The organism is Lawsonibacter sp., assembly GCF_022777125.1.
Classification (GTDB): Bacteria; Bacillota; Clostridia; order Oscillospirales; family Oscillospiraceae; genus Lawsonibacter_A; species Lawsonibacter_A hominis.
The window spans coordinates 1-48,049 of sequence record NZ_JALFGV010000167.1 but is presented as its reverse complement, the minus strand read 5'-3'; the positions used below and the strand labels follow the sequence as shown (position 1 = coordinate 48,049).

Genomic DNA, 48,049 nt, shown 5'->3' with positions numbered 1-48,049 from the left:
GTCGCGCATGTGCAGGTGGGCGACCGCGGCGCCCGCCTTCCAGCAGGCGTACACGTCCTCGGCGATCTCCTCGGGCGTCATGGGGACATTGGGGTTATTGGCCTTGGTGGGCCAAGCGCCGGTCGTGGCGACGGTGATGATTGTCTTGTTCTTCAGATCAGCCATTTTGATGCATCCTCTCGTGAATGATAGATGGAAGATACCACGTAAAGCGGCGGGCTGACGCTCGCCGCTTTACGGTGTGGATTTCTTACTTGTTGCGGTTGAACAGCTTCTGCATGTACTCCAGGCCGCTGCCGCCGTGGCCGGACTCGTCGGCGTAGCCGGTACCGCCGTACTTGTAGGTGCGGTCGGCCACGTTCTTGTCGATCTCGTCCTCGTCGATCAGAGCGACGCAGCGGGACATGGCGCCGTCGCCCATGTACCAGCGCAGGGGGAAGCAGAAGAACTGGAACACCTTGCCGGCGGGGATCTTGTCCAGGTCGCCGCCCAGGTTCTCCACGCCCACGATGCCGTGGCCCAGCATCTCCTTGTGGCAGGGCTCCCAAGTGCCCCAAACGCCCAGGTTCTCCAGTTCGCCGAACTTCTCGTCATAGGCGGCCTGGCCGTGGATGCGGATGTACTCGAACTTATCGAACTCGGCATAGGCCTCTTCACCGAACAGCTCCTTGTACTCCTCGGTGATGGGCTTGCCGGTGGCGCCCAGCAGGTTCATACGGGTCATGCCGTTGTTGCCCATAGCGGTGTGCAGGGGGTGATCCAGAGCCTGGCTGTCCATCGCCACGCACTTCACGCCGTGCTTGACGAACCACTTGCCGGCGTCGATGCCGGTGCCGATGGAGTAATGATAGTAGGCCTTGGAGTCGTCGAACAGGCGGTGCATGCCGGTGTTCAGGCACAGGACCTTGCCCTTCAGGTCGGCGGGGTTCAGGCCGCACTTTTTGCAGGCCTCGTCCAGGTGCTTGTCGGTGATCAGGGTCCAGGGCTCCACGTCCAGCTTCAGCACAACGGCCTCGCCGGTGTAAGCGTCGATGGGCATCTCGTGGGTGTAGCGGGCGCGCTTGCCGTCGAACTCATACTCCATGACGTGGCGGGGCGCGTCGCAGTGGGTGCCGGTGTGCATGGTGCAGGTGATCTTGGAGGTCAGAACGCCGCCCTTGGCCATGGTGTGGGCGTTGGTGATCTCGGGCTTGTCAAAGTAGGGCCAGCGGGGGATCTCAGCGCTGAAGGGGTGGGTCAGGTCAACATAAACTTTCTTGCCCATAATAAGTAGTTCCTCCTTAAAATGCATGGTGCAGGCCCATCAAGAGCCACACGGGATTCTGCCGCTTTGCGGCAGGCGAACTTCAAAGAATGCGCGGCAGGACACACGGTGAGTGCCCAGGGACCAGGGAGGACCCGCGGGCGGGCGCGCCTGCGCGGCACAGCTTAAACTGTTTTACGCGCTTACTTGCCGTAGAGCATTTTGATCAGATACTCGTTCAGATCGGCGTTGGATTTGGCCACCTGCTCCGGCGTCCACTTCTGGAAGCCCTCGCCGGTCTTAAAGCCGATCTTACCCTCGTCCCGCAGCTGCTTGAGCAGGGGGGAGGGCTCGTGGGAGTCCTCCAGATCCTTGAGGATGTAGTCGTGGATATTGTAGGTCAGATCGGTGCCGACCATGTCGGCGTTTTCCATGGGGCCCAACTGGGGCAGCCGCAGGCCAAAGGCGTATTTGACGGCTTTGTCCACGGTGGCGGCGTCGGCGATGCCGCGCTCCACGATGGAGATGGCCTCACGCCACAGGGCGTGCTGCATCCGGTTGGCGATGAAGCCGGGCACGTCCTTCTTGCACAGGACGGGCTCCTTGCCCACGGAAAAAAGGACCTCCATCACGGTCTGCGCCACCTCGTCGGAGGAGGCGTCGGACTTGACCACCTCCACCAGGGGGATCAGGTGGCCGGGGTTCCAGAAATGAGTGCCCACGAAGCGCTCCCGATGCTTGAGCTCGGCGGAGATCTCGCTGGGGCTCATGACGGAGGAGTTGGTGCAGAAGATGGTGTCGGGACGGCAGCGCGCCTCCAGCTTGGCGAAGGTCTCGCGCTTGATCTTCATGTCCTCAAACACGGCCTCGATCACGAAGTCGGCGTTCTTGACCAGATCACTGTCCATATCGGTGGTGAAGCTGATACGGGAGAGCCGGTCGCTCAGCTCCTGCTCGGTAATGACGCCCTTATCCAGCAGCTGCTTGGTATTGGTGCGGATGCCGGCCTCTACGTCGGTGGGGTACAGATCGTACAGGCCGACCTGAAAGTCGGGGTTGGAGGCAAAGACATATCCGATGTTCTTGCCCATCATGCCCGCACCGCAGATCAGGATATGTTTGATGTTCTTCATATGTTTCACGTCTTCCTTCCCATCAAAAGGCTGTGCAGAAACCATTCTGCCTGCTGTTCCTTCCAGAGGAAATGGGATCAGACGGTCAGATAGCCGCCGGAGCAGTCGCAGTTGCTGCCGGTGATGAAGTTGGAAGCGTCGGAGGAGAGGAACAGGGAGTAACCCACGAAGTCATCGGGCTCGCCCAGACGGCCGATGGGCTCACGATTCAGGAAGTTCTTGTACACGGCGGACTCGGGATCGAACATCCACTCGGTCAGGTCGCTGCGGAACACAGTGGGGCAGATGGAGTTGACGTTGATGTGGTATTTGGCGCTCAGATCGCAGGCCAGGCAGGAGACCATCAGGTCGGCGCCGCCCTTGGAGGTGCAGTAGCCGGTGTAGCCGGCCATGCCGCGCTTGGAGCGCTGGGAGGTCACGATGACCATCTTGCTGCGCTTGGTGTTGTCGGCCTCGTACTGGGCCACCATCTGATGGGCGACGTACTTGGTGACGATGTAGACGCTCTTGCAGTCGGCGTCCATGATCTTCTGCCAGTCGGCCACGGACTGCTCCAGGACGTTCTGGGGCTTGTTGTAGCCGTGAGCCACGGCCAGAATGTCGATGCAGCCGTACTGGGCCACGCAGGCCTTGACCAGCGCGTCCACCTGCTCCTCGACGGCGGGGTCGGCCACATAGTAGGCGCAGTCGATCCCCTCGGCCTTGAACTCCTCTTCCAGAGCCTTCAGCTTGGCGTCGTTGCGGCCGGTCATAAAGACCTTGGCGCCGGCGTAGCCGTAAGCCTTTGCCAGAACGCAGCCCAGAGCGCCGGTAGCGCCGGTGACCAGGGCGACCTTGCCCTTGACGGAGAACATATTCTCAACAAAATCCTTCTTAATGGGAACCATAGTTCGCTTCCTCCTTTATTCAGATCGAAGATACGGACGATCAGGCGTTGGGATAGTTGATGATGACCAGCATGCGGGCGGGGAGATTGCTCTCGTTCATCAGGCCGCGGCCCTCGTTGGGGGGGAAGGAGATGGACTCGTCCTTGTGCAGAACGTACTTCTTGCCGTCCTTGTCGGTCACGGTCATCTCGCCCTCAAGGATGTAGTAGACCTTCTCCAGCGGGTTGTCCTCATAGGCCCACTCAGCGCCGCCGCCGGGCAGGAAGGTGGAAACACCGATCCAGAACTTTTCGGCTCCGGTCTCTTCCTTGCCGTGGATCCGCATGGCGACCATGTTGAAATGACCGGGGGCGTTGTAAGGCTTCAAATCTGCAACAGTACGCTTGACCATGATAAAACCGCTCCTTTATAATAAAATTTTTGGAAACGCTGCATATGAGGGATTTGACATCCTCATCTAGCCGTAGTATAGCGAAAAACAAAAATTTGTGCAACACATACAATTACGTAAGTAGATAACCTGGAAGTTTGCACCCACCAAATGGTAAGTATCTTTCGGTTGTGGAAAACGTCTAAAATGACCTGTTAAAATTTAAACAAGATGACGGCAGGCTAAGGGGCAACTCCGGCAGTTTGTCGGAATTGCACAGAAACGGTGCAAAATTTTTGGTAAAAGAAGTCTGAAACTTGTTTTTGTACTTGTGAGGAAAGCACAGGTGTGTTATAGTAAAAACAAGATTTATTTATTTAAATGTAGTAAGAGGTGAACGCCATGCGCGCCGATCATTTTGATCAGCCCACCAATCCTTATCACTATGTGCTGCACTGCATCGGCGGGAAGTGGAAAATGACCATACTCCACGAGATCTACACACACGGCAGCATCCGCTTCAACCAAACGTTGAAGATCCTGCCCATTTCGGAAAAGGTCTTCAGCCAGCAGCTGCGAGAACTGGTGGAATCGGGTCTGATCCGCCGCATCTCCTACGATACGGTGCCCCCCAAGGTGGAGTATGTGCTCACGCCCAGCGGCGAACAGCTGATCCCCGCGCTGGACATCCTGTATATCTGGAGTATCCGCCGCATGAACGACCTGGAGATCCCCATCGATGCAAACGCCTTTACGGTGCATAAGTCCGGCAAATACGTGGACGCCCTGCGCGACATCATGGAGGCCAACAACTTTTGGCCGGATATTGAGCATCAAAGCAGCGGGGAGGTAGGACAGGCCTCCGGGGAAGATCGCTAAGCGAACCTGCGGGCGCAGGCAGGCGCAAAAAATGGAACTATAGCTTCTCCAGCGGCACGTGCGTCGGAGAAGCTGCCCTTCGGCCCACGCGTACGCGAACGGTTGCCTTTGGCGGCCCCCCTCGTGTGCGCGGTGGGCCGAAGCCTTGCCGAACAGAGGCTTTGCCGCCTTTCGACCGTCTCGCAGAGGCCGGTATCCGGCCTCTGTTTTGCGTCCGGGTACCTTTTGGTCAGTCACTGACCAAAAGGTAGGGATTGCGGAAATCGCCGCCGGACAGTACTATACTACAGGAAACAGGAATCAAAATTAGGAGGTGCGTCATGCCCGCCATACAGAACGACCTGACCCAGGGCAGCGTGACCCGGAAGCTGATCCGCTATGCGCTGCCGCTGGTAGCGTCCAGTCTGCTGCAGGCCCTCTACAGTATTACGGACTTCGTCATCGCCGGACACTTTATCGGGGACGCGGGGATTTCCGCCATCAACAACGCCAGCATCATCATGAACATGCTCACGCAGGTGGCCATCGGGCTGACCGTGGGCGGCAATATCCTGGTGGGCCAGTTTTTTGGCCAGGGAGACGAGACGCGGCGGCGCAGGGCTTCCGGCTCCATGTTCACGCTGGGCCTCTGTGCCGGCGTTCTGTTTGCCGGTGTTTTTGAGCTGATCGGCCGGCCGTTCCTCCGCCTTCTGGGCGCGCCGGCGCTGGAGGAGGCCGCGGCCTACTTCAACATCTGTGCCCTCGGCCTGTTCTTTATCTTTGGGTATAACGCCCTGTCGGCCATTCTCCGGGGGGTGGGCAACTCCCGGATCCCCTTGTACTGTGTCATCGTCTCGGTGAGCGTCAACGTGGGGCTGGATCTCCTTTTTGTCGCGTTCTTCCGCTGGGGCGTGGAGGGGGCGGCGGCCGCCACCGTCATTGCGCAGGGGCTCGCCTTCCTCACCGCGCTGATCTTTGCGCTGCGGCACCGGGCGGATCTGGGCCTTACCCCAGGCTGCCTGCGGCCTGCCCGGGAGATGGTGGGACGCATCCTCAGGCTGGGTACTCCCACGGCCGTCCAATGGACCATTGCCAGCGTATCCTGGCTGGTGGTGGTGGCGCTCATCAATCAGTACGGCGTGAGCGTTTCCGCCGGGAACGGCGTGTCCAACAAGATCCGGGATTTCTGCCAGCTCTTTGTCACCGCCATGTGCACCGGCGCGGGCACCATGTGCGCCCAATGTCTGGGCGCGCAGCTCTATGACCGGGCCGAGCAGGTGATGAAGACCTGCATGCGGATCACCCTGATCATGGCGGGGGTCATCATCGCCGTGGCAGAGCTTTTCGCACCCCGGTTTGCCGCCATCTTTACGCCGGATCCCCAGGTTCAGCAGTGGGCGGTGCTCAACCTGCGCATCGAGATTGTCTGCCAGATCTTTTACGCGGGCATGTTCTCCTATAATACGCTGGCGACCGGATCGGGCCACACGATGTTCATCATGTGGAACTCGTTCCTCAATTGTATCGTGGTGCGGCTCATCCTGGCGCTGATCCTGGATCACTTGTTTGGTGTGGTGGGCGTCTATGTGGCCTGCGGGGTGGCCGTGGCCAGTTCCGTGCCGGTGGGGTACTGGTTCTACCGTTCCAGGCGGTGGATGCATCCGCTGAATGTGAAATAACCGCAAAAACAGGGGCCGAGGCCCCTGTTTTTTGCGGTTGGACGGTTGCAACCCCCGCTCTGCTGCGCTATACTAAAGGGCGAATCATACGGCCTGCTTCCGCGCGCCTGCGGCGGAAGCGGGGGAATGGAAAGGTGAATCGGATGGAACAGACGAAAAAGCAAGCGCTGGCCGTCACTGCGGCCCACGCCCGCCTGCTGGCGGTGGATATGGTGCACGCCGCCGCCTCCGGCCACATCGGCGGCTCCTTGTCCGCCATGGATATCCTCACGCTCCTGTATGGAGACGTGATGCATGTGGACCCGGCCGATCCGGCCGACCCGGACCGGGACCGCTTCGTGCTCTCCAAGGGGCACTGTACGCCGGGGCTCTACCCCACCCTGGCGCTGCGGGGTTTCTTCCCGGTGGAGGATCTGAAGATGTTCCGCCGCATTGACGGGCATATGTCCGGCCATGCGGAGATGCACCATGTCAAGGGCGTGGATATGTCTACCGGAAGTCTGGGCCAGGGCCTGTCGGCGGCCGTGGGCATGGCGCTGGCGGGGAAGATGGACCATAAGGATTACCGGGTGTATGCCCTGCTGGGGGACGGCGAGCTGGAGGAGGGCCAGGTTTGGGAGGCCGCCATGGCCGCAGCCAAATTCCGGCTGGACAACCTGTGCGCCATCGTGGATGTGAACGGGCTTCAGATTGACGGCAGGACCGCCGATGTGATGCCCTCCGAGCCTCTGGACAAGAAGTTTGAGGCCTTCAACTGGAACGTACAATCGGTGGACGGCCACGATTTCGACGCGCTGGAGCGCGCGTTTGCGGCTGCGGCGGCGTGCCGGGAGAAGCCCACCGTGCTCCTGGCCAGGACCGTCAAGGGCAAGGGCGTCTCCTTCATGGAGAACGACGCGGGCTGGCACGGCAAGGCGCCCAATGACGAGCAGTATGAAAAGGCCCATGCGGAGCTGGCCGCGACGCTGGCGGAACTGGAGGGGAAGTAAGCCATGAGTGAGAAGATCGCAACCCGCGCCGCCTACGGCGAGGCCCTGGTGGCTCTGGCGGAGGAGTATCCCGAGCTGGTGGTGCTGGACGCCGACCTGTCCGGTTCCACCATGACCAAGGGCTTTGCCAAGGCCCATCCCGACCGTTTTTTCAACATCGGCATTGCCGAAGCCAATATGACGGGTATCGCCGCCGGCCTGGCCGCCTGCGGCAAGAAGCCCTTTACCAACACATTTGCCATGTTTGCCGCCGGACGCGCGTTTGAGCAGGTGCGCAACTCCATCGCCTACCCCCGCCTGAATGTAAAGGTAGTGGGCTCTCACGGCGGCCTGTCCGTGGGTGAGGACGGCGCCACGCATCAGTGCATCGAGGATTACGCCATCATGCGCGCCATCCCCAACATGATGGTGCTCTCCCCCTGCGACGGCCCTGAGATGCGCCTGGCCGTCAAGGCCCTGCTGGACTATGACGGCCCGGCCTATCTGCGCCTGGGCCGCCTGGCGGTGGAGAGCGTCACCGATTCCATTCCCGGCTATTCCTTCCGGTTGGGCAAGGGCGCGGTACTGCGGGACGGAGCGGACGCCACGGTGATCGCCACCGGCATGATGGTGCAGATGGCCCTGCAGGCCGCCCGGACGCTGGCGGAGGAGGGCGTGTCGGTCCGGGTCGTCGACATGCACACCATCAAGCCGCTGGATTATGAGCTGGTGCTGAAGGCCGCGCTGGAGACCCGCTGCATCGTCACTGCCGAGGAACACACCGTCATCGGCGGCCTGGGCTCCGCTGTGGCGGAATTCCTTGCGGAGCACTGCCCGGTGCCTGTGCTGCGCCATGGCGTTCACGACGAATTCGGCCGCTCCGGCAAGGCGCAGGCCGTGCTGGAGGCCTACGGGCTCACCCCCGCCGGTATTGCAGATCAGGTGCGCCAGGCCCTGAAACGGAAGCCGTGACACAGATCCGGCTCATCGCCCTGGATATGGACGGCACCCTGCTGGACGATGACCATGCCACAGTGCCGGCGCGCAATGTGGCTGCGCTGCGCCGGGCGGCGGAGCGCGGCGCAGCGGTGGCCATCGCCAGCGGCCGGGCCTGGGACCTTCTGCACGAGGTGGCGGCCCAGCTGGACATGCTGCACTATGCCGTACTCTCCAACGGCGCTGCCGTGCTGGATGTGACGAGCGGGGAATGGCTCTGGCGGAAGGGGCTGCCCCGGGCGCAGAGCCGGCGCCTGATCGAGCTGCTGCTGGCGCGGGACGTGCCGTTTGAGGTCTATGCCGACGGAGAAAATTATATCCAGGCCGACCGGAGCGGGCGGGTGCTGGCGCGGGCGCTGTCGCCGGAATTTGCCTCGGTCCTGCGGCGGTATTCCCGCTTCCCGGAGGATCTGAACGCTGCCCTGGAGGGGCGCTGTGTGGAGAAGATCCACATCTTTCACGTCCCGCCGGAAGAGCGCGCCGCGCTTCAAGCCGCGCTGGAGGCCACCGGCCCCCTGGCCGTCACAGGCTCCTTCGGGACCAATATGGAGCTGACCGCCCGGGGCGTCAACAAGGCCGCGGCTGTCCAGGCCCTGTGCAGGCGCCTGGAGGTAACGGCGGAGCAGGTCATGGCGTTCGGCGACGCGGACAACGATTTGGAGCTGCTGCGCTGGGCGCGGTGGTCCTTCGCCATGGAGAACGGGGCGGCGTCGGCCAAGGCCGCCGCACGGTATGTCACCGGCGCCAACCGTGCGGGGGGCGTGGGCATGGCGTTGGAGCGGTATCTGGCAGCGCCTTGAACTCAAACGGCGCGGAGCCCCCGTTCAGGGGGCTCCGCGCCGCGGCATGTCCGGGACTCAGGCCGCATCCCGGACGGCCCGGGCGGTCTCCCGCCGCAGGGAGCGGAGGTAGCACAGGACGAACAGACCGGTCAGGACCAGGCAGCAAAGCTCGGCGGCCAGGGGGCTGAGCCACACGCCTGCCTCCCCCAACAGGCGGGGCAGTACCGCCAGGCACGCGCACAGCAGCACCAGACCCCGCCCGAAGGAGATGGGGAAGGAAAAGAAGGGCCGCTCGACCGCAGTAAAGAAGCCGGCCATGATCACGTTGAATCCCATCACCAGGAAGACCCAGGCGTATTGCCGCAGGGCATGGACCGAGTATGTGAAGAGCGCGCTGCCGCGCTCACCGGGCAGGAAGAGCCCTACGACGGCGGGCGCGCCCAGCTGGCCGATGGCAAAGGAGAGGACGGAAAACACCGCGATCAGCCCCAGGCCGCAGCGCAGCAGCTTGTGGCAGACGTCCCGCTCCCCGGCCCCCAGGTGGAAGCTGACCAGAGGCTGGATGCCCTGGGTGGTACCGATCATGGTCATAAGCACCAGGGTGTTCACATAACTGATGATGGTGTAGCTGATCACGCCGTCCTCCCCGATGACGCGGAGGATGGTCAGGTTGAACAGGAAGATGACGATGCCGTTGGACAGCTCGCTGAGCCCTTCGGAGAGACCCAGCGGGAGGATGCGCCGGTAAGCCCGCAGTTCAGGGACGAAGCGGCCCAGGCGCAGACGCTCCCGGTGGGTGAGAAAGTACACCACGAATACGGTGGTAGAGGTGACCTGGGCCAGCCCCGTGGCCAGCGCGGCGCCCCAAACGCCCCAGCCCAGGCGCATGACGAAGAGCCAGTCCAGAAATACGTTCATCAGCGCGCAGGAGAGCACGCCGATGGTGCTCACCTGGGGCGCGCCGTTGGCTTTCACCTGCACCTCCAGGTTGTAGGATACGGTGAAGAATACGGTGAAGCAGGCGATCACGCCCACGTACTGCTTCACATACTCCAGCGTGTCCGGATAGGCCCCCAGAAACAGAGCCACCCGCTCCAGATTGAAAAGCACCAGCAGGGAGAGGATCAGACTCACCGCCGCCGTTACGCAGATGTTCTGGTTAAAATAGGTTCGGGCCTTTTCCAGATCCTTCTGCCCCAGGGCGATGGAGATGACGGTGGATGTACCGGTGGCCAGCAGGATGCCCAGCGTAAAGATCACCGACGTGAAGGGCATGGACAGATTGACGGCCGCCAGCGCGTGTTCCCCCACGCCCCAGGAGACGAACATGCCGTCCACCATGGTGTACAGGGAGAAAATCCACATGGACACAATGGATGGGATCACGAATTGGAAGAAACGTTTGATCAGATTCAAGGGTATGACCTCCTTATTTCCCTTCTATCATAAACCCTCGTATCATACGAGAGTCAAGAGGCGGAGGCAAAAAAGATGAAAGAATTTTACCGCATCCACGAGCTGTCCGGGCTGTTCGGCCTATGCCCGGATACCCTGCGTTATTATGAAGAGAAGGGACTGCTTCACCCCGCGCGTGGAGAAAACCGCTATCGCATGTACGGAATTCAGGACGTGATCACCCTGAACATCGTCCGCTCCCTGCGGGAGCTTGGAATGACGGTGGAGGACATCCGCACCTATCTGGAGCGGCGCTCTGTGGAGGAGACCCTGGCCCTGCTGGAGGAGGAGGAGCGCCTGCTGCGGCGGCGGATGGAGGAGCTGGAGCGCACCCGCCGGCAGGCCCGGCGCCGGCAGGCTCGGCTGGAGCGGTACGCCGCTGTGGAAGCGGAGCGGGTGGAGTTTTTGTACGAGGAGGAACGTTCCTGCGTCTTTTTGCAGGAGGACATCATCCTGGAGGGGGAGATCGACTTCCTGCTGAAAAAGCTGGAACACCGGCATCAGGACTATATCAAGATCATAGGGGACCAGTGCATGGGGGCGGCGGTGGACGGCGAGAGCCTGAAACAAGGCGTGTACAACCACTTTTCCAGGGTCTTTTTCCTTACGGAACCGGGCCTGCCCAGCGACGGCGTCCTGCCTGCGGGGGAGTACGCGCGCCTTTTTTACCGGGGCGGCTACGGCGCGCTGCAGCGGCATTATCAAACGCTGCTCGCGCAGGTGGCGGCGGCGGGCCGCCGGCCGGCCGGGGAGCCGCTGGAGCTCTACCGGATCGACGCCCACGACACCAACCGGGAAGCGGAATATGTCACCGAACTGCAGGTGCCGGTGCGGTAAGATCAGGGGCTTGTTTTCCAACAGGATAAGATGATATAATAACAAATTAGAATAAACGTATGGAAAACGGGGGGAATCGCGGTGCTGGAGATCTCCATCAACATGATCCTGGACAGTCTGGCAGAGTATGGACCGGAACGTTTTTTTTCGGAGGAGGAGCAGCTTTCCTTCAGCGGCCTGCGCCTGTATGAGCTGGGGCAGGAGACGCTTTCCACGTCGAACATCTATATGTGTACCAGCCGTGAGCTTACCGCGGAGGCGGCGGAGAGCGGCTGCTGCTTTTTGTGTATCCACAAAATGGCGCCCGCGCTGAAAAAGAAGCTGCAGGGCAGACGGATCGTACTGCTGGAGGACGAGGGGATCGGCCTGGCGGAGGTGTTCAACACGGTCCAAAGCCTGTTCACCGACCTGCGGGAATGGCATCAGCACATGCACGTCTCCCTGATCCAGAGCAACGACGTGCAGGAGCTGCTGGACCTGAGCGAGAGCGCCATCGGCAATCCCATCGTCCTGGTGGACCTGAGCTTCAAGCTGCTGGCCTACACAAAAAATATCAAGACCGACGATGAGGTCTATAACGAGGTGGTCAGCCGGGGCTATCATACCAAGCAGACCATCGAGCGGCTGACCAATACCCGTCAGGTGGACAGCATCAAGAGGGCCAGCGTCATCGACATCGCCTTTCCGCTGCCGCAGATGACGCAGTATCAGACCATGACGAAGACCTTTTTCATCAAAGGCGTCCCATATGCCTACCTGCGGATGATCTGCAGCGCCCATGCCCCCTCCAAGAGCCTGGAGGAACGGTTCGCCCTTCTGGCGGAGAGCGTGGAATACTATCTGCATAACCACTACTCCGCCGGAAGCATCAACAAATATATGTATGAATACGTGCTGGTGGAGCTCATTGAGAATAAGATCAAGGACGAGGAGGACATCGAGGAGCGCATCAAGTGCGTGGGCCTTCAGCGGGACGCCGAATATCAGCTTTTGAAGATCATTTTCGAAGACGAGGACAATACTTCCCTGAACTACATGCTGGACCAGCTGCTGGCGATCTTTCCGGAATCCCGGCCGTTCATCTACGGCGATTACATCATGATCCTGATGAGCCGTGAGAGCAAATATCTGGGCGCGGAGGAGCGCAAACTGCGGCAGTTTGATCTGCTGCGGGAGCTGCTGGAATACCATAAGGCCCGCTGCGGCATGAGCGAGGTGTTCCGTACCATCCGGCTGGTCAGCGACGCCTACGTGCAGACCACGGTAGCGGTGGAGATCGGCAGGACGCTCCAGCAGAAAGGAATTTTGGTGGAGGAGACCGGCGGCGGAAGGGTCTTCGCCTATCGGGACTGCTACATCTATCACCTGATCACCGCCTGTTCCGAACAGGTACAGCTGCGCAGCCTGTGTGACGAGCAGCTGCTGGCCATCCGCGAACAGGATGAGCAGAAGAGCACCGATTATGCAAATTTGCTGTATACCTATCTCATCAACCAGTGCAGGCCGACGGATACCGCCAAGCTGCTGCACATGCACCGGAATAACGTCATCTATCATGTGGAGCGGCTCTCCGAGCAGCTGGGGGTGGACCTGAACGACCCGGAGACCCGCCTGCGCCTGCTGCTGTCGTACAAGGTCATGGATCTGCTGTAAGGCCGCCCTTCCGGGAGAAAGCGGAGGGAAACGAAAAAGTCATGGGCAATTGCGCGCGACGGCAATTGCCCATGACTTTTTTTCGAAGCTCAGAGAGTGCAAAACTCCCGGTTGCGGCCGGGCATCCTGCCGGCCGTGCGGAGAAACGCATTATACGTGCACGCCCAGAGCCTGCGCGTTTTTATAGTAGAGCATGGAACGCTCCTGTTCCCCCAGGGGGAGGTTCTTTACGTATTCCACCATGTCGGAGGCGTCCTCAAAGGGATAATCGCTGCCGAAGAGAATGCGATCCAGGCCCAGGACCCGGCGGGTACACTCGAAGGCCTCGGGGGACATGTTGCCGCTGGTGGTGACGTAAATATTGCGGTGGAAGTAGGCGCTGAAATCCTGCTTGTTTTTGGCCTTGGGGTTGGGCAGGAACTTCAGGCGGTTGTCCATGCGGTCCAGCAGGAACGGCAGAGCCTCGCCGAGATGGCCCAGCATGACCTTCAGGTTGGGCAGCTCGTCGAACAGGCCGCCCACGATCATGCGGGTCAGAGTGGTGACCGTGTCCATGGTGAAGCCCAGGCCGGGGCCCGCCACGGGGAAGCCGCAGTCGTCTACCCGGGAGGCGTTGGCCAGCTGGGGGTGGAGGTAGACGTACACTCCCAACTCGTCCGCCTTCTGGAAGATGGGGCGGTAACGGGGATCGTCCGGGGCGGTCTCGCCATAGTTGGAGTGGGTGTGCCAGGCCACAAAGCCGAGCTCCTTCACGCAGCGCTCCAGTTCCGCCGCTGCGGCGGGCACGTCCTTCACCGGCAGGATGGCGCTGCCCAGATAGCGGCCGGGGAAGCGCTGGACCAGCTGGTAGAGAACGTCGTTGGTCCGGCGGCAGATCGCCGCGCTCTCAGCCGGGTCCAGCTGCTCGGCGCCGGGGGAGCAGCTGAGCACGGCACAGTCGATGCCAAGCGTATCCATCAGGGCGATCCGCTCTTCCCCCACCTGAAGCAGCTTCTCCAGCAGAGGCCCCTGGGGCATGGTGATCGCGTCGCTCCAGGTGATCAGGTCGGTGTCTTTGCGGTAATAGGGAGGCTCGGTGCGGGATTCCAGCGCGTCGATCAGGCACTGGTCGTAAAAGTGATTTTCAAAATCAATTAATTTCATATGCAGAACTCCAGAATCAGATTCAAGCGCCCATCAGAAGAGCAGGCAGCGCGGTGGAAAGGGCAGGGACGTACGTGATGATGAGGACCGAGACGATATAGAGGATGATATAGGGCACACAGGCCTTGGAGATCTGGCCCATGGGGCGCTTGAGCACGCTCTGGGCCACGAAGATGTTCAGGCCGAAGGGGGGCGTGAACAGGCCGATGGCCAGGTTGACCACGAAGACCATGCCCAGGTGCAGGGAGGGGATGCCCAGGGCGGCGGCGGTGGGCAGCAGCATGGGCGCCAGGATGAGGATGGCGGCGCTGGTATCGAAGAAGCAGCCCACGATGAGCAGCAGCACGTTGAGCATCAGCAGGAACTGGATCTGTCCCATGCCGCCGAAGGCCTCGGTGACCGCGGCGGGAAGCTGTGCGATGGTGGCCGCCTGGGAGAACACCGTGCTGCCGGCGATGAGCAGGAAGACCTGGGCGGTCGTGCGCCCGGCATCCTTAAAGATGGGCAGCAGCTGTTTGAACTTGATGTCACGGGTGCCGAAGACCGCCACGATGAAGGAATAGGCCGCGGCCAGGGCGCCGGATTCGGTGGGGGTGCAGATGCCGGTGTAGACGCTGCCCAGGACCAGTACGGGGAGCACCAGCACGGGAAGGCCCTTCCACAGGGCTTTGCCAAAAGCGCGGGCGGAGAATTTCTCCTTCTCCACACCGGGTCTGGGCTTGCACATGATGATCAGGTAGACGCTGACGATGACCACGATCAGGATGCCGGGCAGGATGCCGGCCAGGAAGAGCTTGGTAATGGAGGTCTCAGTGGCTACGCCGTAGATGATCATGGTGATGCTGGGCGGAATGATGGTGGACAGGCAGGCGGAAGAGGTGATGATGCCCAGAGACATGCTCTCGCCATGGCGCTCCGAGAGGGGCTTGTGGACGATCTTGCCGAAGGTGGCGGTCGCGGCCGGACCGGAACCGGAGATGGCGCCGAAAATCGCATTGGCAATGACGCAGGCGATGGGCAGGCCGCCGCGGATGCTCTTCAGGGTCTCGATACATACATTGATCAGCCGGGTGCCCAGGCTGCTGGCGGCGATCAGGCTGCCGGCGACCATGAAGAAGGGCACGGCCAGCAGGGCATTCTTGGTCATGGCCTCAAAGAAGCCGGTAAATACATTGGTCAGGGACATGTGGTTGACAAAGATCTGCAGGTAGATCGCCGAGCAGAGGATGGAGATGTAGATGGGACACTTCAGCAGGGACAGTCCAATCAGAATGATCAGGACCGGAAGCAGAATCTCAAGCATTGTCATGGTCGAAGTCCCCCTTATTGCAAAGCATCAATACCACCCAGACAACCAGGGCGACGACGATACAAATCATAGCGATCGCATACAGGACGCCTTTGGGCATCTGCAGCACATAGGTGACCTGGTTGCGTTTGAAGGCTTTCATCATAACGTCCAGGCCATGGTAGCCCAGCACGACCATAATCACGCTGGTGATAATTCCGCGGATGTAGTTGAGAATGCGCTGACCGGTCTTGCCCTTGACCCAAAGATCAATGGCGGAGATACACAGCTGGTCGCCGGCGCCCTCCAGATAGGGAATGGCCAGATAGACCATGAGCACGATGCAGTAGCTGCACAGCTCCTCAGACCAGGTAAAGCCTTTTCCGGCAAAGCGGACGATGGCGTTGAGGGTGGCCAGGGCGGTAGCCACGGCAATCAGCAGCGCCGAAATCGAAAACAAAAACGTACGGACATAGCGCGTAATTTTAACACACACTTGCATAACCTGTTCTCCTTTTAAGAGGGCGGGGACGCAGCCGTCCCCGCCCGTTGAGGCTGTTGCAGCGAACTCAGGAATTGGCGATGAGTCCCACGAACTCGTCGTAGATGGCGGCACAGTCGGAATCGATGTTCTTAAAGTCTTCGTGCAGAGACTCGGTGGCGGCCTTCATCTCGGCAAGCAGCTCGTCGCTGGGCTCGTTCTTGGTGGCGCCCGCGTCCACCATGGCCTGCATGGCTTCCTCGGAGTACTGGGTCATGTAGGGCACCTCGAAATCGGCGACTACGGCCTTGGCAGTGGACAGGATCAGGTCCTGTACGTTCTGGGGCAGGGTGTCCATCCAGTCGGCGCTGAAGAAGAAGCAGTTGACGAACGCGCCCGCGGGGCAGAGGTTGATGTTCTTGGCGCTCTCATACAGGCCCTGGGTATACCAGAAGGTGCAGTCGTTGAGCACGCCGTCCACGGTGCCGTTCTGCAGGCCAACAGCCACGTCGCCGGGATCCAGGGAGGCGGGGGAAGCGCCGTAAGCGTTCAGGGAGCTGTGCAGGGTGGGAGAGGGCAGGGTCCAGATCTTGTGGCCGGACAGATCGCTCATCTTCTCAATGGGGAAGGTGGACAGGATATAGGAGTTGCCGCCCAGCAGCCAGCCGCCCACTTTGAAGCCATAGTCGTACAGGTAGTCGTCCAGGCTGGTGCCGGCGGAGAGGATGGCCTGGGCCTGGGCAGCGGCAGTGCCGTCCGCGTCAAAGAGGAAGGGCAGGTCCAGAATGGCGATGGCAGGGGCGTAGGAGGCAAAGTAGGAGGAAGGGATGAGCACGCCTTCAATGGTGCCGTTCTGCACGCCCTCGATCATCTGGGGAGCGGTGCCCAGCTGGCTGGTGGGATAGAGCTCCACCGTGATGGCGCCGCCGGAGGCCTCTTCGATGCGGGTCTTGAACTCCTCCATGGTCATGTTCTGCTGATGCTTGCCGCCGGTGGGCGTGCCCAGGCGGATGGTGTAGCTGCCGGTGATCTCGGTGTCGCCGCCGGTGGGTTCGGTGGTGGAAGGAGCGGTGGTCTCGGGAGCGGTGGTAGAGGGAGTTCCTCCAGAGGAGCTTCCGGAGTTTCCGCCGCAGGCGGACAGGATCAGGGACAGGGACAGGGCGATGCTCAGAACCAGAGAGAGTTTCTTTTTCATCGGTGCGTACCTTCCTTTCTTCTGCTTGAAATATTCTTCTTCTTGGAAGAAATGGGGAAAACAGGACAGCAAATAAGGCGATATGACGGAAACCGGGGTCCTGTTCCCGCTCTCTTCTGTATAAAAGACTATCATAAACTACCCGGAGATGCATTAGAGTGTTTGCCAAATTAATCACAAAGTCGGCCAAGCGAATTTTGTAGGAAGTGTAAAGAGAAAAAAGCGGCCGCCGTTTGAGGACACTTGGCCCGTCCCTGGAGCGGTCCCACCAGTTGTTCACGCTTTGTTTTCATTTACAACACAACATTTTTTGAAAAAGTGTTGTGTTTCCGTCAGGCGGTTTTAAGCTGTCGGTTGAAAAAAGCACGTCTGGTCTGTATGCTAAAGATATCCGCAGGGCCTGGAACGGGCTCTGGACTGAGGTGTGTGTTATGGCGGTCATTCAGGCGGAACATTTGGCCCGCGAATATGTTATGGGCAAAAACGTCATCCGGGCGGTGGACGATATCAGCTTTACCATTCAGGAGGGCACCTATACCATGATCCTGGGGGCCAGCGGAGCGGGAAAATCCACGGTGCTGAACCTGCTGGGCGGGATGGATTCCCCCACCTCCGGCAGCCTGAGGATCAACGGGCGGGATATCGCCCGGTTCAACAAGCGCCAGCTGGCGGAGTACCGGCGCAACAGCATCGGCTTCGTGTTCCAGTTTTACAACCTGATGCCCAACCTGACCATGCGGGAGAATGTGGAGCTGGCCAGCCAGATCTGCAAAGATCCCCTGGACGCCCAGGAGACCCTGGAACTGGTGGGCCTGGGGGAGCGCTCCTCCAATTTCCCGTCCCAGTGCTCGGGCGGCGAGCAGCAGCGTGGGGCCATCGCCCGGGCGCTGGCCAAAAATCCCGCCATCCTGCTCTGCGACGAACCCACCGGCGCGCTGGACTACAAGACCGGCAAGGCGATCCTGGCCCTGCTGTACGACTTATGCAAAAAAAGCGGCAAGACGGTCATCGTGGTGACCCACAACGGCGCGCTGGCTCCTACGGCCGATGTGCTCATCCGCATGAAAAGCGGCAGGATCGAGTCCTACGAGGAGAACCCCGCTCCCGTCCCGGTGCAGGAATTGGAGTGGTGATATGATTTGGCGCAACTTCCTGCGGGATCTGCGGCAGACGGCCCCACGCCTGATTTCGGTCATGGTCATTACCATGATCGCCGTGATGGTCTATACCGCGCTCAACGGCGTTTTGTATCATGTGCAGCAGGTCACCGCCGCCTACGGCCAAACGCAGAACGTGGCGGACTACTGGATCTCCGGCGCCGGTTTGGACCGGAGCGACTGCCGGGTGCTGGAACAGATCGACGGCGTCGCCGGCGTGCAGCCCCGCATTACCTGGGAGGCCCAGGAGCGGGGCAACGAGGATGTGCAGCTGCTGGTGTATGCCGTTGCGGATTGGGCGATCAACACGCCCTACCTGGTGGGCGGAGCACTGCCGGCCGACGAGAGGGAGATGGCGGTCAGCGATGTCTTTGCCGCCGCCAACGGCCTTTCCGTGGGGGACAGCTACGAGATGCTGCTGACCGGCACAGACCAGGTCCTGCGTCTGCGGATCAGCGGGCTGGTCAAAAGCCCGGAGTGCCTTTACCACGTCAATGCGACCACGCCGATGCCGGAGCTGGGGCGCTATGGCTTCGCCTATTGCAGCCAAGACGTTCTGAGCGGGCTGATGGGAAGCAATCGCTATAATCAGATCTGCATCACGACCTCGGACGAGGTCGACGACGCGGCGCTCCGGCGGGCCGTCAACGAACGCCTGGGCGACAAGGTGGTCAACGTCCTGGCCCGGGAGGACAACCTGGCGGCCGACCGCCTGCGGGGCATGACCGAGGATCTGACGCCCATCCTTCGCCTGTTTCCCATTCTCTTCTTCCTGTGCGCGGTGCTGCTGATGGTCAGCAATATGAGCCGCCTGATCGAGAGCGGCCGCTCCGCCATCGGCACCTTCAAGGCCTTGGGCTATTCCGACCGGACGATCTTGTGGTATTACCTGCTCCACGCCGTTTTGGTGGTTTTGGTGGGGTTTCCGCTGGGCGTGGCGCCCAACGGGCTGATCGCCAGGCTGCTGGTCGAGACGCTGTCCACCGGCTGCGACCTGCCTGTCTATGGGCTGGCCAACGACTACCGGTCCTGGGGGCAGGCCCTGGCGCTGACGGTGCTCTGCTGCGTGGGCAGCGCATTTTTCGTGGCCCGCTCCTTATTGAAGGAGAGTCCGGCCCAGTGCATGCGCCCACAGCCCCCCAAAAGCACCAAGCCGGTGCTGCTGGAGAAGCTGCCCTTCCTCTGGCGGCGCTTGGGCTTCAATCAGAAATACATCATCCGCAACGCCCTGCGCAACAAGGCGCGGATGCTCACCTGCGTTGTAGGGATCGCCTTCTGCATGGGCCTGGTGCTGGCGGCCTTCGCCCTGCGGGACGCCGTGACCCACTATGCCGGAGCGCTGACCTCCAATCAGAACAAATACGACCTGATGGTAGATCTGGGCGCCGGCGTGACGGAGGGGCAGTACCGCAGGCTGGCCGCCTCCGCCAACACGGAGGGGGCGGAATTTGAGATGACCACCGCCGGTTGGTTCTATGCCCCCGGACGGATGACCACCGCCGCCCTGACGGTGGCCGAGGACCAGAGCTGGCTGCACCTGTACGATCCCTATGCTCAGGGGGTCCTGAACCTGCCGGAGGATGGGGCGGTCCTGTCCCAGAGCATGGCCGACGAGCTGAATGTGACGACAGGCGATACGGTGACGGTCCGCTTTACCGGTGATTCCCGTTATTACACCATGAAAGTCTCCCGTATCCTGCGGGGCGTCTCCGGAGCCTATGTGGGGCGCGGCTTCTGGCGGAGCCTGGGGCGGCCCTATGTGCCCACCACCGCCTATGCGGCCGCCGCGGACCGGACGGCCCTGGCCGCCGAACTGGACCGCTACGACTTCGTGGATGGCTGGCAGACCCGGGAGACGGTGACGGACGCCGCGGCAGAGCAGCTCTCCAGCGCTTCTCTGGTGGCGTATATCCTGATCGTATTCGGAGGAAGCCTGGCCTGCGTGGTGATCTATAACCTGGGGATCATGAGCTTTTTGGAGCAGATCCGCAGCCTGGCCACCCTGATGGTCCTGGGCTTTTACGACAAGGAGATCAAACGCCTGCAGCTGAGCGAAAATATCATTTTCGCGGCGGGCGGCATCTGCGCGGGTATCCCCATGGGCATCGGATTGAGTTACGTCATCATCGCCCTGCTCAGCGATATGCCGCTGCAGGTGAATACCCGGCCGGTTTCTTTCGTGCTCTCCTGCGCGGTGACCCTGCTGTTTGCCCTTCTGGTCAACTGGATGATCGGCCGGAAGATGCGGGAGATCGACATGCTTGGCGCGCTGAAAAGCGTGGAATAACGGAAGGGGAGTACATATGAAGCGGAAATGGATGGTTTTGCTCTGTGCGCTGAGTCTCCTGGCGGCGGCAGGCTGTCAGAAAGAGGCGGATTATCAAACGGTGACGCCCGAGGTGGGGACCATTGAGAACCGGGTGGAGGATACGGGCACGGTGGCGTGGCGGGACCCCACTTCGGTCATCCCGGTCGTCAGCGGAAAGGTCGTCTCCTGTGCCTTTGAGGAGGGGGATGCGGTAACGGCGGGACAGACCCTCTATGTCATCGATTCCGGCGATCTGGAGGATCAGATCACCCAGGCGCGGCTCTCCCTGAAGACCGCCCAGGCGGGCGCCGCCCAAAGCGAAGCCGCCTGCGCCGACCTGACGGTCTACGCCAGCGCCTCCGGAACCGTGACGGCCGTCTACTGCCACGTGGGGGACTACATCGGAGCGGGAACGGCGGTGGCGCAGATCCAGGACAGCGCCAACCTGACCCTGACGGTCCCCTTTGCCCCGGCCGACGCCGCCGCACTGGTCCCGGGCGCGGCCGCCGTCATTACGTTTCCCAATCAGAGCGGTACTGTGACCGGCGCGGTGGAGCGGATCTACGACACGCCGACCGCCCTCTCCGGCGGACGGGAGGGAGTGTATGTGGAGCTCAGCTTCCAGAATCCGGGCACGCTGACCGACGCCGCCACGGCCACCGCCGCTGTGGGCGCCGCCGCCTGCATGGAGGCGGGCGCCGTGTGCTATGCCACACAGCAGTCCATTTATGCCGCCCAGTCGGGACAGGTCCTCACCCTGGACCTGGAGACGGGCAGCGCGGTGACGCAGGGGCAGGCCGTGCTGACCCTGAAAAACGACGCGCTGACCAACGCCGCGGTCAACGCGGGCCTGTCCGTGGAGACCGCCCGGACCAACCTGGAGCAGCTGGAGGCCAAGCGGTCGGACTACACCATCGCCGCCCCCATCGACGGCACCATCCTTACCCGCAGCGTCAAGGCCGGGGACTTTGCCTCCGCCGCGGCGCCCATGGCCACGCTGGCCCCTGCACACGCCCTGTGCGTCAATGCGGAGATCGACGAGATCTACATCGACCGTATCTGGCCCGGGCAGGAGGCCTGCGTGCAGTTTGCCGACGACAGCGGAGTGGAGCGGACCTACGCCGCTCAGGTGCGCCGGGTGGACGAAAACGGCGTTACGTCCGGCGGTGTGACCGACTATACCGTGGAGCTGGTCCTGGAGGATACCAGCCGGCTGAAGGCCGGGATGAACGTGTCGGTCTCCATCGTGACGCAGCGGAAGGAGGGCTGCCTTCGCCTTCCTTCCGAAGCCGTCAGCGGCAGCACGGTCCAGGTGCTGCGGGACGGCCAGGCCGTCTCCGTTTCGGTGACCACCGGCATCACGGGCGGCGGATATACGGAGATTACGGCGGGGCTGACCGGGGACGACGCCGTGATCCTGCCGTAAGGGCGGTGCATTCTGCGGCGGCACCGGTCCGGAGCAGAAACACAAAAAAGCACGATAATTCGCAAGAAAGTTATAGTAACTCCCTTCGCCATACCGTATGCTAAAAAGGAAAAGACAAAGGTGCTGCGGGCGTACGGCTTCTTCTGCCGGTCCCGCCGGCGAAACGGTGAATAACAGAAGGGAGCGGTCCACGTATGAGTACATTGAGCGAAATTTCCGAGGCCCTGCAAAAAGGACGGGCCAAGCTGGTCAAAACACTGGTCCCCCAAGCCCTGGAGGAAGGCGTCCCCGCTCAGCAGATCCTGGAGGAGGGATTGTTGGCGGGCATGAGCATCATCGGGGAGAAGTTCAAAAACAACGAGGTTTTTGTCCCCGAGGTGCTGGTGGCGGCCCGGGCGATGAACGCCGGCACGGAGCTGCTCAAGCCCCACCTGGCTGCGGCTGGGGCCGAGTCCAAGGGGAAGGTCTGCCTCGGCACCGTCAAGGGCGACCTGCACGATATCGGCAAGAATCTGGTACGCATGATGTTCGAGGGCAAGGGACTGGAAGTGGTGGACCTGGGTGTGGACGTAGCCCCGGAGACCTTTGTTCAGGCTGCCATCGGCAACGACTGCAGGATCATTGCCTGCTCCGCCCTGCTGACCACCACCATGCCCGTCATGGGAGAAGTGGTGGAACAGGTGAAGTCCGCCGGTATTCGGGACAAGGTAAAGATCATGGTGGGCGGCGCGCCGGTTACGGACAAGTTTGCCCAGACCATCGGCGCGGACGCTTATACCGCGGACGCCGCCACTGCGGCGGAAAAAGCCGTGGAGCTGCTGTCCTGCGGCTGACGCACCTCGGCGCCGGAAAGGCGTCCGCTCTCTCAGTGGAATGGGACCGCAGGATAAGAAAAACTCCCGAACGGATGCGCCTGACCGGCTTCCCTTTGGGGGGACGGTGAACGAAAAGGCGCCGTTCTTTCAAAAAAACCGGTCAGGCGGCCGATAAAGATCGTATGGAAGAACGGTTCCAACGAAGGATAAATTCCGGTTTGCAGGGCAGTCTCGAAATCGGGACTGCCTTTTTCCTTCGAAGCCGCGAGCGGTTTTCCGGATAGGCTTGTGGCAGCACAAAAGGGAAAAGGGAGCGGAAACGAAGCGGCAAGCGTCTGCCGCGTTGGGCTCCGTCCGGATCCCCGCAGGAAGATGACTTGCCGGCGGCCCCTCCCCCTCGCCACCGGGGCTTCTCCCGGGCCATGTTTCTGCAGCTTTACACCGTGGGCCTGCCTGTGGTATCATCAGCATAGCCCCCTGTATTACGAAAAGCAGACGGAATGGCTTCCCGTTTTCGGAAAGGAGCGCACCCATGTCGCAGATCACCAAGCGGGCGCTGGCGGAGTCGCTGAAAAAGCTGCTGCTGGAAAAACCCCTGGACCGGATCACCGTGTCCGATATTACCGAGGACTGCGGCGTCAGCCGCATGACGTTCTACTATCACTTTAAGGATGTCTACGACCTGATCGAGTGGACCTGGCTTCAGGAGGCGGAGCGCGCCCTGGACGGCCAGAAGACCTACGATACCTGGCAGCAGGGGTTCTTGCAGATATTCCAGCTGGTGCAGGAGAACCGGGCGTTTGTGATGAACCTGTATCACTCCATCAGCCGGGAGCAGGTGGAGCGCTATCTCTATAGGCTGACCTATCAGCTGCTCATCGGCGTGGTGGAGGAAAAGTCGGCGGGTATGAGCGTCCGGGATGAGGATAAAAAATTCATCGCGGATTTTTACAAGTACGCCTTTGTGGGACTGATGCTGGACTGGATTCGGGGCGGGATGAAGGGGGAGCCGCAGGTCCTCATCGACCGCCTGAGCGTGCTGATCCGCGGGGATGTGGAGAAAGCGCTCAACCACTATCGGGCCGATCAAATGAAACAAAGTGGCCCAAATGATTAAAAACAATACAAAAACGCCCCAGTGCCCAAAATTCTGGCACCGGGGCGTTTTTGCTGATTGCGGCGGGAAGGAGAAGGGCATATTCTATGGGCAGATCAAAAAAAGAACTGCTGACAGGAGGAACACAGTATGTATTATTCCAGCGGTAACTATGAAGCGTTTGCCCGTCCGGAAAAGCCGGAGGGCGTGGAGCGCAAGTCTGCCTATATCGTGGGCTCCGGCCTGGCGGCCCTGACCGCCGCCTGCTATCTGGTCCGGGACGGCCGGATGAAGGGCGAACGGGTGCACATTCTGGAGAAGGACGCGCTTCCCGGCGGCGCCTGCGACGGCTATCACTACGATAACGTGGGCTATGTCATGCGGGGTGGCCGCGAGATGGACAACCATTTTGAGGTTATGTGGGATCTCTTCCGCTCGATCCCCTCCATTGAGACCGAGGGGATCAGCGTGCTGGACGAGTACTACTGGCTCAACAAGCACGACCCCAACTACTCCCTTATGCGGGCTACCATCAACCGGGGCATGGACGCCCACACCGATGGAATGTTTGCCCTGTCCGACAAGGGCGCCCTGGAGATCATGAAGCTGTTTTTTACCCCGGATGAGAAGCTGTATGACCTGCGCATCGACGAGGTCTTCGACGAGGAGGTGCTGAACTCCAACTTCTGGATGTACTGGCGGACCATGTTCGCGTTTGAAAACTGGCACAGCGCCCTGGAGATGAAGCTCTACCTCAAGCGTTTCATCCACCACGTGGGCGGCCTTCCGGACTTCAAGGCCCTGCGCTTTACCAAGTACAACCAGTATGAGTCCATGATCCTGCCCATGATCCAGTATCTGCAGGATCACAACGTCCAGTTCCACTACCACACCCAGGTGGTCAATGTGGAGTTTGAGATCCGGCCCGGCCGCAAGCAGGCCAAGCGCATCTGCGTGCTGCGGGAGGGCCAGGAGGACGCCATTGACCTGACGGAGGATGATTTGGTATTCATCACCAACGGCGGCTGCGTGGAAAATTCCGCCCTCGGCGACCAGAATCACCCTGCCCCCTTCCGCACCGAACTCAAGCCCGGCGGCGGCTGGGATATGTGGAAGAAGATCGCTGCGCAGGACCCCGCGTTCGGCCATCCGGACAAGTTCTGCAGCCATCCGGAGATGAGCAACTGGATGTCAGCTACCGTGACCACGCTGGATGAGCGCATCGTACCCTATCTCAAGAACATCTGCAAGCGGGACCCCTTCAGCGGCAAGGTGGTCACGGGCGGTATCGTCACGGTGCGGGATTCCGGCTGGCTCATGAGCTGGACCTTCAATCGCCAGCCCCAGTTCCGCGATCAGCCCAAGGGGCAGCTGGTGGGCTGGATCTACGGGCTGTTCAGTGACCGGAGCGGCAACTATGTCCACAAGGCCATGCGGGAGTGTACCGGCAAGGAGATCTGCATGGAGTGGCTCTATCACCTGGGGGTGCCCGAGGACCAGATCGAGGATCTGGCCGAGCACAGCGCCAACACCGTGCCCTGTATGATGCCCTATATCACCGCCTTTTTCATGCCGCGCGCCGCCGGGGACCGGCCGGACGTGGTGCCTGAGGGCAGCGTGAACTTTGCATTCCTGGGGCAGTTCGCAGAGACGAAGCGGGACACCATCTTCACCACCGAATACTCCATGCGTACCGGAATGGAGGCGGTGTACACGCTGCTGAACATCGACCGGGGCGTGCCTGAGGTCTGGGGGAGCACCTATGACGTGCGGGATCTGCTCAACGCTACCGTACAGCTGCGGGACGGGAAAAAACTGACCGATCTGGACCTGGGCTTCAAGGAGCGCATCGCGCTGAAGGAGGTCCTGAAGAAGCTGGAGGGGACCGACCTGGAGAAGCTGTTGAAGGAATACAACGTAATCTGAATCGGAGGAACGGCCGCCGCAGGATCCTGCGGCGGCCGTTCCGCGCCGGAAAAACGCCGAAACCTTCGTATAAGGCTTGACCATACCGCCGGAATCAGGTAAACTTAAAGACCAAGGTAAGGCGGAACATCGGGAGAAAAGCCACCCGCCGGGGTGGCTTTTTGCCTGCCTGGGGCGGGAAGGAGAGAGGGACATGAGGCAAACGGGACTCCGGATGCTGTCCTGGCTGCGGCGGGAGCCGGTGCTGTGTATTTCCGCCGTATGTGCGGCGCTTTCCATGCTGCTTACGCCGCCCTCGGCCGCTTATCTCAATTATGTGGACTGGCGCGTCATCTCCCTGCTGTTCTGCCTGATGGCAGTGGTGGCGGGGCTGCAGGACTGCGGGGTGTTCGCCGTGCTGGCCCAGCGGCTGCTGGCGGGAGAGAAGCGCCTGCGCTTTGTCACGCTGGTACTGGTGCTGCTGCCGTTTTTTACCTCCATGCTGGTAACCAACGATGTGGCCCTCATCACCTTTGTTCCCTTTTCCATTCTGGTACTGGGCCTCATCGGGCGCACGGAGCGGCTGGCCTATGTGGTGGTCCTGCAGACCATCGCCGCTAACCTGGGCAGCATGGCCACGCCGGTGGGCAATCCTCAGAATCTCTATCTGTACGCCACCTATGAACTCACGCCGGGGCAGTTTTTTACCGCAGTGCTCCCGCTGGTGCTGGCGAGCCTGGCAGGGCTGACCGCGGCAGCGGTATGGGGCCGGCCGGAGAGCATCCGGGTGGCTTTTCCGCAGCCGGTTCGGGTCCGCCGGCCGGGCCGGCTGGGACTGATGTGCCTTTTGTTCGTTTTGTGCCTGCTCTGCGTATGCCGCCTTCTGCCCTATCCGGCTCTGGTGGCCGTGGTGCTTTCAGCGCTGGTGATTTTTGGACGGGATTTGTTCCGGCGGCTGGATTACGCTTTGCTGCTCACCTTTGTCTGCTTCTTCCTCTTCGCCGGGAACGTCGGCGCCAACCCGGCGGTAAGGGAGGTCCTGACGGCGGTGCTTGCCCGGAATACCGCTCTGGCCTCGGGGATCGCCAGCCAGGTCATCAGCAACGTGCCCGCGGCGGTGCTGCTGTCCGGCTTCACAGCGGACTGGCGTGGGCTGCTGATCGGAGTGAATGTGGGGGGGCTGGGCACGCCCATCGCCTCTTTGGCCAGCCTGATTTCCCTCAAGGCCTATCTGCGCAGCGCGGGTGCGCGGCCGGGGCGCTACCTGGCGGTGTTTCTGCTGGCCAACGGGATCGCGCTGGCCGTCCTGTGCGCCTGCGCCTGGCTGCTGGGGCGGCTGCAGTGAATTTGGTCTTGCCAGTGCGGCGCGGCTGGGATATAATAATACGGCTTTTTTATCCTGAAGAATGATCGTCTGAGAGGCTTCGTCTATGAATCGTACGTTAGAGCACATCCTCCCCCGGGTACAAAAGCCGGCGCGGTATACCGGCGGGGAGTACAACGCGGTGGTGAAGGACCGGCATAGGGTGGATACCCGCTATGCCCTTTGCTTTCCGGATACCTATGAGATCGGGATGTCCAATTTGGGGATGCGCATCCTCTACGGGGTGATGAACCAGATGGAGGGCGTCTGGTGCGAGCGGGTATTCGCCCCCTGGGGCGACATGGAGGAGGAGATGCGCCGGGAGGGCGTTTCCCTCTACGGCCTGGAGAGCGGAGACCCCATCGCCGATTTCGACCTGATCGGCTTCTCCCTGGGCTATGAGATGGCCTACTCCAATGTGCTCAACATGCTGGATCTGGCAGGACTGCCCCTGCGTTCGGAGGAGCGCCGGGGCCTTTCCCCCATTGTAGTGGCGGGGGGTACCTGCGCCTTCAATCCGGAGCCGCTCTCCCCCTTTGTGGACGTTTTCGCCCTGGGCGAGGGGGAGGATGTGAGTGTGGAACTCATCCAGCTCTACCGCCGGGCCCGCGAGGAGTGCTGGAGCAAGGAGGAGTTCCTGTCTGCCGCCGCCCAGGTGCCGGGATTGTACGTACCTTCCCTCTATGAGGTGCGCTATCAGCCCGACGGTACCGTGGCGCAGATCGAGCCGCTGGAGGGCGCGCCCCTCCCGGTGACCAAACGCATCGTACAGGACTTCAACAAGAGTTATTTCCCGGTGAAGACCATCGTGCCCTCCACCGAGATCGTCCACGACCGGGTGATGCTGGAGGTGTTCCGCGGCTGCATCCGCGGCTGCCGTTTCTGCCAGGCGGGGTACGCCTACCGGCCCGTGCGGCCCAGAGACCCCAAGCTCCTGCTGGAGCAGGGCATTGCCGCCTGCAAGGATTCCGGCTACCAGGAGATGACCCTCTCCAGTCTGTCCACCAGCGATTACCGTCCGCTGGAGCAGCTGTGCGACGGGCTGCTGGACTGGTGCGAGCCCAACCGGGTCTCCCTGTCGCTGCCCTCGCTCCGGGCGGACAATTTCTCACTGGGGCTGATGGAGCGGGTGCAGCACGTGCGCAAGTCGGGGCTCACCTTCGCGCCCGAGGCGGGCACCCAGCGCCTGAGGGACGCCATCAATAAAAATGTAACGGAGGAGGAGATCCTCCGCTCCTGCCGTACCGCCTTCTCCGGCGGGTGGAGCAGCGTGAAGCTCTACTTCATGCTGGGCCTGCCCACCGAGACCGACGAGGACGTGCTGGGCATCGCCGACCTGGCGGAAAAGATCTATCAGGCCTGGAAAGAGACCACCCCCAATCCCCGCCGGGGGGTGAACATCACCGTTTCCACCGCCTTTTTCGTGCCCAAGCCCCACACCGCCTTCCAGTGGGAGGGACAGATCAGCATGGAAGAGTACCACCGCCGGGTCAGGCTGCTGCGGGAGCACATGCGGGGGCGCTCCATCAAGTACAACTGGCACGATCCGGAGACCAGTTTTTTGGAGGCGGTCTTCTCCCGGGGCGACCGACGGCTGGCCGGCGTGCTGGAGGAGGCTTGGCGGCAGGGAGCCAAATTCGACGCGTGGAGCGAATATTTCGACTTCCAGCGCTGGATGCAGGCGTTCCGGACCTGCGGCGTGGACCCCAATTTCTACGCCGGGCGCGTCCGGGACCGGGAAGAGGTGCTCCCCTGGAGCGTGACCGCGACCGGCGTCTCCCAAGCGTTCCTGTGGCGGGAGCGGGAGCGGGCCTATCAGGCGGTCATCACCCCCGACTGCCGGGTGCAGTGCACCGGCTGCGGGGCGGACAAGCTCTATCCGGGAGGTGTTTGCGATGCCGAAGCATAGGCTGGCCTTTTCCAAGGCGGACACTGCCAAATATATCTCCCACCTGGATCTGATGCGCACCTTCCAGCGCGCCTTTCTCCGGGCGGGACTGCCCATCAAGCATACCGAGGGCTTCAACCCACACGCGTTTGTTTCCATCCCGCTTCCCTTGTCGGTGGGATACTCCAGCGCCTGCGAGGTGCTGGAGTGCGAGCTGCTGGGCGAGGTGGACCGGGATACAGTCCCCGCCCGCATGACGGCAGCCCTGCCCGCGGGCATCACGGTGCACCGCTGCTACGAGGCCGCGCGGCCCGTGAAGGAGCTGTGCTGGGTCAACTACATCGTCACCCTGGAGTATGAGGCGGGCGCGCCCTTCGGGGCGGAACGGGCCATCCAGGAGCTGCTGGCGCGCGCGTCTCTGGTGGTGGCCAAGCGCTCCAAAAAGGCCAAGAGCGGCCAGACCGAGGTGGATCTGATTCCCCTCATCGCCCGCTCCACCGTGGAGGAGCGGCGGGACACCATCGGCCTGGACCTCGTTATCCGGGCCCAGAATCCCGGCCTTAACCCGGAGCTGGTCGTCTCCGCCATTCGCAGCGAATGCCCCGATATGGCGCCTGATTTCGTTTCCTTTCACCGCCGCGCGGTGCTGGACGGGGATTTTCAGCCCTGGGAGTGACCGGCCCTTCCGTCTGCTGAAAAGCCGAAAGCGTATGCGGAAAGGCAACCCTTTTTGCACAAGAGAAGGTCCTCGTCAGCGGTTCGCCGCCGCCCCTGCGCTGAAGCCGGCCCTGCGGGCGTGCTGCAGCGCTGCGAAACAATGCCCGTATGTTTGAAACACGTGTGGAACGCGTTTGATATGCGGAAGGGCCCCGGCCGCTCAGAGAGCGGCCGGGGCCCTTGGCACAGGCGGGGAGCGGAAGCGCTGGCCTCATTCCACATCGATGGGGTCTACCTCCACGGGCATGCGCTTGCGCAGCTCCTTTGTCAGGCGGGTCACCTTGACGATGGCCCAAAGATCGGAGAGCCCTTCATAGATGAAGACCACGCCGATGAGCATGATCAGCGCTTCCGCAGCCAGATAGGGCTGGAAGACCACCAAAAGACCCAGCGCCACAGAGACCAGGGAGAGAATGAGCGTGATGAACCAACGGCCATACTCCAGACGGTGCAGTTCGAAGGCGCGCTTCAGGTTCAACAGGCCGTCGATGACGATAAAAATGCCCATGATGACGGGCAGAATGGAGGCCACGACCTTGGGCTGCAGCAGGAAAAAGGCGCCGATGCCGGCGGCCACGATCCCCAGGAACAGTTCAAAGGCGAAGCCGCCCTTCCGGCTGACGAAAAAGCTGATGATGGCGACCAGACCATAGATGGCCAGAACGGCGCCGAAGGCGTAGCAGATCACGGTGGTGGCGGTGCCCGGCCAAATGAGCAGCACCAGGCCCAGCGCAAGGTAGAGAATGGAGGCCAGAAGGAAGCTGAGCTTCCTGTTTTTCAGGTATTCGTTCACGTCAAATCACCTTTCCCGACGGTTTCGTCAAAGAAGTGGGATGGAAGGAAGGCGTCTCCGGCGGCGGAGTTTGTCCGCCGGCAAACACGCCGCGCACTTCCAACGGATCGTCACATGATTTGGGCGCCGTTTGAGGATAGTATACCGCTTTGCGGAGAAAAAATCATTAGACAGATGGGATGGAACGTCCAATCACTTCCAGTTTTTACACACGTCGATCCAGCCCAGCGCGTTGGAGAGGGAAAACAGTTCCGCACAGCTCAGACGCACGGCGGAAGCGGCGTTGCCCGCGGCGGGGTAGACGGTCTCGAAGCGCCGGAGGGAGACGTCCAGATAGGTCTTTACGTCTGCACGTTCGATGGCGAAGGGGCAAACGCCACCCACCGCATGACCGGTGAACGAGAGCACCTGCTCCGGGGTGAGCATGGTGGCCTTGGTATGGAATTGGGCCTTGAACTTCGGATTGTCGATCTTTGCGTCTCCTGCGCAGACGATGAGTACGCAGCCCCCGTCCACCGCAAAGGAGAGGGTCTTGGCGATGTGTGCGCTCTCACAGCCCACGGCCTGAGCGGCCAGCTCCACCGTGACGCTGGATACGCCGAACTCCTGGATGCGCGCTTCATAGCCGCGCGCACGCAGATAGTCCCGGCATGTTTCAATGGACACGGCTCACCGACCGCCCTTCTTGGCTTCCGCCCTGGAGAGAAAACGGTCCGTGTCGATGACGAAACGCTCGTGGACGCCGCCGCCGATGGGGCCGGCCTCGTCGTAGGCCTTCACGCTCAGGGTGATCTTTTTGCGGTCGACGGCGGTGACCTCGGCCTCGGCCCAGACCTTCATGCCGATGGGCGTGGCGGCGTCATGGGTCACGTCCAGGCGGGTGCCTACGGTGCCCTGGCCCTGCTCCAGCGCCCCCTGTACGGCGTTGACGGCGGCGTTCTCCATCAGAGCGACCATATATGGAGTCGCAAAAACGGGCACCAGCCCGCTGCCCACGGCGCAGGCGGTGTTGTGCTCGGTGACGACGCTCTCCGAGCGCCCCTTGCTTCCTACGGTAACTGACATGTCAAATTGGCTCCTTTCCGGGAATGGTATGTCCTATTTTACACCCGGAAAGTAGGGGTGACAAGAGGATGCGGGCAGAAAAAACCGCCGTGCAGCAGCCCTGCACGGCGGTTTTGCTTCAGTTTGCGGCCAGCTTGAGCCGGGTCCACTCGGAGTCGTAAAGAGCGAGGATGTCCTCGGGCAGGTTCCGGAAGCTCTCACACTGTTCCAGAACGGCGTCGTCCGGATAGGCGTAGGGATCTTCGGATACCTCGGGGTCCAGCTCCTCCCGCACGGACAGCAGGGGAGAGGAGTACCAGGTCTCCTCCACGTTGGCCAGGCCCACGGAGGTGGAGCACATGAAGTTGATGAAGGCCTCGGCGTTGGCTTTGTTCTCCGCCCCCTTGGGGATGCACATGGCATCCACATAGAGGTTGGTGCCCTCCTTGGGCAGGCAGAAGGCCAGGTCGGGATTCACGTCGGCCATAGTCAGATAGTCGCCGTAATAGTAGGCGCCGATCGCGGCGGAGTTGCCCTGCATCTTTTCAAAGATCTCGTCCATCACATAACTCTGCACCAGGGGCTTCTGCTGGATGAGCAGGTCGGTGGCGGCGGTGATCTGGGCGGGATCGGTGGTATTGTAGGAATAGCCCAGGTATTTCAGCGCCACGCCCAGGGCGTCCCGGGAGTTGTTGAACATCAGGATCTGCCCGGAGTAGTTTTCGTCGAACAGAATGCTCCAGCTGTCGGGGGCGCCGTCCACCATCGCGGTATTATAGATCACGCCCAGCAGGCCCCACATGTAGGGCACGCTGTACTGGTTCTCCGGGTCGTAATCCGGGTTTTTCAGGTTGGGATCGATATCGGAAAAATTCGGAATATTGTCAAAGTCCAGCGGCTCCAGCATATCCTCTTCGATCATACGGGAGATCATATAGTCGGAAGGGATGACCACATCGTAGCTGGCACCGTCGTTTTTCAGGACACCGTACATCGACTCGTTGCTCTCATAGGTGTCGTAGTTGACCTTGATGCCGGTCTGCGCCGTGAATTCGTCCAGAACGGATTCGTCGATATAGACGCCCCAGTTGTAGACGTTGACCACACCGCGGTCGGCCGCGCCGGGCTGAGATGCGGTACCGCTTCCGCCGGAGCAGCCGGCCAGCGCCAGGCTCAGCCCCAGAACGGTGGCCAGAAGGAGTGCGAGAGACTTTTTCAATTGCTTTCTTTATCCCCTTTCGGATGAAATTCTTTTATAACAGGCCTTCGCAGGCAGGCCGTGTTACCGCTTCAGCTCTGCGCGTCGGGCATGAGGGCGGCCTTGCGTTTTTCACTGGCCGTCTCCTGCCGCGCCTGCCGCACGTTGACGACGAGCAGCAGGGCGAACACGCATACGAACATCAGGGTGGACAGCGCGTTGATCTCAGGCGTGACGGGCTTTTTGACCATGGTATAGATCTCCACGGCCAGGGTGGTCACGCCGGAACCCTTGGTAAAATAGCTGATGACAAAATCGTCGATGGACATGGTAAAGGCGATGATCATGCCGTTGAGCACGCCGGGCAGGATCTCCGGCAGGATGACCCGCCGGAAGGCGTACAGGCCGGAGGCCCCCAGGTCCTGGGCGGCCTCGTAGATATTGGGGTCCAGCTGACGCAGCTTGGGCATCACCGACAGGATCACATAGGGCGCGTCAAAGGTGATATGGGCGATGAGCAGCGTGCCGAAGCCCATCCGCCAGCGCAGGCCCAGGGCCTGACTGATGGGGCTGGCGTTGAACAGGCCGATGGCGAAGACGAACAGGAGCATCATCGACACGCCGGTAATGATATCCGCGTTGGTCAGGGGGATGTTGTTCACGGCCAGGCAGACCCCCCGGCTCCGGCGGCGCATGCTGTAAAAACCGATGGCGGCGGCGGTGCCCAGCAGGGTGGCGATGACCGCCGCCAGCACCGAGAGGATCAGGGTGGTGCGCAGAGCCCCCAGCAGGCGGGTATCCTGAAAGAGCTCCAGATACCACTGGAGGGAAAAGCCCTCCCAGACCCGGTTGCTCCGCCCGGAGTTAAAGGAGAAGATGATGAGCAGGGCGATGGGGGCGTAGAGGAACAGGTATACCAGAATGGTAAAGACCCGGGACGGAATCCGGCGCTTGCTCACAGGACCGCCACCCCCTCTTCTCCCTCGCCGAAGCGGTTCATGACCGCCATGCACACCAGAACGATGACCATCATCACCAGGGCGATGGCCGAGCCCAGGTGGGGATTATAGGCGTTGCCCAGGAACTGCATTTCGATCAGATCGCCCAGCAGCAGGGTCTTGCCGCCGCCCAGCAGGCGGGACAGGGCAAAGGTGGACACCGAGGGGATGAATACCATGGTCACCCCGGAGAGCACCCCGGGCAGGGACAGGGGGAAGATCACCTTGCGGAAGACCATGGCGCTGTTGGCCCCCAGGTCCTGGGCCGCCTCAATGACCTTGGGGTCGATCTTGTCGATGACCGAGAAGATGGGCATGATCATGAAGGGCAGAAAATTATAGACCATCCCCAGCACGATGGCCCCCTGGGTGTTGATCATGTGGAAGCAGGTCAGATCCGTGCCGAAGAGGGTGTTGATAAGGCGGAAAAAGCCGATGCCGCTCAAGAACTGGTTGATCAGCCCGTTGTCGTCCAGCAGGGACATCCAGGCATAGGTCCGCAGCAGGAAGTTCATCCACATGGGCAGCATGATGAGCATCATGGCCACCTTGCGCACCAGCACGCCCTCCTTGGACAAAAAATAGGCCAGGGGGTAGCCGATGAGGATGCAGATGACGGTGGCCGTGACGGCCAGCACAAAGGAGTGCCGGAAGGCGGGGAAATACTGCCCCATATTGCTGAAATTGGACAGCGTGACGCCGCCGTCCTTGGCGGTGAAGGCGTACACCACAATCAAAAGCAGCGGCGCGATGACGAAGACGGCCATCCAGACCACATAGGGGATGGCAAGCGACCTATTCCGCATCCTCGTCCTCCCCCTCGTCCGGGCCCTCGTTGAGCTCGTCGTACTCGGCGGAGTAGGAGCTGTAATCTCCGAACATGCCGGAGTACGGGCTCTTCTTCATGATGTGGAAGCCGTCCGGGTCGATCTTCACCCCGATGCGGGAGCCCACCTCGGAATAGTCGGTGGTCTGGATGAGCCATTTAAAGCCGCGGAAGTCCACGATGGTATCATAGTGGACGCCCTTGAAGGTGACCTCGGTAACGGTGCCGGTGAGCTGGCCCTGCGCCTCGGGCACGATATCGATATCCTCGGGCCGGATGACTACGTCCACCGGCTCGCCGGGCGCAAAGCCCTTGTCCAGGCACTGGAAGCGGCGGCCGTACATACCCACGACATAGTCCTCGTGCATCACGCCGTCGATGATGTTGCTCTCTCCGATAAAGTCGGCCACGAAGGCGTTTTTGGGCTCGTTATAAATGTCCTCAGGGGTGCCGATCTGCTGGATCTTGCCCTGATTCATCACCACGATGGTGTCGCTCATGGTCAGGGCCTCTTCCTGATCGTGGGTCACGTAGATAAAGGTGATGCCCACCTGCTGCTGGATGCGCTTGAGCTCGATCTGCATGTCCTTGCGCAGCTTCAGGTCCAGCGCGCCCAGCGGCTCGTCCAGCAGCAGCACCTGGGGCCGGTTGACGATAGCGCGGGCGATGGCCACCCGCTGCTGCTGGCCGCCGGAGAGGGAGTTGACCGAGCGCTTGCCGTAGCCGGCCAGGTTGACCAGGGTCAGGGCCTCCTCGACCCGGCGGCGGAGCTCGTCCTCCGGCGTCTTGGCGATGCGCAGACCGAAGGCCACGTTTTCAAAAATATTCATATGGGTAAACAGGGCGTACTTCTGGAAGACCGTGTTGACCTTCCGCTTATGGGGCGGCACGTCGTTGATCCGCGCGCCGTCAAAGAACACGTCGCCCGAGGTGGGCTTCTGAAAGCCGCCGATGATGCGCAGCATGGTGGTCTTGCCGCACCCGGAGGGGCCCAGCAGCGTGAGAAATTCCTTATCGTTGATATACAGGTTAATGTGGTCCAGAATGACGTCCTCGTCAAACCTCATCACGCAATCCGACAGGCGGATCAGCTCCTTGGACATGTATCCTCCCCCGTTTCGTTTGGAATCATGACGTAAGAAAAGGCGTACCCCACCGGCGGTTGGGTACGCCCTTTTGACGAATCAAATCATATATGGTATTGCGGGAAAAGTCAATAAAAAACTACAAGGTTTTGCAGGGATTTTACAGGGGGCGTCTGTCGGGCGAAGGGGGTTTCCCCGGCGGGAGATTTTTGGTATGATAAAAAAACAGGAGGAAGGAGGCGGAGCGGGGATGACGCGGAAGGAGGAACGGGAGTGGGCGTGGTTTGACGGACAGTTCCGGCGGCATTATCCCACCATGCTCCGCCTGACGGCCCGGCAGCTGCGGGATCCGGCGCGGGCGGAGGAGCTGGTGCAGGACGCGTTCGAGCTGTTTTGGCAGAAGCGCGCGCAGCTGCGGGAGCACCCTAACCCCGGGGGCTGGCTGATGAAGACGCTGCAATTCCTGATCCGGAACGAGGCCCGCTCTGCCGGGGAGCGGCTGACGCAGCCCCTGGACGGCATGGCGCTGGAGCGCGCCGCGGCCCCGCCGGAGCGGCGGGAGCCGCTGGCGGAGGCGCTGCCGCCGGGCTTGGCGGAGGGGGAGCGGGCGCTTTTGATCTGGTTTTACGAGGAAGAGCGGAGCTGCGGGGAGATCGCCGCCCGGCTGGGGATCTCCGAGTCCCTGTGCCGCATGCGCCTGACCCGCGCCCGGCGGCGCTGCCGGGCGCTGTGGGAGGCGCAGGGCGGCCCCGACGGATCAGGGGCGAAAAAAATTTTTTAAAAAAGTTTTGATTTTTCTGTTGCGAAATCCGCAGCTGAATACATAAACGCTTAGGAGGTGTGAACGATGGCGGAAGACCGGCGGGACCTTTTTGGCGCGGGCGGACCCGATGCGGCTCCCAATCCCAGCCATCTGCGGGAGAAGACGGCGGAAGAGCTGCTGAACGAGCTGGAGGTGGAGTTAGATGATATGAGCGAAGCGGACTATGACCAGGCGTGGGTGGACGCCTACTTGGACGAGCTGGACCGGCGGGAGCCGCCGGGGGCGGACGCTGCGGCGGAACCCGCGCTGGAGCGCTTTCACGCCGCCCACGCCGCAGCGTCCCATATGGCCCGCCGCCAGAGGGGGCGGGCCATGAAAACCGCTGCCTGCCTGATTCTGGTCTGCGGACTGTCGCTGGGCGGACTGCTGGCCGTCAGCCCCGGTGTGCGGGCGTGGACAAAAAATGTATTTGTCCAGTGGTTTGAGGACTATTTCTATATCGCATACGCCGGGCAGCAGGCCGAAGGAGTCAAAGCGTCCGATTGGCGGCCCGCCTATGTGCCGGATGGATTTGAGACCGTGGATACGCAGGACGAGGCGTTCTCAATTACCTATGAGAACAGTGACGGGGTCTGGATTAAGTTCCGCTGCACAACGGTTGCCGTGGCCGGGGACAGCGAGCGTGGGACCTTTTCTGAGATTACGGTTCAGGGGAAGCCGGCTATGCTGATGCTTGCCGATGCGCCGGGTGATTGGAACGCCGTGACCTGGGCGGATGAGGAGTACGGATTTTTGTTCGACATTACCTCTTCCTACGACTACAAGGAACTGATTCGCATGGCGGAGAGCGTGGAGCTGGTTTTAGAGCCGGAATAGGAGGCGGGCGAGGAGGGCGCAGAAGAAATGAAAAAGGCCGTTATGAAATCGTGTGCTGCTGCGTTATGGTAAGGGAAGGGTGCGTATGAAGCGGAACAGGGGCGCATTGACGCCTCAAAACCAAACGAAAGAAAGGAAGCAGAAACAATGAAGAAAAAGCGGTATCTTTTGGCCGCGGTAGTGGTCGCGCTGTTTGCGCTTGCCTGTACGGCGGCTGCGGCCGAGCCGGAGGTGGAAGCGCCGGAGCAGAGCGCATACCTGGGGGATGTGGAGGTGATGTACGTTCCGGAGTGGGATTGCTATGTCATCACAACGGAGACCGGCTCGCCCGCGCATGAGTATGTTTCCACCCAGGTGAGCGCGGCGAACGCCACGCGAGCCAATCCGGAGAAAGAAACGAGCAAGGACTTTACCCATACGATGGTGGACAGCGCAGGGAATCTGATCGCCACGCTGGATGTGAAGGTGTATGGGATCTACTCTCAGGCGGATGGAGAGGCGCAGATCACCAATATCACCTGGAGGACGACGCCCACCGTGTCCGGGATGACCTTCCGCAAGGTACTCAATGGGGAAACGGGCACTCTGTACGTGAAGTACAATCAGAAGGAAATCGGGTTTACCTATCGTATTTACACGAACGGGACGATCTCCAGAGACTAAGGGCCCAGCGGGTATGGCTGGGTACGGGGAATGACGGGATCCGCCTGACGCAGTAAGCGGCGGCCTTCCCATTGCAGATGCGCAAACGTTCTGCATCTCTCTGGCCCGGGTGCGGGTTAGACCAAGCCCTATCTGACGGATCTTGTGACGGCAAGAAGCTGAAGACTCCAACGCTCCCGGCGAAAGCAGCCCGCCGGCTTCACCAACAAAATCGATGCGCCGCCCCGGAGGAGGGGCGGCGCATTTTTAAGGCATCACAGCACAATTCCCCGCGCACGTCTTGGCGGCCAATTTGCCCCACAAATGCGTTGTAAAACCTTGCAATACGCAAAGTATTCCTGCGGTTTTGCGCCTTTTTGCGGCACAAATTTTCGCGCCAATCCGCACGCGTTGAATGATGCGGTGATGCCTTGCATTTTTTAAAAAATTTTCAAAAAGCACGTAATGAAAACGCTCGCTGAAACGTTATTGGAATGAGGGCGTCCGGCAGGGCGGAAAAAAATTCTGAAAAAAGATGAGATTCTTGTTGCGAAACGCTCATCCTGATACATATAAACAGTGAGAGCGACAAAAGGGAGTCCTCTTCGCTTTCAAATATGTACGATAAAGGAGGTCGTTCGCATCCAGGTCTCCCTAAGACAACAAGATAGTTTAGGAAGGAAGGTTTCATGGTGAAACTGCGTAAACTGGTCAGTACCCTGTGCGCCTTCGCCCTGCTTCTCTCTGCTCTACTGTGTTCCGCCGCCGCCGCTGATGTACGAGGCACTCAACGCTCAGCCTTTGCGGGGCAGACCATTGACTGTAAAATCGTTGATGCAACGACGGGTGAAGAGCAGGTAGTTTATCTTGCAATTCCCACACATGCAACGGCAGACGAGCAGCAGGCTATTATCGATGCGGCAATCAAGGATGCACTTGGAATTCCAACACTGTTTTATGACCCGGACACGACTGGGGCATTCCCCATTAGTAAAAAGTATAACCTTGGGATTTCCGCTAACGCTTCCGTATCTTTGGGAAGCGGCACTTTGGATGGCAACATGAGCATTATCTACTGTGAATTCGTCAATCACAACGCCTCTTCCGGCACGAATGTGACTGTGACTTTCCGCAACAGAACGCAGAGTGGCATTTCCAATGTTTCTGCTAATATCAGCGGCACACGGGTCACTGTCTTTGTCACTCGTTTGCAGGATGGCTTCCCTATGTCCAGCGGAGACAGCATTTCGGTGACCGGTGTGTCGAACAAGACCTTTACCAGCAACGTTTACATTTCTTCCATCTAACATCGGTAGACTGATGTGGCGTGGGACGGCTGAGGCCGTCCTACCCCAAAATAAAAGGAGGTAAGCTATGAGGCATCCATTTCGGGCGCGCCTGTCCGCCCTGCTTTTCACCGCCGCCTTGCTGGCGGGCTTCTGCGTCTCCTACGCCGCCCCGGCGGCGCAGAGCGTCCACGTCCCGGTCTGGCGGGGAAGCGTCTACGTCAACAGCGCCGTAGCGGCGATTTTAGACGAGGAAGACAACATGCAGGAGCTGTTCAGCTACAACGGCACGATTTACATCCCCCTGCGTCAGGCGGGGGCCTGGATGGGCAAGCAGGTGGACTGGGATCAGCAGGGCAAAACGGTAGTCCTGTCCGGACGGACCACGGCCCGCGTCCTGGCCGCAGAGGAGGCGACCGGGAACCAGCAGACTCCCAGTGAGCGGGCCGAGAAGGAGGAGCGGGAGAAAAACGGCATCGACATCCAGATCTGCCCCGACATCACCGTGACCATGGATGGGGTAGAACAGCGCTTCCACAACGTCAAGGGCGAGCGGGTGTACCCCGCCGTCTATGACCAGCGGGTCTATCTGCCGGTGCGCAGCATTGGGACGTTGATGGGGATGGAAGTCACCTATTACAGTGCCCCCGACCGGGGAGACGGCTGCGTATTTTTAAAGACCCCCTGGGCCGAAGGGGAGCGGGCCGTCCTGGAGGCCTATCTGGAGGAGGTAAGACCCATCCTGGCGGAGCTGGAGGGCGGCTTTCTGCGGGCGGTGGAGGAGCCGGACAAGGCCCAGGCCAAGGCCGCTCTCCCTCTGGTGGAGGCGCTGGCGGCTCTGGAAATTCCCCAATCTGAGTTTGCCCAATACCGCTTGGAGCAGTGTATCCGCCCCCTCATTGAGCAGGTACGCGCCGCGCTGGAGCGCTATCTTGCCGACGGAGCGGTGGGGGACTATGACGCTGCGGTGAGTGACGGCACCCAGCTTTCCAGCTATTATGTCAACTTGCACAACGTTATGCTGCAGGACATGGCCCGATACGACTGGCCCGTAGTCCCCACTGCGTAGGAACCGCATGCGCAGCCGGTCCGGCGGCGCGATTTTAAAAATTTTTATGGCCAAAGGAAGGGAACCGAATATGAAACGAAGCAGTTTGATCCGAAGCCTGTGCGCCTGCCTGTGCGCGGGGCTGCTGGCGGGTTCCTGCACGGCCTACGCCGCCGGGATGCAGGAGCAGGCCCGGACCGTCCGCGTGCCCGTCCCCTATGCGATGGAGAGGCAGGACGAGGGACCTTCCTTATACCTATCTGAGCGGGCGGGTTTACCTGCGCAAGCCCCTGGCGGCGGAGGGGCGCGCTGCGCTGCTGCAAATCCTGCCCGGCAGCGACCGCTGGCCGCTGGAATAGGCCGGGCCTGCGTATAAGCTATGAATATTGTTGTAGGAATCTGCCTATTTGTGTTTCCCTTTTTGTTTGCGAAATTGATGATCTCCATTCACAAGCTGGAGGAGACAGAGAAGGGCCTCGGGCCGGTACCGTATTGCTTTGTGATGGGGATTATGCTGATTATCATCTGGCTGTATGGATGAAGGAAAACGGCCGGGAGCGGGCGCGGCACGCGCCAAAACAAAGCCTGCCCGCTCCCGCTTACTCGCCCGGGAAATACGCTTCCACGAAATCCACGTGTTCCACGGTGAAGGCCCTGCCCTTCAGATACTCCAGCATCCCGGCGTCGGTGGAAAAGGAAAAGACCAGCTTGTAGGAGTACAGCGCCTGAAAGGCGCGGCCATAGCGCTTGTTGTCCCGTTCCCGGCCGTATTTGCCGTCTCCCAGCAGAGGGTGGCCCGCCGCGGCGAACTGGGCGCGGATCTGATGGGTGCGGCCGGTGAGCAGCTCGCACTCCACCAGAGAGAGCCCGTCCGCCGTTTTCAGGGTCTTATATAAGGTGGCGGCGCTCTTCCCCCCGGGCACCGGCTTGCGGTATACCGTCACCCGCGCCTTATCTTCGTCCTTGAGCAGAAAGCCCTCCAGCTTTCCCGCAGGGGGGCTCATACGCCCGTGGAGGACTGCCAGATAAAATTTTCCGATCTCGCGGTCCCGGATCTTCTGGTTGAGGATGCGCAGGGTCTCGGCATTTTTGGCGGCCAGGACGATCCCGCCGGTATTGCGGTCGATGCGGTTGCACAGGGCGGGGGCGAAGGAGTGCTCGTCCCGGGGGTTCCACTCCTTTTTTTGATAAAGGTAGGCCTGGATATGGGTGATCAGGGTGTTGACCTTTTCCTGTTCGTCGGCGTGGCACAGCAGGCCCGGCCGTTTGTTGAGCAGCAGCAGGTTTTCATCCTCATACACGATGTCCAGCCGGGGCTGGAAGACCGAGAGAAAGGCGTTGTCCTCCCGGGGGGCGTCAAAAAACTCATCGTTGATGTATAATTGCAGCCGGTCCCCTTCCTGCAGGCGCACGTCCCGCTGGGAGCCTTTCCCGTTGACCTTGACCCGCTTGAGGCGGATATACTTCTGGGCCAGGGGCGCGGGGAGCAGGGGGAGGGTCTTGGCCAGCCAGCGGTCCAGCCGCTGGCCGGCGTCATTTTTTCCGATCACAAACTCCTTCATGGGGCGATTCTCCTAAAACGTCTTACTTGGGGAACGATCCCCTCGGCGGACAGGGGGCAGCACGCCGTCCTCCGCTTCCTCGCCGGCGCCGGTTTTTGCCGCGAAAAACCGTGTTATCCCTGTTTCCCTGAAAATAGTATACCATATTTTATGGAAAAGGGAAAAAGTATTTGACATCATCCGAAATTTTGAGTATAATGTCCGCTGTACCATTGTGAGAGGTGTGCCATGCGACTGAATCTCCGCGACATCATCCATACGCCCGGCGCGGCGCTGCCCTTTGCGTTTGCGCTGGATCTGTCCGGGCTGGATTTTTACGGAGAGCGCCCGTTCACCCAGCCGGCGCAGGTGTCCGGCAGCGTGCGCAATATGGCCGACGCTCTGCTGCTCACCGGCACGGCGCAGACCGTTCTGGACCTGAAGTGCGACCGCTGCCTCAGGCCCTTCCGGCAGGAGCTGTCCCTCCCGGTAGAGACTCTTCTGGCGGAGACGCTGGAGGATGAGGAGAACGACGCGATCGTCCTTTTGGAGAACGGCGAAGTCGATTTGGACGAACTGTTCACCACGGCGCTGGTGCTGGCCATGGATTCCAAGCATGTCTGCCGCGCGGACTGCAAGGGACTGTGTCCCCGCTGCGGGGCCGACCTGAACGAAGGCCCCTGCGCCTGCAGGCCCGAAACCGATCCACGTTTGGCTGCGCTTGCGCAGCTGTTGGATAAAGAAGACTGAGTCATTTGCCCGGCCAGGGCATGAACCTAAGGAGGTGTCATAGATGGCAGTCCCTAAGAGTAAAGTGTCCTAGCAGCGCCGGAACAAGCGCCGCAGCTCCGTTTGGAAGCTGGAGACGCCCGGCGTCACCACCTGCCCCAAGTGCGGTGCGTTCCGCCTTCCCCATCGGATGTGCAAGAGCTGCATGAGCTATAATGGCCATGAGTTCGGCAGCGCCGAGGCCGCGGCGAAGTAAATAGCCTGCAAAAAGCAAGAGGGGGAGGCCCCTCTTTCTTTTTGCGCGAAAATCCGACGTGCGGCCGTCCGGCCGCCCCTTCCTTGATTTTGCCAAATGCCTGTGATATGATAGCGGAACAAGAGAGGCCGCTCCCAAACGCAGCGGGCAGCGACCCCAACGGCAGGCGGAAGGGGCAATGGCCGGCCCGGATGCGCCGGGAGCACGGCGCGTCGCTGCGCCATGATCTGTAAGGACGGGCCGCCGATCAGAGCGTCTGCTGGTCGGCGGCTCGTAGAGCAAGTATCCCTTTTGCGGCAAATGGGATACACGGATCCCGGGATGGATCCGCGCGGGCGGCGGGGCGCCCGCCCCAAAAGGCCGGAGCCCGGCCGGGGGAGCGCGCGGTCCCCTGCCGCAGCAGTACGCAGAACGCAAGGCATCACGCCGGAGAGGGAGGCGACGCGCAAGACATGAGCATGACACGCATACAGTCGGTCGATCCCCACAGCCCGGCCAAGCGGGCCGGGGTACGGCCGGGGGAGACCCTGACCCATGTGAACGGCCGCCCCATTGTGGATGTGCTGGATTATAAATTTTATACCTACGATCCGCGCCTGAGTCTGACCCTGTGCGGGTCGGACGGGCGGGAGCGTACCGTACGGGTGCGCAAGGAGGAGGGGGAGGACCTGGGGCTCAACTTCCAGACCTATCTGATGGACAAGGCCCGCTCCTGCGCCAACCGCTGTATCTTCTGTTTTGTGGACCAGATGCCCCCCGGCATGCGTGAGACCCTTTATTTTAAGGACGACGACGCCCGGCTCTCCTTTCTGCTGGGCAACTATATCACGCTGACCAATCTCTCGCAGCGGGAGGTGGAACGGATCGCCGCGCTGCGCATCAGTCCCATCAACATCTCCGTCCACGCCACAGAGCCGGAGCTGCGGCAGGCTATGCTCAAGCACCGCCGGGCCGGGGAGTGCCTGGCGATCATGGAGCGCTTTGCGCGGGCGGGCATCACCATGAACGCGCAGGTGGTGGCCTGCCCCGGCATCAACGACGGGCCGGCCCTGGACCGCACGCTGAACGATCTGGGCGGGCTCTGGCCTGCGGTCAGCAGCGTGGCGGTGGTGCCGGTCGGGGTGACCCGCTTCCGGGAGGGCCTGTGCAGGATCGACCCCTATACCCCGCAGCAGGCCGCCGCCGTCATCGATCAGGTGGAGGCCTTTGCCGCCGCCTTCGCTGAGGCGCATGATACCGCAATGGCCTGGTGTTCCGACGAGTTTTACCTGATCGCCGGGCGGGCGCTGCCGGAGAAGGCCTACTATGAAGGCATGGTGCAGCTGGAAAACGGCGTGGGGATGCTGCGCCTGCTCACCAGTCAGGCGGCCATGGCGCTGGACGGCGCCCGGGCCGGCGCGGAGTGCACGCCCTTTTCCATTGCCACCGGGGTATCCGCCGCCCCTTTTTTACAGGAAATCATTGACATGGCCCGGAAAACGTGCGGTAATATAAGGGGGACGGTCTACCCGGTGCGCAACCGCTTTTTTGGGGAGACCATTACGGTATCCGGCCTCATCACCGGCCGGGATTTGATGGAACAGCTCCGGGGCCGGGCGCTGGGAGAGCGGCTGCTGATCCCCGCAAACATGCTGCGTACCGGGGAGCGGGTCTTTCTGGACGACGTGACGGTAGCACAGTTGGAGCAGGCGCTGGGCGTGCCGGTGATCCCGGTGCCCGCGGAAAGCGGGTTTGACCTGGTGGACGCCATCCTGGGGCTGGAGGTGGAGGCGCCCGCCTACGCCCTGCCGCCGGAGGACGAATACTACCGGTATAATCCGGGAACTTAAGGACCAAAATGACCGTGATAACAGGAATGAGAGGGATAGGATGAAACCCTTAGTCGCCATTGTGGGCCGGCCCAATGTGGGCAAGTCCATGCTTTTTAACAAACTGGTGGGCCAGCGGTTATCCATCGTGGAGGACACTCCGGGCGTGACCCGGGACCGGCTGTATGCCGAGGCGGAGTGGCTCAACCGGAAATTTGACCTGGTGGATACCGGCGGGATCGAGCCCTCCGCCGACAGCGAGATCCTGGCTTTTATGCGGGAGCAGGCGGAGATCGCCATTCAGAACGCCACGGTCATCGTGTTCCTCTGCGATATCAAGACCGGCCTGACCGCCTCCGATCAGGAGGTGGCCAACCTGCTGCTGCGCTCGGGCAAGCCGGTGGTGCTGGCGGTAAACAAAATGGACCAGGTGGGACAGACCAACCCGGACATCTATGAATTTTATAATCTGGGCCTGGGCGACCCCATTCCGGTCTCCGCCGTCCACGGCCACGGGACCGGAGAGCTGTTGGACGAGTGTATGAAATACTTCCCCCCCGAGGAGGCGGAAGCACCGGAGGACGACGTGATCAAGGTAGCCGTCATCGGCAAGCCCAACGTGGGCAAGTCCTCTCTCATCAACCGCATCCTGGGGGAGCAGCGGGTCATTGTCAGCGATGTGGCAGGTACGACCCGGGACGCGGTAGACAGCTATTTTGAGAATCAGAAGGGCAAATACCGCCTGATCGACACGGCGGGCATGCGCAAAAAGTCCAAGGTGGACGACCGCATTGAGAAGTTTTCCGTCCTCCGTTCCACCATGGCCATTGAGCGCTGTGACGTGTGCCTGATCCTCATCGACGCTCAGGAGGGCGTTACCGAGCAGGATACCAAGGTGGCCGGCCTGGCCCATGAGGCAGGCAAGGCCTGTATCATTGTGGTCAACAAATGGGATGCGGTGGAAAAGGACGACAAGACCATGGACCGGATGCGCCAGGACGTGCGCCGGGATCTGAGCTATATGACCTACGCGCCCGTCGTGTTCATCTCCGCCCTGACGGGCCAGCGGGTGGACCGGCTGTTCGATCTGATCAACTACGTCAACGATCAGGCGTCCCTGCGCATCACCACCGGCATGCTCAACACGGTCCTGGCCGACGCCACCGCCCGGGTGCAGCCGCCTACGGATAAGGGACGCCGGCTGAAGATCTACTATATGACCCAAATCGGCGTCAAGCCGCCCCACTTCGTCTGTTTCTGCAACGACGCAAAGCTGTTTCATTTTTCCTATCAGCGCTATCTGGAAAATCAGATCCGTTCCACCTTTGGCCTGGAGGGTACGCCGATCAGGCTGACCATCCGGCAGAAGGGCGACAAGGAGGGGTGACAGGCGTGGGCAACGAATCGTCGCTGGGCTTTTTCGGACTGATGTACTGGCTTCACCACGAGGGCGGAGGCATTACGGTAGCGCTGGCGCTGCTGCTGATGCTGGCGGCCGCGGCGGCGGCCTATTTTCTGGGCTGCTTCAACGGGGCGGTCATCGTTTCCAAATATATCCTGCGGGACGACGTGCGCAAGCATGGCAGCGGCAACGCGGGACTGACCAACTTTTATCGCACGTTCGGCGGACCGCTGACGGTTGTGGTCATCCTGACCGACGTGCTCAAGGCTGTTGCGGCCGTGCTTGTCGGCATGGTCCTCTTCCGCGTCATTGGAACTCAGGCGATGGAGACCGCGGGAAAGTATTGGGCGGGCACCTTCTGCCTGTTGGGTCACATGTTTCCCTGCATGTTCAAATTCAAGGGCGGTAAGGGTATCCTGTCCGGGGGCACCATCGCTCTGATGGTCGACTGGCGGATCGCCCTGGTGGTCTGGGGAGGCTTTCTGGTGCTGGCCATCCTGACCAAGTGGGTCTCTCTGGGGTCCATCTGGGCGGGCGCGTCCTTCCCCTTTGCCACTTGGTTTGTCTATCATGACTTGTTTACGCTGCTGTTGGCCGCCGCTTGCGGCGCGCTGGTGGTATGGAAGCACCGGGGCAACCTGAAGCGCATCCTGGCTGGAACGGAGTCCAAATTCAGTTTTCATCGCAAGAAGGAAGGGGAGCGGAAACCATGAAGATCGCGGTTATGGGCAGCGGGGGCTGGGGGACGGCCCTGGCTATGGTCTTGCTGGAAAACGGCCATGACGTGACCCTGTGGTCGTATACGCAGGAGGAGTCCGCCGTTCTGCGTGAGAAGCGGGAAAACCCCATGCTGAAGGGAGTGCCGCTGCCGGAGAAGCTCCATTTGACCTGGGATGCAGACTGTGTGCGGGACTGCGGGGTCGTGGTGCTGGCGACCCCCTCCTTCGCTGTGCGGACGACCGCGCGGTCGATCGCGCCGCTGCTGGATCCCGGCGCGGTGCTGATCTCCGTGTCGAAGGGCATTGAAAAGGATACGTCCCTGACCCTGACTGCCGCCATCGCGGAGGAAGTGGGAGAAGGGCATCCCATCGTGGCGCTGTCCGGCCCTTCCCATGCGGAGGAGGTGGGCCGGCATGTGCCTACCGTGGTCGTTTCCGCCTCACGGGACCGGGCGGCTGCCGAGCAGGTCCAGGACCTGTTTATGAACGAACGGTTCCGGGTATATGCCTCCGATGATGTGGTGGGCGTAGAGCTGGGCGCGGCGCTGAAAAATGTCATCGCCCTGTGTGCCGGGATCTGTGATGGAATGGGCTTTGGAGACAATACCAAAGCGGCGCTGATGACCCGCGGATTGACCGAGATCGCCCGGCTGGGCGTGGCGATGGGCGGACGCAGGGAGACCTTTGCGGGACTCTCCGGGGTGGGGGACCTGATCGTCACCTGTACTTCCATGCACTCCCGAAATCGCCGCTGCGGGATCCTGATCGGACAGGGTACGCCGACCCGGCAGGCGGTCCAGGAGATCGGCGCCGTAGTGGAGGGTTACTATGCCGCCGCCACTGCCAAAGCGCTGGCAGAAAAGGCGCAGGTGGAGATGCCCATCACGGAGGCGGCCTACCAGGTGCTTTATCAGGGGAAGGACCCGCATGCGGTCATACATGAACTGATGACCCGCGACCGGAAACACGAGCTGGAGGACAGCTGGGTGTAGTGAAAAAAGCAGGGAAAAATGAAAAAAGTACTTGCATCGAGCACTAAAGTATGTTAATATAATCAAGCCGTCTGAATCAGGCGGCAATTTCCGGGTGTGGCGAAGTTTGGTATCGCGCTTGAATGGGGTTCAAGAGGCCGCTGGTTCGAATCCAGTCACTCGGACCAAGGGTAAGTCCTTATGGGACTTACCCTTTTTTATTTTATAAGTTTTATTTTTTGTTGCATGGAAACGTGCAATTTTTTGTTATTTGCACCCTGCCGATAAGGTAAAATAAGTTGCGCAAATATAAAAGAGGATAAAAAGAGACATGGTTTGCAGAACTCTGGTAGAATGAAGTTGCGACACACCATTCTGAAAGGAGTCTGTAAACCATGTCCGAGAAAATTGTACAACTGAA

44 protein-coding genes, 1 tRNA gene and 1 pseudogene are annotated in these 48,049 nt (G+C 61.0%); 28 read left to right on the top strand and 18 right to left on the bottom strand.

Annotation, left to right across the window (positions count from 1 at the left end; all coding sequences use genetic code 11):
- The 5 genes from MR825_RS13975 to MR825_RS13955 all read right to left on the bottom strand — a co-directional run.
- The coding region (locus tag MR825_RS13975; RefSeq protein WP_287881249.1) for a 3-keto-5-aminohexanoate cleavage protein at positions 1-165 on the bottom strand (165 nt) is incomplete at its 3' end.
- An 85-nt stretch (positions 166-250) separates the two neighbouring features.
- Positions 251-1,264, bottom strand: coding sequence for a cyclase family protein (locus MR825_RS13970; protein WP_287881248.1), 1,014 nt, complete (start codon positions 1,262-1,264; stop codon positions 251-253).
- A 182-nt stretch (positions 1,265-1,446) separates the two neighbouring features.
- Entirely contained in the window at positions 1,447-2,376 is a 930-nt protein-coding gene (locus MR825_RS13965) for a 3-hydroxyacyl-CoA dehydrogenase family protein (protein ID WP_186908519.1), read from the bottom strand.
- A gap of 77 nt (positions 2,377-2,453) precedes the next feature.
- Positions 2,454-3,263, bottom strand: coding sequence for an SDR family NAD(P)-dependent oxidoreductase (locus MR825_RS13960; protein ID WP_186908520.1), 810 nt, complete (start codon positions 3,261-3,263; stop codon positions 2,454-2,456).
- Positions 3,264-3,303: 40 nt separating this feature from the next.
- Complete coding sequence (locus MR825_RS13955) at positions 3,304-3,654, bottom strand: cupin domain-containing protein (protein WP_186908521.1); 351 nt, start codon at positions 3,652-3,654, stop codon at positions 3,304-3,306.
- Between the two features lie 381 nt (positions 3,655-4,035).
- Here MR825_RS13955 and MR825_RS13950 point away from each other — a divergent pair, with 381 nt between their 5' ends.
- The 5 genes from MR825_RS13950 to MR825_RS13930 all read left to right on the top strand — a co-directional run bounded on the left by MR825_RS13950 (position 4,036) and on the right by MR825_RS13930 (position 8,934).
- Complete coding sequence (locus tag MR825_RS13950; protein ID WP_186908522.1) at positions 4,036-4,512, top strand: winged helix-turn-helix transcriptional regulator; 477 nt, start codon at positions 4,036-4,038, stop codon at positions 4,510-4,512.
- Positions 4,513-4,832: 320 nt separating this feature from the next.
- Entirely contained in the window at positions 4,833-6,170 is a 1,338-nt protein-coding gene (locus MR825_RS13945) for an MATE family efflux transporter (RefSeq protein ID WP_186908523.1), read from the top strand.
- A gap of 143 nt (positions 6,171-6,313) precedes the next feature.
- A complete protein-coding gene (locus MR825_RS13940; protein WP_186908524.1) occupies positions 6,314-7,159 on the top strand; it encodes a transketolase in 846 nt (281 codons plus the stop codon).
- 3 nt (positions 7,160-7,162) lie between these two features.
- Positions 7,163-8,110, top strand: a complete 948-nt coding sequence (locus MR825_RS13935) for a transketolase family protein (protein WP_186908525.1) — start codon at positions 7,163-7,165, stop codon at positions 8,108-8,110.
- Entirely contained in the window at positions 8,107-8,934 is an 828-nt protein-coding gene (locus MR825_RS13930) for an HAD family hydrolase (RefSeq protein WP_186908526.1), read from the top strand. Before MR825_RS13935 ends, MR825_RS13930 begins: the two co-directional genes overlap by 4 nt.
- A 57-nt stretch (positions 8,935-8,991) precedes the next feature.
- Here the strand turns inward: MR825_RS13930 and MR825_RS13925 are convergent, their stop codons facing one another.
- Complete coding sequence (locus tag MR825_RS13925; protein WP_287881243.1) at positions 8,992-10,332, bottom strand: MATE family efflux transporter; 1,341 nt, start codon at positions 10,330-10,332, stop codon at positions 8,992-8,994.
- A gap of 75 nt (positions 10,333-10,407) precedes the next feature.
- Here MR825_RS13925 and MR825_RS13920 point away from each other — a divergent pair, with 75 nt between their 5' ends.
- Both MR825_RS13920 and MR825_RS13915 read left to right on the top strand, forming a co-directional pair.
- A complete protein-coding gene (locus MR825_RS13920) occupies positions 10,408-11,208 on the top strand; it encodes a MerR family transcriptional regulator (protein ID WP_186908527.1) in 801 nt (266 codons plus the stop codon).
- A gap of 81 nt (positions 11,209-11,289) precedes the next feature.
- Entirely contained in the window at positions 11,290-12,861 is a 1,572-nt protein-coding gene (locus tag MR825_RS13915) for a PucR family transcriptional regulator (RefSeq protein WP_186908528.1), read from the top strand.
- Positions 12,862-13,011: 150 nt separating this feature from the next.
- Here MR825_RS13915 and MR825_RS13910 read toward each other — a convergent pair whose 3' ends face one another.
- The 4 genes from MR825_RS13910 to MR825_RS13895 form a co-directional block, all read right to left on the bottom strand.
- Positions 13,012-14,004 (bottom strand): amidohydrolase family protein, encoded by a 993-nt coding sequence (locus MR825_RS13910; protein WP_256176062.1) that lies wholly within the window; start codon positions 14,002-14,004, stop codon positions 13,012-13,014.
- 22 nt (positions 14,005-14,026) lie between these two features.
- Entirely contained in the window at positions 14,027-15,313 is a 1,287-nt protein-coding gene (locus MR825_RS13905) for a TRAP transporter large permease (RefSeq protein ID WP_186908530.1), read from the bottom strand.
- Positions 15,300-15,794: a TRAP transporter small permease gene (locus MR825_RS13900; RefSeq protein WP_186908531.1), complete on the bottom strand. Its 495-nt coding sequence runs from the start codon at positions 15,792-15,794 to the stop codon at positions 15,300-15,302. The genes MR825_RS13905 and MR825_RS13900 overlap by 14 nt, the downstream gene beginning before the upstream one ends.
- A gap of 67 nt (positions 15,795-15,861) precedes the next feature.
- Positions 15,862-16,968: a TRAP transporter substrate-binding protein gene (locus MR825_RS13895; protein ID WP_186908532.1), complete on the bottom strand. Its 1,107-nt coding sequence runs from the start codon at positions 16,966-16,968 to the stop codon at positions 15,862-15,864.
- A gap of 431 nt (positions 16,969-17,399) precedes the next feature.
- Here MR825_RS13895 and MR825_RS13890 point away from each other — a divergent pair, with 431 nt between their 5' ends.
- The 9 genes from MR825_RS13890 to MR825_RS13850 all read left to right on the top strand — a co-directional run bounded on the left by MR825_RS13890 (position 17,400) and on the right by MR825_RS13850 (position 29,602).
- Positions 17,400-18,101 (top strand): ABC transporter ATP-binding protein, encoded by a 702-nt coding sequence (locus MR825_RS13890; RefSeq protein ID WP_186908533.1) that lies wholly within the window; start codon positions 17,400-17,402, stop codon positions 18,099-18,101.
- A gap of 1 nt (position 18,102) precedes the next feature.
- The gene (locus tag MR825_RS13885) at positions 18,103-20,412 is read left to right on the top strand and encodes an ABC transporter permease (protein ID WP_287881239.1); all 2,310 of its coding nucleotides are present in this window, start codon (positions 18,103-18,105) and stop codon (positions 20,410-20,412) included.
- 16 nt (positions 20,413-20,428) lie between these two features.
- The gene (locus MR825_RS13880; RefSeq protein WP_287881237.1) at positions 20,429-21,859 is read left to right on the top strand and encodes an HlyD family efflux transporter periplasmic adaptor subunit; all 1,431 of its coding nucleotides are present in this window, start codon (positions 20,429-20,431) and stop codon (positions 21,857-21,859) included.
- Between the two features lie 194 nt (positions 21,860-22,053).
- Positions 22,054-22,692: a corrinoid protein gene (locus MR825_RS13875; protein ID WP_287881235.1), complete on the top strand. Its 639-nt coding sequence runs from the start codon at positions 22,054-22,056 to the stop codon at positions 22,690-22,692.
- 514 nt (positions 22,693-23,206) lie between these two features.
- A complete protein-coding gene (locus MR825_RS13870; RefSeq protein ID WP_186908537.1) occupies positions 23,207-23,791 on the top strand; it encodes a TetR/AcrR family transcriptional regulator in 585 nt (194 codons plus the stop codon).
- Positions 23,792-23,920: 129 nt separating this feature from the next.
- On the top strand, positions 23,921-25,696 hold the full coding sequence (locus MR825_RS13865; RefSeq protein WP_186908538.1) for an oleate hydratase: 1,776 nt from the start codon (positions 23,921-23,923) through the stop codon (positions 25,694-25,696).
- 193 nt (positions 25,697-25,889) lie between these two features.
- Positions 25,890-27,020, top strand: coding sequence for an SLC13 family permease (locus MR825_RS13860; protein WP_186908539.1), 1,131 nt, complete (start codon positions 25,890-25,892; stop codon positions 27,018-27,020).
- 85 nt (positions 27,021-27,105) lie between these two features.
- Complete coding sequence (locus tag MR825_RS13855) at positions 27,106-28,947, top strand: TIGR03960 family B12-binding radical SAM protein (RefSeq protein WP_287881233.1); 1,842 nt, start codon at positions 27,106-27,108, stop codon at positions 28,945-28,947.
- A complete protein-coding gene (locus tag MR825_RS13850; RefSeq protein ID WP_186908541.1) occupies positions 28,934-29,602 on the top strand; it encodes a TIGR03936 family radical SAM-associated protein in 669 nt (222 codons plus the stop codon). The genes MR825_RS13855 and MR825_RS13850 overlap by 14 nt, the downstream gene beginning before the upstream one ends.
- A 252-nt stretch (positions 29,603-29,854) precedes the next feature.
- Here MR825_RS13850 and MR825_RS13845 read toward each other — a convergent pair whose 3' ends face one another.
- The 7 genes from MR825_RS13845 to MR825_RS13815 form a co-directional block, all read right to left on the bottom strand.
- Positions 29,855-30,436, bottom strand: coding sequence for an HdeD family acid-resistance protein (locus tag MR825_RS13845; RefSeq protein ID WP_186908543.1), 582 nt, complete (start codon positions 30,434-30,436; stop codon positions 29,855-29,857).
- Positions 30,437-30,628: 192 nt separating this feature from the next.
- The gene (locus tag MR825_RS13840) at positions 30,629-31,102 is read right to left on the bottom strand and encodes a YbaK/EbsC family protein (RefSeq protein ID WP_287881230.1); all 474 of its coding nucleotides are present in this window, start codon (positions 31,100-31,102) and stop codon (positions 30,629-30,631) included.
- A 3-nt stretch (positions 31,103-31,105) separates the two neighbouring features.
- The gene (locus MR825_RS13835; protein ID WP_186908545.1) at positions 31,106-31,501 is read right to left on the bottom strand and encodes a thioesterase family protein; all 396 of its coding nucleotides are present in this window, start codon (positions 31,499-31,501) and stop codon (positions 31,106-31,108) included.
- 118 nt (positions 31,502-31,619) lie between these two features.
- Positions 31,620-32,699 carry an ABC transporter substrate-binding protein gene (locus tag MR825_RS13830; protein WP_186908546.1) on the bottom strand — a complete coding sequence of 360 codons (1,080 nt, stop codon included), beginning with the start codon at positions 32,697-32,699 and terminating at the stop codon, positions 31,620-31,622.
- A 71-nt stretch (positions 32,700-32,770) separates the two neighbouring features.
- Positions 32,771-33,637, bottom strand: coding sequence for an ABC transporter permease (locus MR825_RS13825; RefSeq protein WP_256176058.1), 867 nt, complete (start codon positions 33,635-33,637; stop codon positions 32,771-32,773).
- Positions 33,634-34,482: an ABC transporter permease gene (locus tag MR825_RS13820; RefSeq protein ID WP_186908548.1), complete on the bottom strand. Its 849-nt coding sequence runs from the start codon at positions 34,480-34,482 to the stop codon at positions 33,634-33,636. Before MR825_RS13820 ends, MR825_RS13825 begins: the two co-directional genes overlap by 4 nt.
- Positions 34,472-35,605 (bottom strand): ABC transporter ATP-binding protein, encoded by a 1,134-nt coding sequence (locus MR825_RS13815; RefSeq protein ID WP_186908549.1) that lies wholly within the window; start codon positions 35,603-35,605, stop codon positions 34,472-34,474. The genes MR825_RS13820 and MR825_RS13815 overlap by 11 nt, the downstream gene beginning before the upstream one ends.
- Positions 35,606-35,801: 196 nt before the next feature.
- Between MR825_RS13815 and MR825_RS13810 the strand changes: the two genes are divergently transcribed.
- The 5 genes from MR825_RS13810 (at position 35,802) to MR825_RS13790 (ending at position 40,223) form a co-directional block, all read left to right on the top strand.
- A complete protein-coding gene (locus MR825_RS13810) occupies positions 35,802-36,368 on the top strand; it encodes an RNA polymerase sigma factor (RefSeq protein WP_287881227.1) in 567 nt (188 codons plus the stop codon).
- 66 nt (positions 36,369-36,434) lie between these two features.
- Positions 36,435-37,226, top strand: a complete 792-nt coding sequence (locus MR825_RS13805; RefSeq protein WP_186908551.1) for a DUF4367 domain-containing protein — start codon at positions 36,435-36,437, stop codon at positions 37,224-37,226.
- Positions 37,227-37,373: 147 nt separating this feature from the next.
- Positions 37,374-37,889 (top strand): hypothetical protein, encoded by a 516-nt coding sequence (locus MR825_RS13800; protein ID WP_186908552.1) that lies wholly within the window; start codon positions 37,374-37,376, stop codon positions 37,887-37,889.
- Positions 37,890-38,557: 668 nt separating this feature from the next.
- Positions 38,558-39,175: a hypothetical protein gene (locus MR825_RS13795; RefSeq protein ID WP_256176054.1), complete on the top strand. Its 618-nt coding sequence runs from the start codon at positions 38,558-38,560 to the stop codon at positions 39,173-39,175.
- A gap of 67 nt (positions 39,176-39,242) precedes the next feature.
- On the top strand, positions 39,243-40,223 hold the full coding sequence (locus MR825_RS13790) for a stalk domain-containing protein (protein ID WP_287881223.1): 981 nt from the start codon (positions 39,243-39,245) through the stop codon (positions 40,221-40,223).
- A gap of 578 nt (positions 40,224-40,801) precedes the next feature.
- Here MR825_RS13790 and MR825_RS13785 read toward each other — a convergent pair.
- Positions 40,802-41,764 carry an RluA family pseudouridine synthase gene (locus tag MR825_RS13785; RefSeq protein ID WP_186908556.1) on the bottom strand — a complete coding sequence of 321 codons (963 nt, stop codon included), beginning with the start codon at positions 41,762-41,764 and terminating at the stop codon, positions 40,802-40,804.
- A 228-nt stretch (positions 41,765-41,992) separates the two neighbouring features.
- Here MR825_RS13785 and MR825_RS13780 point away from each other — a divergent pair, with 228 nt between their 5' ends.
- The 7 genes and pseudogenes from MR825_RS13780 (at position 41,993) to MR825_RS13750 (ending at position 47,816) form a co-directional block, all read left to right on the top strand.
- On the top strand, positions 41,993-42,493 hold the full coding sequence (locus tag MR825_RS13780; RefSeq protein ID WP_186908557.1) for a YceD family protein: 501 nt from the start codon (positions 41,993-41,995) through the stop codon (positions 42,491-42,493).
- A gap of 85 nt (positions 42,494-42,578) precedes the next feature.
- Positions 42,579-42,728, top strand: a pseudogene (rpmF, locus tag MR825_RS13775) (50S ribosomal protein L32); the annotation flags it as partial.
- A gap of 452 nt (positions 42,729-43,180) precedes the next feature.
- On the top strand, positions 43,181-44,557 hold the full coding sequence (locus MR825_RS13770; protein ID WP_287881221.1) for a DUF512 domain-containing protein: 1,377 nt from the start codon (positions 43,181-43,183) through the stop codon (positions 44,555-44,557).
- Positions 44,558-44,597: 40 nt separating this feature from the next.
- Positions 44,598-45,923, top strand: a complete 1,326-nt coding sequence (der, locus tag MR825_RS13765) for a ribosome biogenesis GTPase Der (protein WP_186908560.1) — start codon at positions 44,598-44,600, stop codon at positions 45,921-45,923.
- Between the two features lie 5 nt (positions 45,924-45,928).
- A complete protein-coding gene (locus MR825_RS13760) occupies positions 45,929-46,651 on the top strand; it encodes a glycerol-3-phosphate acyltransferase (protein ID WP_256176051.1) in 723 nt (240 codons plus the stop codon).
- Complete coding sequence (locus MR825_RS13755) at positions 46,648-47,649, top strand: NAD(P)H-dependent glycerol-3-phosphate dehydrogenase (protein ID WP_287881218.1); 1,002 nt, start codon at positions 46,648-46,650, stop codon at positions 47,647-47,649. Before MR825_RS13760 ends, MR825_RS13755 begins: the two co-directional genes overlap by 4 nt.
- Positions 47,650-47,739: 90 nt before the next feature.
- Positions 47,740-47,816, top strand: a tRNA-Pro gene (locus MR825_RS13750).
- Positions 47,817-48,049: the final 233 nt, after the last annotated feature.

Coding starts and splice junctions, on each gene's coding strand:
- MR825_RS13800 (WP_186908552.1), top strand. CDS start 37,374: ATGAAGAAAAAGCGGTATCTTTTGGCCGCGGTAGTGGTCGCGCTGTTT.
- MR825_RS13835 (WP_186908545.1), bottom strand. CDS start 31,501: ATGTCAGTTACCGTAGGAAGCAAGGGGCGCTCGGAGAGCGTCGTCACC.
- MR825_RS13855 (WP_287881233.1), top strand. CDS start 27,106: ATGAATCGTACGTTAGAGCACATCCTCCCCCGGGTACAAAAGCCGGCG.
- MR825_RS13890 (WP_186908533.1), top strand. CDS start 17,400: ATGGCGGTCATTCAGGCGGAACATTTGGCCCGCGAATATGTTATGGGC.
- MR825_RS13850 (WP_186908541.1), top strand. CDS start 28,934: ATGCCGAAGCATAGGCTGGCCTTTTCCAAGGCGGACACTGCCAAATAT.
- MR825_RS13860 (WP_186908539.1), top strand. CDS start 25,890: ATGAGGCAAACGGGACTCCGGATGCTGTCCTGGCTGCGGCGGGAGCCG.
- MR825_RS13755 (WP_287881218.1), top strand. CDS start 46,648: ATGAAGATCGCGGTTATGGGCAGCGGGGGCTGGGGGACGGCCCTGGCT.
- der (WP_186908560.1), top strand. CDS start 44,598: ATGAAACCCTTAGTCGCCATTGTGGGCCGGCCCAATGTGGGCAAGTCC.
- MR825_RS13885 (WP_287881239.1), top strand. CDS start 18,103: ATGATTTGGCGCAACTTCCTGCGGGATCTGCGGCAGACGGCCCCACGC.
- MR825_RS13970 (WP_287881248.1), bottom strand. CDS start 1,264: ATGGGCAAGAAAGTTTATGTTGACCTGACCCACCCCTTCAGCGCTGAG.
- MR825_RS13960 (WP_186908520.1), bottom strand. CDS start 3,263: ATGGTTCCCATTAAGAAGGATTTTGTTGAGAATATGTTCTCCGTCAAG.
- MR825_RS13795 (WP_256176054.1), top strand. CDS start 38,558: ATGGTGAAACTGCGTAAACTGGTCAGTACCCTGTGCGCCTTCGCCCTG.
- MR825_RS13805 (WP_186908551.1), top strand. CDS start 36,435: ATGGCGGAAGACCGGCGGGACCTTTTTGGCGCGGGCGGACCCGATGCG.
- MR825_RS13875 (WP_287881235.1), top strand. CDS start 22,054: ATGAGTACATTGAGCGAAATTTCCGAGGCCCTGCAAAAAGGACGGGCC.
- MR825_RS13820 (WP_186908548.1), bottom strand. CDS start 34,482: ATGCGGAATAGGTCGCTTGCCATCCCCTATGTGGTCTGGATGGCCGTC.
- MR825_RS13785 (WP_186908556.1), bottom strand. CDS start 41,764: ATGAAGGAGTTTGTGATCGGAAAAAATGACGCCGGCCAGCGGCTGGAC.
- MR825_RS13790 (WP_287881223.1), top strand. CDS start 39,243: ATGAGGCATCCATTTCGGGCGCGCCTGTCCGCCCTGCTTTTCACCGCC.
- MR825_RS13900 (WP_186908531.1), bottom strand. CDS start 15,794: ATGCAAGTGTGTGTTAAAATTACGCGCTATGTCCGTACGTTTTTGTTT.
- MR825_RS13945 (WP_186908523.1), top strand. CDS start 4,833: ATGCCCGCCATACAGAACGACCTGACCCAGGGCAGCGTGACCCGGAAG.
- MR825_RS13815 (WP_186908549.1), bottom strand. CDS start 35,605: ATGTCCAAGGAGCTGATCCGCCTGTCGGATTGCGTGATGAGGTTTGAC.
- MR825_RS13880 (WP_287881237.1), top strand. CDS start 20,429: ATGAAGCGGAAATGGATGGTTTTGCTCTGTGCGCTGAGTCTCCTGGCG.
- MR825_RS13905 (WP_186908530.1), bottom strand. CDS start 15,313: ATGACAATGCTTGAGATTCTGCTTCCGGTCCTGATCATTCTGATTGGA.
- MR825_RS13935 (WP_186908525.1), top strand. CDS start 7,163: ATGAGTGAGAAGATCGCAACCCGCGCCGCCTACGGCGAGGCCCTGGTG.
- MR825_RS13865 (WP_186908538.1), top strand. CDS start 23,921: ATGTATTATTCCAGCGGTAACTATGAAGCGTTTGCCCGTCCGGAAAAG.
- MR825_RS13810 (WP_287881227.1), top strand. CDS start 35,802: ATGATAAAAAAACAGGAGGAAGGAGGCGGAGCGGGGATGACGCGGAAG.
- MR825_RS13895 (WP_186908532.1), bottom strand. CDS start 16,968: ATGAAAAAGAAACTCTCTCTGGTTCTGAGCATCGCCCTGTCCCTGTCC.
- MR825_RS13910 (WP_256176062.1), bottom strand. CDS start 14,004: ATGAAATTAATTGATTTTGAAAATCACTTTTACGACCAGTGCCTGATC.
- MR825_RS13965 (WP_186908519.1), bottom strand. CDS start 2,376: ATGAAGAACATCAAACATATCCTGATCTGCGGTGCGGGCATGATGGGC.
- MR825_RS13955 (WP_186908521.1), bottom strand. CDS start 3,654: ATGGTCAAGCGTACTGTTGCAGATTTGAAGCCTTACAACGCCCCCGGT.
- MR825_RS13950 (WP_186908522.1), top strand. CDS start 4,036: ATGCGCGCCGATCATTTTGATCAGCCCACCAATCCTTATCACTATGTG.
- MR825_RS13940 (WP_186908524.1), top strand. CDS start 6,314: ATGGAACAGACGAAAAAGCAAGCGCTGGCCGTCACTGCGGCCCACGCC.
- MR825_RS13780 (WP_186908557.1), top strand. CDS start 41,993: ATGCGACTGAATCTCCGCGACATCATCCATACGCCCGGCGCGGCGCTG.
- MR825_RS13870 (WP_186908537.1), top strand. CDS start 23,207: ATGTCGCAGATCACCAAGCGGGCGCTGGCGGAGTCGCTGAAAAAGCTG.
- MR825_RS13770 (WP_287881221.1), top strand. CDS start 43,181: ATGAGCATGACACGCATACAGTCGGTCGATCCCCACAGCCCGGCCAAG.
- MR825_RS13920 (WP_186908527.1), top strand. CDS start 10,408: ATGAAAGAATTTTACCGCATCCACGAGCTGTCCGGGCTGTTCGGCCTA.